At 71.5% G+C, this 55,519-nt stretch carries 59 protein-coding genes (2 of these 59 only partly in view); 33 read left to right on the plus strand and 26 right to left on the minus strand.

Annotated elements, in window-relative coordinates:
- The 4 genes from ABC138_RS01590 to ABC138_RS01605 all read left to right on the plus strand — a co-directional run.
- A protein-coding gene (locus ABC138_RS01590) for a DivIVA domain-containing protein (RefSeq protein ID WP_068422121.1) crosses the window boundary here: on the plus strand, positions 1-509 show its final stretch. It extends 580 nt beyond the left edge of the window; 509 of the gene's 1,089 nt are visible here — the last part of the coding sequence; its start codon lies beyond the left edge, outside the window; the stop codon is at positions 507-509.
- 217 nt (positions 510-726) lie between these two features.
- Positions 727-1,227, plus strand: a complete 501-nt coding sequence (locus ABC138_RS01595) for a TraR/DksA C4-type zinc finger protein (protein WP_068324944.1) — start codon at positions 727-729, stop codon at positions 1,225-1,227.
- Entirely contained in the window at positions 1,200-1,781 is a 582-nt protein-coding gene (gene lspA / locus ABC138_RS01600) for a signal peptidase II (RefSeq protein ID WP_169701898.1), read from the plus strand. Before ABC138_RS01595 ends, lspA begins: the two co-directional genes overlap by 28 nt.
- Complete coding sequence (locus ABC138_RS01605) at positions 1,774-2,709, plus strand: RluA family pseudouridine synthase (RefSeq protein WP_068324942.1); 936 nt, start codon at positions 1,774-1,776, stop codon at positions 2,707-2,709. Before lspA ends, ABC138_RS01605 begins: the two co-directional genes overlap by 8 nt.
- A gap of 10 nt (positions 2,710-2,719) precedes the next feature.
- On the opposite strand, the gene ABC138_RS01610 is transcribed toward ABC138_RS01605, so the two are convergent.
- Positions 2,720-4,246: an AMP-binding protein gene (locus ABC138_RS01610; RefSeq protein WP_255218282.1), complete on the minus strand. Its 1,527-nt coding sequence runs from the start codon at positions 4,244-4,246 to the stop codon at positions 2,720-2,722.
- A gap of 174 nt (positions 4,247-4,420) precedes the next feature.
- Between ABC138_RS01610 and dnaE the strand changes: the two genes are divergently transcribed.
- Positions 4,421-8,023: a DNA polymerase III subunit alpha gene (dnaE, locus tag ABC138_RS01615; RefSeq protein ID WP_345912530.1), complete on the plus strand. Its 3,603-nt coding sequence runs from the start codon at positions 4,421-4,423 to the stop codon at positions 8,021-8,023.
- Positions 8,020-10,176: a S9 family peptidase gene (locus tag ABC138_RS01620; protein WP_345912531.1), complete on the plus strand. Its 2,157-nt coding sequence runs from the start codon at positions 8,020-8,022 to the stop codon at positions 10,174-10,176. The genes dnaE and ABC138_RS01620 overlap by 4 nt, the downstream gene beginning before the upstream one ends.
- On the opposite strand, the gene ABC138_RS01625 is transcribed toward ABC138_RS01620, so the two are convergent.
- Positions 10,157-11,245, minus strand: a complete 1,089-nt coding sequence (locus ABC138_RS01625; RefSeq protein WP_068324938.1) for a DUF4185 domain-containing protein — start codon at positions 11,243-11,245, stop codon at positions 10,157-10,159. The two genes, ABC138_RS01620 and ABC138_RS01625, sit on opposite strands and share 20 nt — an antisense overlap.
- A 194-nt stretch (positions 11,246-11,439) precedes the next feature.
- Between ABC138_RS01625 and ABC138_RS01630 the strand changes: the two genes are divergently transcribed.
- The 9 genes from ABC138_RS01630 to ABC138_RS01670 all read left to right on the plus strand — a co-directional run bounded on the left by ABC138_RS01630 (position 11,440) and on the right by ABC138_RS01670 (position 18,569).
- A complete protein-coding gene (locus tag ABC138_RS01630) occupies positions 11,440-11,805 on the plus strand; it encodes a hypothetical protein (RefSeq protein ID WP_068324937.1) in 366 nt (121 codons plus the stop codon).
- A gap of 24 nt (positions 11,806-11,829) precedes the next feature.
- On the plus strand, positions 11,830-12,279 hold the full coding sequence (locus tag ABC138_RS01635; RefSeq protein ID WP_068324936.1) for a hypothetical protein: 450 nt from the start codon (positions 11,830-11,832) through the stop codon (positions 12,277-12,279).
- A 31-nt stretch (positions 12,280-12,310) separates the two neighbouring features.
- Positions 12,311-13,108, plus strand: a complete 798-nt coding sequence (locus ABC138_RS01640) for an MOSC N-terminal beta barrel domain-containing protein (protein ID WP_345912532.1) — start codon at positions 12,311-12,313, stop codon at positions 13,106-13,108.
- Positions 13,109-13,291: 183 nt separating this feature from the next.
- Positions 13,292-14,443 (plus strand): ABC transporter substrate-binding protein, encoded by a 1,152-nt coding sequence (locus tag ABC138_RS01645; RefSeq protein ID WP_345912533.1) that lies wholly within the window; start codon positions 13,292-13,294, stop codon positions 14,441-14,443.
- A gap of 34 nt (positions 14,444-14,477) precedes the next feature.
- Complete coding sequence (locus ABC138_RS01650) at positions 14,478-15,344, plus strand: branched-chain amino acid ABC transporter permease (RefSeq protein WP_068324934.1); 867 nt, start codon at positions 14,478-14,480, stop codon at positions 15,342-15,344.
- Positions 15,341-16,348 (plus strand): branched-chain amino acid ABC transporter permease, encoded by a 1,008-nt coding sequence (locus tag ABC138_RS01655; RefSeq protein ID WP_068324933.1) that lies wholly within the window; start codon positions 15,341-15,343, stop codon positions 16,346-16,348. Before ABC138_RS01650 ends, ABC138_RS01655 begins: the two co-directional genes overlap by 4 nt.
- A complete protein-coding gene (locus tag ABC138_RS01660) occupies positions 16,348-17,127 on the plus strand; it encodes an ABC transporter ATP-binding protein (protein WP_068324932.1) in 780 nt (259 codons plus the stop codon). The genes ABC138_RS01655 and ABC138_RS01660 overlap by 1 nt, the downstream gene beginning before the upstream one ends.
- Positions 17,124-17,831 (plus strand): ABC transporter ATP-binding protein, encoded by a 708-nt coding sequence (locus ABC138_RS01665; protein WP_068422100.1) that lies wholly within the window; start codon positions 17,124-17,126, stop codon positions 17,829-17,831. Before ABC138_RS01660 ends, ABC138_RS01665 begins: the two co-directional genes overlap by 4 nt.
- A 3-nt stretch (positions 17,832-17,834) precedes the next feature.
- Positions 17,835-18,569: an alpha/beta hydrolase gene (locus tag ABC138_RS01670; protein WP_345912534.1), complete on the plus strand. Its 735-nt coding sequence runs from the start codon at positions 17,835-17,837 to the stop codon at positions 18,567-18,569.
- On the opposite strand, the gene ABC138_RS01675 is transcribed toward ABC138_RS01670, so the two are convergent.
- The 9 genes from ABC138_RS01675 to ABC138_RS01715 form a co-directional block, all read right to left on the minus strand.
- Entirely contained in the window at positions 18,559-19,782 is a 1,224-nt protein-coding gene (locus tag ABC138_RS01675) for an aminotransferase class V-fold PLP-dependent enzyme (RefSeq protein WP_345912535.1), read from the minus strand. The two genes, ABC138_RS01670 and ABC138_RS01675, sit on opposite strands and share 11 nt — an antisense overlap.
- A complete protein-coding gene (gene kynA / locus ABC138_RS01680) occupies positions 19,779-20,621 on the minus strand; it encodes a tryptophan 2,3-dioxygenase (RefSeq protein ID WP_345912536.1) in 843 nt (280 codons plus the stop codon). The genes ABC138_RS01675 and kynA overlap by 4 nt, the downstream gene beginning before the upstream one ends.
- Before the next feature lie 10 nt (positions 20,622-20,631).
- Positions 20,632-22,056, minus strand: coding sequence for an MFS transporter (locus ABC138_RS01685; RefSeq protein ID WP_345912537.1), 1,425 nt, complete (start codon positions 22,054-22,056; stop codon positions 20,632-20,634).
- A 31-nt stretch (positions 22,057-22,087) separates the two neighbouring features.
- A complete protein-coding gene (locus ABC138_RS01690; protein ID WP_345912538.1) occupies positions 22,088-23,419 on the minus strand; it encodes an MFS transporter in 1,332 nt (443 codons plus the stop codon).
- 22 nt (positions 23,420-23,441) lie between these two features.
- Positions 23,442-23,927: a DUF411 domain-containing protein gene (locus tag ABC138_RS01695; protein ID WP_068324926.1), complete on the minus strand. Its 486-nt coding sequence runs from the start codon at positions 23,925-23,927 to the stop codon at positions 23,442-23,444.
- Positions 23,928-23,991: 64 nt separating this feature from the next.
- Positions 23,992-24,585, minus strand: coding sequence for a DUF305 domain-containing protein (locus ABC138_RS01700; RefSeq protein WP_345912539.1), 594 nt, complete (start codon positions 24,583-24,585; stop codon positions 23,992-23,994).
- Positions 24,586-24,635: 50 nt separating this feature from the next.
- Positions 24,636-25,010, minus strand: a complete 375-nt coding sequence (locus ABC138_RS01705; protein WP_345912540.1) for a DUF6153 family protein — start codon at positions 25,008-25,010, stop codon at positions 24,636-24,638.
- Between the two features lie 52 nt (positions 25,011-25,062).
- Positions 25,063-26,274, minus strand: a complete 1,212-nt coding sequence (locus tag ABC138_RS01710) for a homogentisate 1,2-dioxygenase domain-containing protein (protein ID WP_345912541.1) — start codon at positions 26,272-26,274, stop codon at positions 25,063-25,065.
- 88 nt (positions 26,275-26,362) lie between these two features.
- On the minus strand, positions 26,363-27,040 hold the full coding sequence (locus tag ABC138_RS01715; protein WP_068422079.1) for a helix-turn-helix domain-containing protein: 678 nt from the start codon (positions 27,038-27,040) through the stop codon (positions 26,363-26,365).
- A 221-nt stretch (positions 27,041-27,261) separates the two neighbouring features.
- On the opposite strand from ABC138_RS01715, the gene ABC138_RS01720 reads away from it, so the two are divergent.
- Positions 27,262-27,600: a hypothetical protein gene (locus tag ABC138_RS01720; protein ID WP_169701896.1), complete on the plus strand. Its 339-nt coding sequence runs from the start codon at positions 27,262-27,264 to the stop codon at positions 27,598-27,600.
- Here the strand turns inward: ABC138_RS01720 and ABC138_RS01725 are convergent.
- Positions 27,597-28,481, minus strand: coding sequence for a MerR family transcriptional regulator (locus ABC138_RS01725; protein ID WP_345912543.1), 885 nt, complete (start codon positions 28,479-28,481; stop codon positions 27,597-27,599). The genes ABC138_RS01720 and ABC138_RS01725 overlap by 4 nt on opposite strands.
- An 11-nt stretch (positions 28,482-28,492) precedes the next feature.
- Positions 28,493-28,933, minus strand: coding sequence for an SRPBCC family protein (locus tag ABC138_RS01730; RefSeq protein ID WP_345912544.1), 441 nt, complete (start codon positions 28,931-28,933; stop codon positions 28,493-28,495).
- A 141-nt stretch (positions 28,934-29,074) separates the two neighbouring features.
- Between ABC138_RS01730 and ABC138_RS01735 the strand changes: the two genes are divergently transcribed.
- Genes ABC138_RS01735 through ABC138_RS01760 form a run of 6 tightly spaced genes read left to right on the plus strand, consistent with a single transcriptional unit; the run spans position 29,075 to position 35,287 of the window.
- A complete protein-coding gene (locus ABC138_RS01735) occupies positions 29,075-30,364 on the plus strand; it encodes an FAD-dependent oxidoreductase (protein WP_338538313.1) in 1,290 nt (429 codons plus the stop codon).
- A complete protein-coding gene (locus ABC138_RS01740; RefSeq protein ID WP_307147480.1) occupies positions 30,361-31,119 on the plus strand; it encodes a DUF1365 domain-containing protein in 759 nt (252 codons plus the stop codon). Before ABC138_RS01735 ends, ABC138_RS01740 begins: the two co-directional genes overlap by 4 nt.
- Positions 31,116-32,393, plus strand: a complete 1,278-nt coding sequence (locus tag ABC138_RS01745) for a cyclopropane-fatty-acyl-phospholipid synthase family protein (protein ID WP_345912545.1) — start codon at positions 31,116-31,118, stop codon at positions 32,391-32,393. Before ABC138_RS01740 ends, ABC138_RS01745 begins: the two co-directional genes overlap by 4 nt.
- The gene (locus ABC138_RS01750; protein ID WP_068422061.1) at positions 32,390-33,142 is read left to right on the plus strand and encodes an SDR family NAD(P)-dependent oxidoreductase; all 753 of its coding nucleotides are present in this window, start codon (positions 32,390-32,392) and stop codon (positions 33,140-33,142) included. Before ABC138_RS01745 ends, ABC138_RS01750 begins: the two co-directional genes overlap by 4 nt.
- A complete protein-coding gene (locus ABC138_RS01755) occupies positions 33,139-33,861 on the plus strand; it encodes a CPBP family glutamic-type intramembrane protease (RefSeq protein ID WP_068324917.1) in 723 nt (240 codons plus the stop codon). The genes ABC138_RS01750 and ABC138_RS01755 overlap by 4 nt, the downstream gene beginning before the upstream one ends.
- Positions 33,862-33,868: 7 nt before the next feature.
- The gene (locus tag ABC138_RS01760) at positions 33,869-35,287 is read left to right on the plus strand and encodes a tryptophan-rich sensory protein (RefSeq protein ID WP_345912547.1); all 1,419 of its coding nucleotides are present in this window, start codon (positions 33,869-33,871) and stop codon (positions 35,285-35,287) included.
- Positions 35,288-35,413: 126 nt separating this feature from the next.
- On the opposite strand, the gene ABC138_RS01765 is transcribed toward ABC138_RS01760, so the two are convergent.
- On the minus strand, positions 35,414-36,394 hold the full coding sequence (locus ABC138_RS01765; protein WP_345912548.1) for a hypothetical protein: 981 nt from the start codon (positions 36,392-36,394) through the stop codon (positions 35,414-35,416).
- Positions 36,391-36,993: a DUF6318 family protein gene (locus ABC138_RS01770; RefSeq protein WP_345912549.1), complete on the minus strand. Its 603-nt coding sequence runs from the start codon at positions 36,991-36,993 to the stop codon at positions 36,391-36,393. Before ABC138_RS01770 ends, ABC138_RS01765 begins: the two co-directional genes overlap by 4 nt.
- A 275-nt stretch (positions 36,994-37,268) precedes the next feature.
- Here ABC138_RS01770 and ABC138_RS01775 point away from each other — a divergent pair, with 275 nt between their 5' ends.
- Positions 37,269-38,846, plus strand: coding sequence for a M20/M25/M40 family metallo-hydrolase (locus ABC138_RS01775; protein WP_345912550.1), 1,578 nt, complete (start codon positions 37,269-37,271; stop codon positions 38,844-38,846).
- Positions 38,847-38,954: 108 nt separating this feature from the next.
- A complete protein-coding gene (locus ABC138_RS01780) occupies positions 38,955-40,172 on the plus strand; it encodes an FAD-dependent monooxygenase (RefSeq protein WP_345912551.1) in 1,218 nt (405 codons plus the stop codon).
- Here the strand turns inward: ABC138_RS01780 and ABC138_RS01785 are convergent.
- Positions 40,162-41,322: a helix-turn-helix domain-containing protein gene (locus ABC138_RS01785; RefSeq protein WP_345912552.1), complete on the minus strand. Its 1,161-nt coding sequence runs from the start codon at positions 41,320-41,322 to the stop codon at positions 40,162-40,164. The genes ABC138_RS01780 and ABC138_RS01785 overlap by 11 nt on opposite strands.
- A 30-nt stretch (positions 41,323-41,352) precedes the next feature.
- Positions 41,353-41,481 (minus strand): hypothetical protein, encoded by a 129-nt coding sequence (locus ABC138_RS01790; RefSeq protein WP_255218278.1) that lies wholly within the window; start codon positions 41,479-41,481, stop codon positions 41,353-41,355.
- Positions 41,482-41,598: 117 nt separating this feature from the next.
- Between ABC138_RS01790 and ABC138_RS01795 the strand changes: the two genes are divergently transcribed.
- From ABC138_RS01795 to ABC138_RS01810, 4 genes are all read left to right on the plus strand, one after another.
- Positions 41,599-42,669: an NADH:flavin oxidoreductase gene (locus ABC138_RS01795; RefSeq protein WP_345912553.1), complete on the plus strand. Its 1,071-nt coding sequence runs from the start codon at positions 41,599-41,601 to the stop codon at positions 42,667-42,669.
- A gap of 67 nt (positions 42,670-42,736) precedes the next feature.
- A complete protein-coding gene (locus tag ABC138_RS01800; protein WP_068324909.1) occupies positions 42,737-43,783 on the plus strand; it encodes an acyl-CoA dehydrogenase family protein in 1,047 nt (348 codons plus the stop codon).
- A gap of 100 nt (positions 43,784-43,883) precedes the next feature.
- Entirely contained in the window at positions 43,884-45,119 is a 1,236-nt protein-coding gene (locus ABC138_RS01805) for a bifunctional PIG-L family deacetylase/class I SAM-dependent methyltransferase (protein ID WP_169701895.1), read from the plus strand.
- Positions 45,112-45,843 (plus strand): glycosyltransferase, encoded by a 732-nt coding sequence (locus ABC138_RS01810; protein ID WP_345912554.1) that lies wholly within the window; start codon positions 45,112-45,114, stop codon positions 45,841-45,843. Before ABC138_RS01805 ends, ABC138_RS01810 begins: the two co-directional genes overlap by 8 nt.
- Before the next feature lie 10 nt (positions 45,844-45,853).
- Here the strand turns inward: ABC138_RS01810 and ABC138_RS01815 are convergent, their stop codons facing one another.
- Positions 45,854-46,756 carry an NAD(P)H-binding protein gene (locus ABC138_RS01815; RefSeq protein WP_345912555.1) on the minus strand — a complete coding sequence of 301 codons (903 nt, stop codon included), beginning with the start codon at positions 46,754-46,756 and terminating at the stop codon, positions 45,854-45,856.
- Between the two features lie 129 nt (positions 46,757-46,885).
- On the opposite strand from ABC138_RS01815, the gene ABC138_RS01820 reads away from it, so the two are divergent.
- Positions 46,886-47,338, plus strand: a complete 453-nt coding sequence (locus ABC138_RS01820) for an SRPBCC family protein (protein ID WP_345912556.1) — start codon at positions 46,886-46,888, stop codon at positions 47,336-47,338.
- Positions 47,339-47,353: 15 nt separating this feature from the next.
- Here the strand turns inward: ABC138_RS01820 and ABC138_RS01825 are convergent, their stop codons facing one another.
- Genes ABC138_RS01825 through ABC138_RS01850 form a run of 6 tightly spaced genes read right to left on the minus strand, consistent with a single transcriptional unit; the run spans position 47,354 to position 51,470 of the window.
- Positions 47,354-47,998, minus strand: coding sequence for an NAD(P)H-binding protein (locus ABC138_RS01825; protein ID WP_345912557.1), 645 nt, complete (start codon positions 47,996-47,998; stop codon positions 47,354-47,356).
- 15 nt (positions 47,999-48,013) lie between these two features.
- Positions 48,014-49,075, minus strand: coding sequence for an LLM class flavin-dependent oxidoreductase (locus tag ABC138_RS01830; RefSeq protein ID WP_345912558.1), 1,062 nt, complete (start codon positions 49,073-49,075; stop codon positions 48,014-48,016).
- Positions 49,076-49,119: 44 nt separating this feature from the next.
- Complete coding sequence (locus ABC138_RS01835) at positions 49,120-49,410, minus strand: DUF86 domain-containing protein (RefSeq protein ID WP_345912559.1); 291 nt, start codon at positions 49,408-49,410, stop codon at positions 49,120-49,122.
- Between the two features lie 56 nt (positions 49,411-49,466).
- The gene (locus ABC138_RS01840; RefSeq protein WP_345912560.1) at positions 49,467-49,910 is read right to left on the minus strand and encodes a helix-turn-helix domain-containing protein; all 444 of its coding nucleotides are present in this window, start codon (positions 49,908-49,910) and stop codon (positions 49,467-49,469) included.
- A gap of 47 nt (positions 49,911-49,957) precedes the next feature.
- A complete protein-coding gene (locus ABC138_RS01845) occupies positions 49,958-50,797 on the minus strand; it encodes a DUF1989 domain-containing protein (RefSeq protein ID WP_345912561.1) in 840 nt (279 codons plus the stop codon).
- 10 nt (positions 50,798-50,807) lie between these two features.
- Positions 50,808-51,470 (minus strand): GntR family transcriptional regulator, encoded by a 663-nt coding sequence (locus tag ABC138_RS01850; RefSeq protein ID WP_345912562.1) that lies wholly within the window; start codon positions 51,468-51,470, stop codon positions 50,808-50,810.
- A 158-nt stretch (positions 51,471-51,628) separates the two neighbouring features.
- Between ABC138_RS01850 and ABC138_RS01855 the strand changes: the two genes are divergently transcribed.
- The gene (locus tag ABC138_RS01855) at positions 51,629-52,915 is read left to right on the plus strand and encodes an Nramp family divalent metal transporter (RefSeq protein ID WP_345912563.1); all 1,287 of its coding nucleotides are present in this window, start codon (positions 51,629-51,631) and stop codon (positions 52,913-52,915) included.
- A 9-nt stretch (positions 52,916-52,924) separates the two neighbouring features.
- Here the strand turns inward: ABC138_RS01855 and ABC138_RS01860 are convergent, their stop codons facing one another.
- A complete protein-coding gene (locus ABC138_RS01860; RefSeq protein ID WP_345912564.1) occupies positions 52,925-53,773 on the minus strand; it encodes a hypothetical protein in 849 nt (282 codons plus the stop codon).
- 96 nt (positions 53,774-53,869) lie between these two features.
- On the opposite strand from ABC138_RS01860, the gene ABC138_RS01865 reads away from it, so the two are divergent.
- From ABC138_RS01865 to ABC138_RS01875, 3 genes are all read left to right on the plus strand, one after another.
- Positions 53,870-54,166, plus strand: a complete 297-nt coding sequence (locus ABC138_RS01865; protein WP_345912565.1) for a hypothetical protein — start codon at positions 53,870-53,872, stop codon at positions 54,164-54,166.
- Positions 54,166-54,378 (plus strand): DUF2945 domain-containing protein, encoded by a 213-nt coding sequence (locus ABC138_RS01870; RefSeq protein ID WP_345912566.1) that lies wholly within the window; start codon positions 54,166-54,168, stop codon positions 54,376-54,378. The genes ABC138_RS01865 and ABC138_RS01870 overlap by 1 nt, the downstream gene beginning before the upstream one ends.
- Before the next feature lie 101 nt (positions 54,379-54,479).
- Entirely contained in the window at positions 54,480-55,055 is a 576-nt protein-coding gene (locus ABC138_RS01875) for an antibiotic biosynthesis monooxygenase (RefSeq protein WP_345912567.1), read from the plus strand.
- Between the two features lie 102 nt (positions 55,056-55,157).
- Here ABC138_RS01875 and ABC138_RS01880 read toward each other — a convergent pair whose 3' ends face one another.
- On the minus strand, positions 55,158-55,519 hold the 3' portion of the coding sequence (locus ABC138_RS01880) for a YeeE/YedE family protein (protein ID WP_345912568.1). It continues 907 nt past the right edge of the window; the window shows 362 of its 1,269 coding nt (coding positions 908-1,269); the start codon falls outside the window, past its right edge; the stop codon is at positions 55,158-55,160.

Genomic DNA, 55,519 nt, shown 5'->3' on the forward strand with positions numbered 1-55,519 from the left:
GCCAGATGGCCGCTGCCGCCGGTGGCGGCGCCGGTGCCTCCGGGCTCATCGCCCTCGCGCAGCGCCTGCACGACGAGCACGTCGCCGAGGGCCAGAGCCAGCGGGACAAGCTCATCGCCGAGGCGCAGCGCCGCCACGACGAGCTGATCAGCACCGGACAGGGCAAGCACGACGAGCTGCTCTCCACGGGGCAGGCGAAGTACGACGACTTCGTCAAGACCGGTCAGGGCAAGCGCGACCAGTTCATCGGCGAGGGCACGACGCAGCGCGACAAGCTCATCTCGGACGCGCAGACCAAGAGCACCACGATGGTCAGCGAGGCCGAGGCCCAGCGCAAGAAGATCCTCGACGACCTCAACGCGCAGAAGACGCGCATCGAGGGCCAGATCGCGGAGCTGACGACCTACGAGCGTGACTACCGTCGCAAGCTCAAGGACTTCATCAGCAGCCAGCTGAAGGGCCTCGACAGCAGCGCCACCGTGGCGCCGGAAGCCTCCGCCAAGCACTGACCTCAGCCACTCGGTCGCCCCGCGGGCGGCGTCCACCCGATGTCGGGAGGGCGCCGCCCGCGGCGTGTCCCGGACCGGTGCGGCGAGGTCGTCGTCCCGCGGGTCGAGACCGACACCAAGTTGTCACGTGGCGAGTGCGACCGGGCGACGAAAACGTCGTACCCTGCGTTGACTCTGATCCGTGCTCTCGGCCCGGATCCACGATCTGAGGACGGTCATGGCCGCGAAGAAGACCACGACGAAGACCGCCACCGCGGCCGCGACGAAGAAGAGCGCGACGGCCAAGGGGGCCACGAAGAAGACCGCTGCCAAGAACGGCACGGCCACCACGTTCGCCGTCCGCGAGGACGAGAGCCCCTGGACCGCCAAGGAGCTCAAGGAGGTCAGGGCCGAGCTCGACGCCGAGATCGCCCGCCTGACCGCGGAGATCGACACGGCCGAGGCGGGGCTGACCGAGTTCCTCAAGGAGCCGGTCGACGGCGCGGGCGACGACCAGGCCGACGCGGGCGCCAAGTCCTTCGAGCGCGAGCACGAGCTGAGCCTCGTCGCGGGCGCCCGTACGGGCCTGGAGCAGAACCAGCACGCCCTCGACCGGCTCGAGGACGGCACCTACGGGATCTGCGAGTCCTGCGGCAACCCGATCGGCAAGCTTCGACTCCAGGCCTATCCTCGTGCGACCCTGTGCATGACATGCAAGAGTCGACAGGAGCGGCGCTGAGCGCCCCACACACCCCAGACCACGACGACGACACCCCGGCGGCGGGTTCCCGCTCCGGGGTGCTGCGGTGGTACGCCGTCGCGGCCGTCGTCACCCTCGTCCTCGACCAGGCCACCAAGGTCTGGGCGCTCGACGCCCTGACCGACGGGAGGGTGGTCCCCGTGCTCGGTGACCTCCTCTCCCTTCGCGTCATCCGCAACTCGGGCGCCGCGTTCTCCATCGGCGACGACATGACGTGGGTCATGACGATCATCGCCGTCGCGGTGACCGCGGCGATCGTGTGGGTGACCCCGCGCATCCGCTCGACCCACTGGGCCGTCTCGCTCGGGTTGCTGCTCGGCGGGTCCCTCGGCAACCTCTACGACCGGTTCTTCCGTGAGCCGGGCCCGCTGCGCGGGCACGTCATCGACTTCATCGACTACGCCGGGTACTTCGTCGGCAACGTCGCGGACATCGCGATCGTCGGTGGGGCCGGGCTGCTCATCTGGCTCGTCCTCACCAACGTCGGGATCGACGGCTCGCGCCCGAAGCACACGGAGGAGTCCCATGGGTGACACCCGCAACGTCCTCGTCCCCGACGGCCTCGAGGGGGAGCGGGTCGATGCCGCCGTGGCGCGGCTCTTCGGCCTCTCCCGCACCCGGGTCGCCGAGCTCGCCGCCGACGGCCAGGTCCTCGTCGAGGGCGCGACCGTCGTCAAGTCCTCCCGGGTGAGCGCCGGCGACCGCATCGAGATCACCCTGCCCTCGGTCGACGAGAGCCCGGGCGTCGCGATCGTCGCCGAGCCCGTGCCGGGGATGCGGATCATCCACGACGACGACGACATCGTCGTCGTGGACAAGCCGGTCGGCGTCGCAGCCCACCCCAGCGTGGGCTGGAGCGGGCCGACCGTCCTCGGCGGTCTCGCAGCGGCGGGGTACCGGATCACGACGAGCGGGGCGAGCGAGCGCCAGGGCATCGTCTCCCGGCTCGACGTCGGCACGTCCGGCCTCATGGTCGTGTGCAAGAGCGAGTACGCGTACTCCGTGCTCAAGCGCGCCTTCAAGCAGCGCACGGTCGACAAGACCTACCACGCACTCGTCCAGGGCCTGCCGGACCCGCACGTCGGCACGATCGACGCCCCCATCGGCCGGCACCCGAGCGGCGACTACAAGTTCGCCGTCATGGACTCCGGCAAGCACGCGATCACTCACTACGAGCTCATCGAGGCTTTCCGCCACGCCTCGCTGCTCGAGATCAAGCTCGAGACCGGCCGCACGCACCAGATCAGGGTGCACATGGCCGCCCTTCGTCACCCGTGCGTCGGGGACCCGACGTACGGCGCCGACCCGACGCTGAGCGCGAAGCTCGGCCTCGAGCGCCAGTGGCTGCACGCGATGGGCCTGGGCTTCATCCACCCGGGCACCGGCGACTACGTGCACTTCGAGAGCACCTACCCCGACGACCTGCAGACCGCCCTGGACCGGCTCGCCGGCATGCACTGAGGCCGTACGGCTAGTTGACGAGGCGGTCGCGGCCCTCCCAGTACGGGGCGCGGAGCTTGAACTTCTGCAGCTTGCCGGTCGCCGTGCGGGCCAGCTCGTCGCGGAACTCGATGGAGGTCGGCGCCTTGTAGCCGGCCGCCTTGGACTTGCACCACGCGATGAGGTCGGCCTCGGTGGTCGTGGACCCCTCGGTGAGGACGACGAGGGCCTTGATCGTCTCGCCCCACTTGGCGTCCGGGACGCCGATCACGGCGACCTCGGTGACGTCCGGGTGGGAGAAGAGGACGTCCTCGACCTCGATCGAGGAGACGTTCTCCCCGCCGGTGATGATGACGTCCTTCTTGCGGTCGCTGATCGTCACGTAGCCGTCGTCGGTGATCGTGCCGCCGTCACCGGTGTGGAACCACCCGCCGGCGAAGGTGCGCTCCGTCTCCTCCGGGAGGTTCCAGTAGCCCTCCATGACGACATTGCTGCGGGCGAGCACCTCGCCGGTCTCCTCGTCGACCTTCATCCGGCAGCCCAGGGCGGGGGAGCCGGCGCGCACGAGCTTGCCGGCGCGCTCCTGCGCGGACAGGTCGTCCCACTCGGCGCGGGTGCGGTTGATCGTGAGGAGGGGGGAGGTCTCGGTGAGGCCGTAGATCTGGATGAACTCCCAACCCAGCTCCTCCTCGACCCGGGCGATCGTCTGCGTGGGCGGCGGCGCGCCCGCGACGATGATGCGGACCCGGTCACGGCCGGGGACCTCGCCCTGCCACTCCGCGGCCGCGGCCAGCACGGAGTTGACCACTGCCGGGGCCGCGCACATGACGGTGACGCCGTGGCGCTCGACGCGCCGCAGGATCTCCGCGCCGTCGATCTTGCGGATGACGACGTGCTGGGCCCCCACGCCCGTCATGGCGAAGGGCATGCCCCACCCGTTGGCGTGGAACATCGGCAGCGTGTGCAGGTAGACGTCGCGGTCGCTGATGCCCGCGTGCAGGCCGAAGGTCACGGCGTTGGTCCAGATGTTGCGGTGGGTGATCTCCACGCCCTTGGGGCGGGCGGTGGTGCCCGAGGTGTAGTTGATCGTCGCGACCGCCGACTCGTCCGCCTCCCAGGCACGAGGAGTGGCGTCCTCCGTGTCGCCGAAGAGGTGCTCGTCCTCGCCGAGGACGAAGGTGTGCTCCGCCGAGACCTCGTCGACGAGGGAGGTCAGCTCGGGGTCGATGTAGAGGACGCGGGCGCCGGAGTGCTCGACGATGAACCGCACCTCCTCGGGGGCCAGGCGGAAGTTGACGGGCACGAGGACCCGGCCGGAGCCGGAGACCCCGAAGAAGCTCGTCAGGAGGCGCGCCGAGTTGTGGCTCACCACGGCGACCCGGTCGCCGACCTCGATGCCGAGCGAGTCCAGGTGGGCCGCCTGGGCGAGGGCGAGCCGGCGCATCCGCGCGTAGGTCACGTCCTCCAGGGGCGCAGCCGGCTGGTCGGGCTCGTCGACGACGGCGATGCGCTCGCCGTAGACCGCGGCGGCGCGGTCGATGAAGTCGTTGACGGACATGGGGACGAACATCCCGGGGCCTCCTGTGAGGTGGTTGACGGCGGTGTCGGTCCCGACGGTAGACCCCCTTCGTCCGGCGCGGTAGCGGGCGTCCCACCGCGACGCGCCGAGTGGCGGTGACGGAGCGACCGACGGCGTGCTCGGCTGTCGGGGGCGCGATCTAGACTCGGGTCGATGTCCGAGCTGCCGCGTCCCGAGAACTTCGTCCACCTGCACAACCACACCGAGTACTCCATGCTCGACGGTGCCGCGCGGATCAAGGACATGTTCTCGACCGCCCAGGAGATGGGCATGCCGGCGATCGCGATGACCGACCACGGCTACCTCTTCGGGGCACACGAGTTCTGGAAGACCGCGCAGTCCTACGACGTCAAGCCGATCATCGGCCTCGAGGCCTATGTCGCCCCCGGGACGCACCGCAGCGACAAGACCAGGGTGAAGTGGGGCGACGAGCGCACCCGGCCCGGCGACGATGTCTCCGGTGGTGGCGCGTACACCCACATGACGCTGCTGGCCCGCAACAACAGCGGCATGCACAACCTGTTCAAGATGGGCTCGCGGGCCTCCCTCGACTCCGTCTTCGCCAAGTGGCCGCGACTCGACCGCGAGCTGCTCTCCCAGTACGGCGAGGGGCTCGTCGCGACGACAGGCTGCCCCTCCGGCGAGATCCAGACGCGGCTGCGGCTGGGCCAGTACGACCTCGCGGTCCAGGCCGCGTCGGAGTTCCGGGACATCTTCGGCCGCGAGCACTACTTCCTCGAGCTGATGGACCACGGCAACCAGATCGAGCGCCGGGTGCGCGAGGACCTGATGCGCCTGGCCAAGGACCTGCAGCTGCCGCTCCTGGCGACCAACGACCTGCACTACGTCAAGCAGGAGGACGCGATCGCCCAGGACGCGCTCCTGTGCATCAACTCCGGGTCCAAGCTGCACGACCCCGACCGCTTCAAGTTCGACGGGGAGGGCTACTACCTCAAGTCGCCCGAGGAGATGCGTCGGCTGTGGCGCGAGCTGCCCGAGGCGTGCGACAACACCCTGCTCGTCGCGGACATGTGCGAGGTCTCCTTCGTCGAGGGCGAAGGGCGGTACATGCCGAAGTTCGACTGCCCGCCTGGGGAGTCGGAGCAGTCGTGGTTCGTCAAGGAGATCCAGACCGGCCTCGGTCGCCGCTTCCCGGACGGCATCCCGGAGTACGCGCAGAAGCAGGCCGACTACGAGATCGACGTCATCGTCGGCAAGGGCTACCCCGGGTACTTCCTCGTCGTCGCCGACTTCATCAACTGGGCCAAGCGCAACGGCATCCGCGTCGGGCCGGGCCGTGGCTCCGGTGCCGGCTCCATGTGCGCCTACGCGATGGGCATCACCGACCTCGACCCCGTGCCGCACGGCCTGATCTTCGAGCGCTTCCTCAACCCCGAGCGCAAGTCGATGCCCGACTTCGACGTGGACTTCGACGAGCGCCGGCGGGCCGAGGTCATCAAGTACGTCTCCGACAAGTACGGCGACGAGCGCGTGGCGATGATCGCCACCTACGGCACGATCAAGGCGAAGCAAGCGGTCAAGGACGCCGCCCGCGTCATGGGCCACCCCTTCAACGTCGGCGAGCAGCTGACCAAGGCGATGCCCGCCGACGTCATGGGCAAGGGCGTGCCGCTGGCGAAGATGTGGGACAAGGAGCACGACCGCTTCGGGGAGGGGCAGGAGTTCCGCCAGCTCGTCGAGTCCGAGAAGCACCTCGGTGAGGTCGTCGACCTGGCCAAGGGCCTCGAGGGTCTGAAGCGCCAGTGGGGCGTGCACGCCGCCGGCGTCATCATGTCGAGCGAGCCGCTCATCGACGTCATCCCGATCATGCGCCGCCTGCAGGACGGTCAGGTCCTCACGCAGTTCGACTACCCGACGTGCGAGACGCTCGGCCTGGTCAAGATGGACTTCCTCGGCCTGCGCAACCTGACGATCCTCGACGACGCCCTGGTCAACATCAAGGACAACCGCGACGAGGAGATCGACCTCGACGCGCTGAGCAAGGACATGACCGACAAGGCGACCTACCGCCTGCTGAGCCGTGGTGACACGCTCGGGGTCTTCCAGCTCGACGGCGGCGGCATGCGCACCCTGCTGCGCCTGATGCAGCCGGACAACTTCGAGGACATCTCCGCCGCCCTCGCGCTCTACCGCCCCGGCCCGATGGGCGTCAACGCGCACACCAACTTCGCCCTGCGCAAGAACGGCCGCCAGGAGGTCGTGCCGCTCGACCCGCAGCTGAAGGGGAAGCTCCAGCCGCAGATGGAGGAGGCGCTCGGCCCGATCCTCGGCACGACGTACGGCCTGTGCATCTACCAGGAACAAGTCATGGAGATCGCGCAGAAGCTGGCGGGCTACACGCTCGGCAACGCCGACCTCCTGCGCCGCGCCATGGGCAAGAAGAAGAAGGAGGTCCTCGACAAGGAGTACGTGCCCTTCTCCGAGGGCATGAAGGCCAACGGCTACAACGAGGCGTCGATCGCCGCGCTGTGGGGCGTGCTCGTCCCCTTCTCCGACTACGCGTTCAACAAGGCGCACACCGCCGCGTACGGCCTGGTCTCCTACTGGACCGCCTACCTCAAGGCCAACTACCCGGCCGAGTACATGGCCGCCCTGCTCACCTCGGTCGGCGACGACAAGGACAAGTCGGCGCTGTACCTCAACGAGTGCCGCCGCATGGGCATCAAGGTGCTGCCGCCCTCGGTCAACGAGTCCCAGGCCCGCTTCTCGGCCGTCGGCACCGACATCCGCTTCGGCCTCAACGCCATCCGCAACGTCGGCCGCAACGTCGTCGACGGGATCATCGCGGCCCGCGAGGAGAAGGGGGCCTTCACCTCCTTCGACGACTTCCTCGCCAAGTGCCCGGCCGTCGTGTGCAACAAGCGGACCATCGAGTCGCTCATCATGGGCGGCGCCTTCGACGACCTCGGCCACCCGCGGCAGGGGCTGGTCATGGTCCACGAGGAGTACGTCGACGCCTTCGTCGGCGTCAAGCGGCAGGAGGCCGTCGGCCAGGACTCGCTCTGGGACATGTTCGGCGGCGGCGACGAGGAGGCCGACGTGGCCGGCGCCGGCATCGAGGGCATGGGCCTGCGGCCGATCCCGCAGGTGGAGTGGGACAAGCGGGCCAAGCTCGCCAACGAGCGCGAGATGCTCGGCCTCTACGTCTCCGACCACCCCCTCTTCGGCGTCGAGCACGTGCTGCAGCGCGCCGCCGACACCTCGATCGCGACCCTCACGCAGCCCGACTCCGGGGTGAAGGAGAACAGCAATGTCACCGTTGCGGGGTTGGTCACCGGGCTGAGCGTCAAGCGCACCAAGAAGGGCGATCTCTGGGCGATCGCGACCGTGGAGGACCTCGAGGGGGCCATCGAGTGCCTCTTCTTCCCCAAGACCTACCTCACGGTCCAGACGATGCTCACCCAGGACATCGTCGCGGTCGTCCGCGGGCGGGTGAACGCCCGCGACGACACGGTCTCGATCTACGCCGAGGACCTGACGATCCCGGAGCTCACCGACGGTCCCCGCGGACCGGTCGTCCTCACGCTCGACTACGCGCGGGCGACCACCGGCCGCATCGAGGAGGTCAAGCAGGTGCTCTCCCAGCACCCGGGCAGCACCGACGTGCAGATCAAGCTCGTCCAGCCCGGACGATCCGTGACGATGTCGGTCGACCCGTCCTACCGGGTCGAGCCGACCGAGGCGCTCATCGGTGACCTCAAGGTGATCCTCGGCGCCCGGGCGGTGTCGGCATGAGCGAGCACGCGAAGGGGGAGGCCCCCACCCCTCCCGTGGCGGCGCAGAAGCCGTGGACCCGCACCCACCACGGCGAGGACGTCGCCGACCCCTACGAGTGGCTCCGTGACGGCGAGGACCCCGAGGTCCTCGCCCACCTCGAGGCGGAGAACGCTTACGCCGAGGCCACGACGGCGCACCTGGCCCCCCTTCGCCAGCGCCTGTTCGACGAGATCAGGAGCCGCACGCTCGAGACCGACCTGAGCGTCCCCGTCGCCTCCGGCGACTGGTGGTACTACGCGCGGACCGTCGAGGGCAGCCAGTACGCGATCCAGTGCCGCGCGCCGCTCACCGACCGCACGACCGTGCCCGAGCTCGACCCGTCGCAGCCGCTGCCGGGCGAGGTCGTGCTGCTCGACGGCAACGCGCTCGCGCAGGGCCACGAGTTCTTCTCGCTGGGTGCCTTCGAGGTGAGCACCGACCACAGCCGCATGGCGTACGCCGTCGACGTGACCGGTGACGAGCGCTTCGACGTCACGGTGCTCGACATCGCCACCGGGGAGGTCCTCGACGAGGCGGTCACCGGGGCGGGGTACGGGCTGGCCTTCTCCCGGGACGCCCGGCACCTCTTCCACGTCGCCGTCGACGACGCGTGGCGGCCGCACGAGGTGTGGCGGCACGAGATCGGCACCGCCCGGGACGCCGACGCGCTGGTGCACCGCGAGGACGACGAGCGCTTCTGGATGGGCATCGGCACCAGTCGCGACGAGCGCTGGGTGGTCATCGGCCTCGGCAGCAAGACGACCTCCGAGGTCCACCTCGTCGACGCCGACGACCCGACCGCTGCGCCGCGGTGCGTCGCGCCCCGACGGGAGGGCGTGGAGTACGACGTCGAGCCCGCCGCCGACCACCTGCTCATCGTGCACAACGAGCGCCAGCCCGAGGGCGACCTCGCGTGGGCACCGCTGGAGGCCACGAGCGCCGAGCAGTGGCAGCCGCTCCTGGAGCGCGCCGAGGGCGAACGCTTCGTCGGGGTCGACGCCTTCGACGACTTCGCGGTCCTGTCGCTGCGTGCCGACGGGCTGCCGGCGCTGCGGCTCCTGCCGCGACGGGCGAGGTCCACCCCCTTCGTCGGCTCGGACTACGGACCACCGACGGAGGTGGCCTTCGACGACGCGCTGCACTCGGTCCACCTCGGCCCGGTCGCCGACACCGACACCGACCGCATCCGGGTCGTCCACGAGTCCTGGGTCTCGCCGCGGTCGGTGCTCGACCTCGTCGTCGCGACGGGGGAGCGGACGGTCCTCAAGCGCCAGCCGGTGCTCGGGGTCGACCTCGCGGACTACGAGCAGCAGCGCACCTGGGCGACCGCGCCCGACGGCACCCGCGTGCCGGTCTCGCTCGTCATGCGCCGCGGGACGGTTGCCGACGGCACCAACCCGGGCCTGCTGTACGGCTACGGCAGCTACGAGATCAGCATGGACCCGTACTTCTCCATCGCCCGGCTGTCGCTGCTCGACCGCGGGGTGGTCTGGGCCGTCGCCCACGTGCGCGGCGGCGGCGAGCTCGGGCGGCACTGGTACGACGACGGCAAGATGCTCGCCAAGCGGCAGACCTTCACCGACTTCGTCGCGGTCGCCGAGCATCTCCACGAGACCGGCTGGGTCGCCCGGGACCGCCTGGCGATCGAAGGGGGGTCCGCCGGCGGTCTCCTCGTCGGCGCCGCGGTCAACCTGGCGCCCGACCGCTTCGCCGCGGTCCTGGCGGCCGTCCCCTTCGTCGACGCGCTGACGACGATCCTGCGGCCGGACCTGCCGCTCACCGTCGGCGAGTGGGAGGAGTGGGGCAACCCGCTCGAGGACCCCGAGGTCTACCGCTACATGCGCGGCTACAGCCCCTACGAGAACCTCGCGGACGTGGAGTACCCCGCCGTCCTCGCGACGACCTCGCTTCACGACACGCGCGTCTACTTCACCGAGCCGGCGAAGTGGGTGGCGCGGCTCCGCGAGGTGACCCGGCACTCGCCCGAGCGCCCGGTGCTGCTGCGCACCGAGATGAGCGCCGGGCACGGCGGACGCTCCGGTCGCTACGACGCGTGGGAGCAGACCGCGTGGGAGTGGGCGTGGGTCCTCGACCGGATCGGCGCCACCGAGCTCACCCCAGGTCGAGGGTGATGAACTTCGGCCGGTAGAGCGTCGGGTCGCGGGTCAGCTCACCGAAGTCGAAGGTGTTGACGTTGTACGAGATGAGCAGCTGCTCGTCGTCGGACAGCGTCGGGTGGCCGTGCGCGTTGTACGTGAAGTGCTGCCCGCGTCCCGACTCGGGGGTCTCGTAGATCCGCTGCGGGTCCGCCCACGGGCCCTGCGGCGAGCACGCCGTCCACGCGTTGATCCCGGGGCTGAAGGGCTGCGAGGTGTCCGAGGAGATCATCAGGTAGCCGTCGCGGTAGGGCGTGACGCTCAGCTCGTTGGCCACGCCGTCGGTGAGCCGCGCGCTCCGCGTCGGGTCGCTCGTCCACCCGTCGGCGCCCCGGTACTCCCAGCGGGTGCGGTCGGTGAGGTTGCCGGCGGGCACGCGCGCCAGGTGCAGGTGCTTGGTCTGCTCGAGGTCCTCGATGCCGTAGACGTAGGTGTACGTCGGTGTTGGCATCACCCCGGCGCCCCAGGCGACGTGGTCGGTGCCGGAGCTGCCGGGGTCGATGATCTCCTCCACCTCGAGGCCCGGCAGCGAGACCCGCGCCATGGCGTTGCGGTCCCACGCGAAGCCCTGCTCGCCGACCCGGCGGGTCAGGGAGAGGAAGACGACGAGCTCCTCGCCCTGCACGAGCGCGTCCTGCACCCAGTAGTAGGTGTCCTCGCTCGGGTCGGGGAAGAAGGACTCGGGCCCCTCGGACGTGTGCGTGCTCAGGCGCCCGGAGTCGTCCTCGGCCACGAGCGCGTTGTGGACCATCGCCATGCCCGGTCGCGGTGTGCCCCCGGCGGTGACCTCACCGATGAAGGAGTCGGAGAACAGCCACAGCGTGCGACCGTCGGGCAGCCCCACGGAGTACGTCGAGTCGCCACCGACCCACCCGGGTCCGGTGAGCTCGAAGCGCCGGTCGTCCTCGCGTGACGGCGTCGCCCAGTCGAACTCCGCCGTCACCGCGTCGCAGCCCGCCCCGGGTGCCTCGTCCGTGCAGGCCGCGAGCATCCCCCCGCCGAGCGCGAGCGCGACGAGGCCCGCGGTGACACCGGTGCGGCGCATGCGGGCTCCTCGGACGAAGGGGGTCGCCCCCATTGTGACCGACGGGTCACCTCGGGTAGGTGGCTGCGGCGCGTCCCCGATGTCACGACTGCGCAATGACAGGTGTCATGGGGAGACATCTCGCAGCCCGGGGAGCATCATGGGGGTGAGGGCCCGGCCGCCCGACCGTGCCCACCGAGACCAGGAGGTGCCCGATGGGCGCAGCAGTCGAGATCAGCACCGGTGACATCGCGCCGGAGCACCTGGCAGGCAAGCACGTGATGCTCGGGTCCACCGAGCTCGGGGTCCTCGGGGGGTCCGAGTCGTCGGTCCGCTACGACATCCCGTCGGGCAAGCACGTGCTCTACCTCAAGGACGGGCTGACGACCTCGGGTGCGGTGGCCTTCCGAGTCCAGGCGGGGCACTGCGCGCAGATCGTCGTCAAGGACACCGAGGCGGGGATCTTCAGCGCCTTCTTCGGCGGCTGGTTCGCCCTGCAGCGCGCGGGCGATCATCGCCTCGAGCCCGGGGTGCCCGGCGCCGAGGAGATCTCCGAGGACGAGGTGCCCGTCGGGGCATGAGACCCGTGGGGGAGCATGTCCCCCATGAGCACCGACGACGCCGCCCGGCTGGCCCGCGGCGAAGAGCTGGAGTACCGGGCCGCGCGCGTGGGCATGGTCTTCGTCCTGATGTTCTGCCTCGGCTTCACCGTCATCGGCCTGTGCCTTCTCGGCGGCGAGGGACTGCTGCGGATGCTCGGGGTGGCGCTCATCGTCTTCTTCGGTGCCGTCGGCATCCCCGTCGCGGTGTGGAGGCTCGCGCGTCCCGGCGTCCACGTGCGCGTCTCGGCCGCCGAGGGCGTGTGGATCCGCGAGCTCGGCGCGTGGATCCCGTGGTCGCACATCGTCTCGGTCGGTCGCGGACGGGTGGCGGCACGTCCCGTCGTCGAGCTGCACCTGCGGGACGGTCGGACGGTGGAGATCCCGCAGACGATCAGCGCCTCCCCGCTCGACGTCCACCCGGTCCTCGCCGCCGAGCACGCCCGCCAGTCCTGACGGCGCCGGCCTGCTCATTACGATCGGGAGCATGCGCGTCACCCAGCTGCGGATCTACCCGGTCAAGTCCCTCGGGGGCACCGACGTCGACTCGGCAGAGGTCGAGCCGTGGGGCCTGGCCGGGGACCGACGATGGGCGCTCGTCGACCCGGCGGGGGAAAAGGTCACCGCCCGCGAGGAGCACGCCCTGCTGCGCCTGTGGGCCGAGCAGGTCGACGAGGAGACCATCCGCATCCACGACGAAGGGGAGAGCATCCTCGTCGACGTCCCGCTCGGTCTCCCACCGGTCCCGGTGAGCCACTCCCGTCAGGGATTCGCCCCGCCCGCGGACCAGGACGTCAGCGAGTGGATCAGCGACCGGGTGGGTCGCCCGCTGCGCCTCGTGTGGCAGGAGGACCCGCGGGTCCGGCGGATGTCCGGCGCGCACGGGGGCCTCGAGGGCGACACCCTCTCGCTCGCGGACGCCGGGCCGCTGCTGCTCACCTCCGAGGTCTCGCTCGCCCGGCTGCAGGAGTGGGTGGGCGCGGACGAGGAGCCGCTCAGCATGCTGCGCTTCCGCCCCAACGTCGTCATCGACGGCGAGGAGGCCTTCGTCGAGGACGCGTGGCCGACGGTGCGCATCGGTGACGTCCGGTACCGGACGGCCGAGGTGTGCGACCGCTGCGTCATGACGACGATCGACCCGGTCACGCTGGCCACGGGCCCGGAGCCGATCCGCACGCTCTCGCAGTACCGCAGGTGGGAGGGCAAGACGTGGTTCGGCACGCGTCTGGTCCCGCTCGGCGCGGGCGGGCTGCGGCTGGGCGACGAGGTCGTCCCCGGACCCTGAGGGGCCCTGCGACACGCGGGTCGCACGCCAGCCGTTGACAACTGTGAGGAGCACCACTACGTTCGCAAACTGAATCTGAACACAGATTCATTTCAGAGGTTCTCAACGAGGAGATTCCCGATGGCGCTTGTTCCTTCGTCCCGAGTCCGCCGTTCGTTCGCCCTGGCCGCGAGCGGAAGCCTGGTGCTCGCTCTCGCTGCCTGTGGCGGGGAGGGGAGCGACGGAGGGGCCGGTTCGGGTGGCGACACCCTCGTCATCGGCTACTCCGCCGGGATCAGCGGTGGCGCCGCCGAGTACGGCCGCAACGTGCAGAACGGCCTCCAGATGGCGATCGACGACCTCAACGAGGAGGGCGTCGAGATCGACGGCAAGCAGTACACGCTGAAGCTCGAGAGCCTCGACGACCAGTACCAGCCGAGCACCACCGGGACCAACGCCCAGCGCCTCGTGCAGAAGGAGGGCGCCAAGATCGTCTTCGTCCCGCACGCTGGTGGCATCAAGGCGGCCCAGGAGCTCAACACCTCGCGCGACAAGTTCCTCATCGGCGCCTACAGCTCCGACCCGGACATCCTCTCCAGCGGCAACGAGCTCACCGTGATGATCCCGCCGTCCTTCACCAGCTACATCGACCCCTTCATCGACAAGGTCGACACCAAGGGCAAGGGCAAGCTCGGCCTCCTCACGACCTCGAGCGAGTTCGGCCAGGAGTGGACCAAGGCGGCGACCAAGAGCTGGCAGGACGCCGGCGGCCAGGTGCTCTCCAACAACAACATCGACTACGGCACCGTCTCCGACTTCGCAGGACCCGTGTCCAAGACGCTCGCCGGCAAGCCCGACGTCATCCTCGTCGGCGGCCCCTCGCAGCCGACCGCGCTGATCATCGAGGAGGCCCGCAAGCAGGGCTACGACGGTGCCTTCATGATCATCGACCAGGCGAAGTTCGAGGAGATGGAGGAGTTCACCGAGCCGGAGAACCTCGACAACTCCGTGGGCATCGCCCCCGTCAAGGAGTTCGAGGGGACCGAGGACTTCATCTCCCGGTACCAGGAGAAGTTCTCCTCCGACAAGCCGGTCAACGCCGACATCGCGCTCAACTACCAGTCGCTCCCCGTCTTCGTCGAGGCGATGAAGAAGGCCGGCAGCACCGACGACCCGGAGGCCATCCGCGAGGCCATGCCCGAGGCCGTCGGCGAGGTCGACGACAAGTTCAAGGTCGCCTTCGCGCCCGACAGCATCACCGACAAGGGCCACTTCGTCTCCGACGGGCTCAAGGCGGCCTACCGCAACGACAAGGGCGAGTACGAGACCTTCGAGATCGAGCAGCCGAAGGAATGAGCCCGGTGACCAGCGACCCCCACGGAGGTGACGGATGACCCTGTTCATCCAGCAGCTCATCAACGGTCTGGCGCTCGGCGGCATCTACTGCCTGGCCGCCATCGGCCTGACCCTCGTCTTCGGCGTGCTCGGGTTCCCCAACCTCGCCCACGGCGCGCTCTTCATGGTCGGCGGGTACCTGACCTACACCCTGCTCGTCGACGTGGGGCTGCCCTACGTCGTTGCCATCGTGCTGGCGGCGGTGCTGCTGGCGGCCATCGGTGTCGTCTTCGAGCGGCTGATCTTCCACCCGCTGCGCAACGCGCCGCACACCCACCACATGATCGCGACGGTGGGCGTGATGTTCTTCCTGACGTCCGTCGTCCAAGAGGTCTGGGGGACCGGGTTCCTGCGGATGGAGTCCCCCTTCGACGGGCGGCTGACCGTGGCCGGCGCGCAGATCTCCTGGCAGCGGATCATCATCATCGTCACCGCGATGGTCGTCCTGATCGCCCTGACCTTCTTCCTCAAGAGGTCCGTGCACGGTCAGGCGATCGAGGCGATCGAGCAGGACCGGACCGGTGCCGCTCTGGTGGGCATCAACCCCAACGTCGTCTCGATGCTGACCTTCGCCGTCTCGTTCGCCCTCGTGGCGATCTCGGCGGGGCTCGTCGCCCCGATCCAGCTGCTGTCGCCCGGGATGGGGGAGTCCCTGAGCCTCATCGTCTTCGCGATCATCATCCTCGGCGGGCTCGGCTCCCTCCCCGGAGCCATCATCGGTGGGTTCGTCATCGCGATGGCAGAGGTCATGGCCTCGACCTACATCTCCGTCGGCGCCGGGCAGGCGGCGGTCTTCGTCGTCCTGATGGCCGTGCTCGCGATCAAGCCGACCGGGCTCTTCGGGATGGTGGAGCAGCGATGACCACGATGCTCAAGCCACGGCTCCTCGGCGTCGCCGTCGTCCTCATCGCCTTCCTCGTGGCGCCGTTCCTCGTCGAGGGCCAGCCCTACCTGCTGCGCATCGTCACCACGGCGGCGGTCTACGCGATCGCGGCCTACGGGATGAACATCATCCTCGGCCTGACCGGGCAGCTGTCCCTGGCCCACGGTGCCTTCTTCGGTGTCGGTGCCTACGTCGTGGGACTGGCCACGACCGACCACGACTGGTCCTTCTGGACCGCGTTCCTGGTCGCCGTCCTCGTCACCACGGTGCTCGGCTACGCCTCGGGGCTGATCGCCCTGCGGACCCAGGGGGCCTACTTCGCCATCTTCACGATGGCGCTCGGGTTCCTGATCTACATCATCATCATCCGGTGGGAGTCGGTGACGCACGCGCACTCGGGTGTCAGCGGGATCAAGCTGCCCGAGGGCATCGGTCCGATCGACTTCGAGGACCCGGTGGCCCTCTACTACCTCGTGCTGCTCTTCCTCGCCGGAGCGGCGTACACGACGCACGCGATCCTCGGCTCCAACGCGGGACGCTCGCTCGTGGCCATCCGCACCTCTGAGGACCTGGCGAAGTCCATCGGGGTCAACGTCGGCGTGAGCAAGCAGCTGGCCTACACCGCCTCGGCGGGCACGGCCGGTCTGGCGGGCGGGCTCTTCGCCACGCTCAACGGCTTCATCGGCGCCGACTCCGCGTCGATCGACCTGACCTTCCAGTTCCTCCTCTTCCTGCTCATCGGCGGGATGGGGACGGTCATGGGACCGATCGTCGGCAGCGTCCTCGTGGCCTTCCTCTTCGAGATGCTGCAGGATCTCGAGGCCTACCGCTTCATCGTGCTCGGCCCGATCATCGTCCTGCTCGTCATCTTCGCCCCGCGTGGGATCGTCGGGTACCTCAACGAGTTCATCGCGGGACGACGGCGCAGGTCCTCCCCACCCGAGGCCGCCGTCGCCTCGACCACGACGGAGAGGGGACTGTGATGTTGCTCGAGGTACGTGGGCTCGGCAAGGCCTTTGGTGGCCTGGACGCGGTCAAGGACGTCGACTTCGACGTCCCGGAGGGCTGCGTCACGGCGATCATCGGACCCAACGGCGCCGGCAAGTCGACCTTGTTCAACCTGCTCGCGGGGTTCTACCGGCCGACCTCCGGCACCGTGACCTTCCGGGGCAAGGACATCACCGGCATGCACCCGCACCAGACGGTGCGGGAGGGCATCGCCCGGACCTTCCAGACGACGCACCTCTTCGAGGGTGCCACCGTCCTGGACAACGTGCGGGCCGCCAGCGTCGTGCGCTCGACGTCCAACGCGCTCGACGCGGTGCTGCACACGCCGCGGCACCGGCGGGACGAGCGGCGCAGCCTCGCGAGGTCGATGAGCGAGCTCGAGTTCGTCGGCGCGGCGCACCTGAGGGATGAGATCGCCTCCACGCTCCCGCAGGAGGCGCAGAAGCGGATCTCGATCGCCCAGGCGCTCGCCACCGAGCCGGTCCTGCTGCTCCTCGACGAGCCCGCCGCCGGGACCACCGACGAGGAGACGGAGTCCTTCGGGATGCTCATCCGGCAGATCGTCGCCCGCGGGATCACCGTCTGCCTCGTCGAGCACAAGATGTCGATGGTGATGAACTTGGCCGACCAGATCGTCGTCCTGGACCACGGTCAACGCATCGCCATGGGCACCCCGGAGGAGATCAGGAACGATCCGCTCGTCATCGAGGCCTACCTCGGTGCCGACGCGGGCGCGGCAGGAGCAGCATCATGATGAGCATCACCGGCCTGAGCGCCGGGTACGGCGCGGGCAACGTCCTGCACTCGGTCGACATCACGGCACCGGCGGGTGAGCTGACGGTCATCCTGGGCGCCAACGGGTCAGGGAAGTCGACGCTCTTCCGCACGGTGAGCGGCATCCTGCGGCCGACCAGCGGACGCGTGGAGTTCGACGGCGAGGAGACCACCCGGGCCCGACCGGCGACGATCGTGCGCAGGGGGCTCGCGCACTGCCCCGAGGGGCGGCACCTCTTCCCACGGATGTCGGTGGAGAAGAACCTGACGCTCGGTGCCTACGTCGGTCGTCGGGACAGGAAGCGCGTGCGTGAGCTCCTCGAGCGCACCTACGAGCTCTTCCCCGTCCTGCGCGACAAGAGCCACCAGAACGCGGGCTCCCTCTCGGGCGGGCAGCAGCAGATGGTGGCCATCGGTCGTGCGCTGATGTCGGACCCGAAGATGCTCATCCTCGACGAGCCGTCGATGGGGCTGGCACCGCTCATCACGCAGCAGGTCTTCGACGCCATCGTCGGGATCAACCGGGAGGGCATCGGTGTCCTGCTCGCAGAGCAGAACGCGCGATCCGCGCTGAGGATCGCGACCACCGGGTACGTCCTCGCGGAGGGCAGGGTGGTCCTCTCCGGTCCCGCCGCCGACCTGGCTGACGACCCTGCGGTGCAGCAGGCCTACCTCGGGGTCTGACCGGTGAGCACCGAGGACGAGACCCTGCGCCGCCTCCAGAGTGACGGAGGCGGCGCAGGCCGCGCCGCCACGGCGTACGGGCCAGGGCCCGACCAGCTCGTCGAGGTCCTCGCACCGGCTACCGCCGACCCGGCCCCGCGCACCCTCGTCGTCGTCCACGGGGGCTACTTCCGCCCCGGAGTGGACCGGGCGCACGCCCGACCCATGGCCGCGGCACTGGCGAGCGCCGGGTGGCGCGTCGCCCTGGCCGAGTACCGTCGGGTGCCCGGCGACCCCGAGGCCACGACGACCGACCTCGCTGCCCTCGACGCCCACCTGCGCGGCGCGGGTCACGACGTCGCCGCGTGGGTCGGCCACAGTGCCGGCGGGGCGCTCGTCATGTGGCGGGTGCTGCAGCCGCACCTGCCCCCGACGCGCGCTGTCGCCCTGGCTCCCGTCGCCGACCTCGACGCCGCCGTCTCGGAGCACCTGGGCAGCGACGCCGTCCTCGACTGGGTCGGCGCGTCGCCCGACGAGGCCCCGGCACTGTACGCGCGTCTCGACCCCACGCGGCTGCGCATCGCCGATCCCGTCGCGGCGCAGCGGATCCGCGTCCTCCACGGCGATGCGGACGGGACCGTCCCCCTTCGTCAGTCGCAGGGGTGGGAGCGCACGGTGCTGCCAGGGGCCGACCACTTCGACCCGGTCGACCCGACCTCGCCGCACTGGCCGGCGGTGCTCGACGCCGTCAGCGGCTGAGCGCCTCGCCGATCCGCAGCAGCGCCTCGGCGACCTCGCCGTACGACGTGCTGAGCGGTGAGAGCCCGAGCCGGATCCCGTCGGGCTCGCGGAAGTCCGGCACGACGTCGGCCGCCCACAGCTCGCGGTAGACCTCGCGGAACCGCGGGTGGCCGATCGTCACGTGCCCGCCGCGGTCGGCGTCCTCCCGCGGCGAGACGACCCGCACCCCGTGCTCGGCGAGGGTGTCGTCGAGGGCGTCGATGACGAAGCGTCCGAGACGGGTCGCCTTGTCCCGCACCGCATCCAGCCCCACCGACGCGATGAGGTCGACCGTGTCCTCGATCCCGACCATCCCGAGCACCGGCGGGGTGCCGGAGATGAACCCGCGCATCCCCGCCCCGGCCTCGTAGCCCGGCCCCATGACGAAGGGCTCGGCGTGCCCCATCCACCCCTGGATCGGCTGCCGCAGCGTGCGCTGGTGCCGGGCCGCGACGTAGCCGAAGGCCGGGGCGCCGGGCCCGCCGCCGAGGAACTTGTAGGTGCACCCCACGGCGAGGTCGACGCCCTGCGCGTCGAGGTCGCACGGCAGCACGCCGACGGAGTGGCAGAGGTCCCACAGGACCAGGGCGCCCGCGTCGTGCGCGAGGGCGGTGATCGCCGGCAGGTCGGCGACCCAGGCCGACTTGTACGCGACGTGCGAGAGCAGGACGACGTCGGTGCGCTCGGTGAGCGCGCCGGCCACGAGGTCGGGGGTGACCCCCTTCGCCGGGTCCGGCTCGAGCCACACGAGACGTGCCCCGGTCTCGGCCGCGATGCCTTGCGCCACATAGCGATCGGTGGGGAAGTTCTCCGAGTCGAGCACGATCTCCGGTCGGTCGGGGCCGGCAGCGGCGACGGCCGCGCGCAGGAGCTTGTAGAGCATGACGGTCGTGGAGTCACCGACGACGGTCTGGCCGGGTGCGGCGCCGAGGCAGACCTCGCCGATGCGGTCGCCGAGCCGCAGCGGCAGCTCCATCCACCGCTCGTCCCAGGAGCGGATGAGTCGGTCGGCCCACTCGTGCTCGACGAGGTGCGTGATCCGCTCCGCGGTGGCCCTCAGCGGCCGACCGAGCGAGTTGCCGTCGAGGTAGGCGACGAGGCCCGCGGACGGCAGGTACAGGTCACGGCAGTGCCGAAGGGGGTCGGCCGCGTCGAGCGCGGCGGCCCGGTCGCGCAGCGCGCTCGCGCTCACGAACCGATCTCCGTGCGCACCGCGAAGAGCTCGGGGAAGAAGGTCAGCTCGAGCGCCCGCTGCAGGAAGCCCACGCCGGAGGAGCCTCCGGTGCCGGTCTTCATGCCGATGGTGCGCTGCACGGTCTTGAGGTGCCGGAAGCGCCACAGCTGGAAGTTGTCCTCGAGGTCGACGAGCTCCTCGCAGGCCTCGTAGACGTCCCAGTGGGCCTCGGCGTGCGAGTAGATCTCGGTGAAGACGGCGCTGAGCTCGGGGTCGATCTCGTGGGCGCGCGTGACGTCGCGCGTCAGCACGCGCTCGGGGATCGGGTAGCCGCGGCGGGCGAGGTACCTGAGGAACTCGTCGTAGAGGCTCGGGGCCTCGAGGAGCTCGGTCAGCGCGGCGTGCGCCGCGGGGTCGGCCTCGTGGACCTGGAGCATGCCGGGGTGCTTGTTGCCGAGCGCGAACTCGACGCCCCGGTACTGCCACGACTGGAAGCCCGACGCGTGGCCGAGGTAGGGCCGGAACTCCTGGTACTCCGTCGGCGTGAGCGTCGCGAGCACGGACCACTGGTCGGTGAGCGTGCGCTGGATGTGCTTGACCCGGGCGATGCGCTTGAGGGCGATGCGCATCTCGTCGGCGGCGAGCAGCGCCATCGCCGAGCGGGTCTCGTGCAGCACGAGCTTGAGCCACAGCTCCGAGGTCTGGTGCTGGATGATGAAGAGCATCTCGTCGTGGTGCTCGCTCAGCGGCCGCTGGGCGTCCAGCAACGTCTCGAGCGCCAGGTAGGACCCGTAGGACATCTCCTCCCGGAAGTCGCGGTGGACGCCGTCCTCGATGTCTCGTGTGTTGCCGCTCACCCGACCCACACTAGGGTCTGTCGGCCTCCGTCCCCGTCCCGGTGCCGGACCCCAGGAGCGCGCCGGCGAGCACACCCCCTGCGGCGATGATGGCCGCCGAGACGAGCATCGCGGTGCGGTAGCCGTCGGTGAAGGCCGCCGGGTCCTCGACGACGCGGCCGGTGAGCCCGGCGAGCGGCGGGATGGCCGCCACCCCGAGGAGCCCACCCGTGCGCGCCACCGCGTTGTTGACCCCGGAGGCGAGCCCGGCGGCCTCGTCCGGGGCGGTCGAGAGCGCGTTCGCGGTGAGCGGCGCGACCATCGCCGAGAGCCCGAGGCCGAAGAGCACCACGCCCGGCAGCACGTCGCGCACGTAGTCGGCGTCGGCTCCCACGCGCAGCAGGAGCAGCACACCGCCGGCCATGACGAGCGGGCCGAGCGCGAGCTGCACGCGCGGCCCGGTGCGCGCCGCGAGCGCCCCCGACCGGGCGGACAGGAGCATCATGAGCACCGTCGTCGGCAGGCTCGCGACGCCGGCCGCGACCGGGCCCCAGCCCGCGACGACCTGCAGCTGCAGCACGAGCAGGAGGAAGACGACGCCCATCGCCCCGTAGACGACGAAGGTCACCGCGTTGACCGTCGAGAAGCTGCTCGAGCGGAAGATCCCGAGGGGGAGCATGGGGGCGGGGGTCCTCCCTTCGTGCACGAGGAAGGCGATACCGGCGACGACCCCGACGACGGCCGCGGTCGTCGTGCTGCGGTCGAGGCCTCCGTCACCGCTGCTCGTGAGGGCCCATGTGACCGCGGCCAGGGCGGTCACGCCGAGTGCTGCGCCGACGACGTCGAGACGTCCGGGACGTGCCGTCCCGTGGTCGGCGGGGGCGTGTCGCGCCGCGATGAGCAGGACGAGCACGGCGAGCGGCAGGTTGATGAGGAAGACCCAGCGCCACGACGCGACGTCGATGAGCCAGCCACCGACGAAGGGGCCGATGACGGTCGCCACGCCGCCGTACCCTGCCCAGGCGCCGATGGCGCGCGGCCGGTCCAGCGGGACGAAGGCGGTCTGCAGCATGGCGAGGCTGCCCGGGGTGAGCAGCGCGGCACCGATGCCCTGCAGCGCCCGCGCGCCCACGAGCCACCCCGCGTCCGGCGCGAGCCCGCAGGCGGCCGAGGCGAGCGCGAACCACACGGTCCCGATGACGAAGACCAGCCGACGGCCGTACCGGTCGCCGAGCACGCCACCGAGGAGGATGAAGGCTGCGAGGGTGAGCGCGTAGCCCGTCACGACCCACTGCAGGGTGGCGAAGGGGGCGTCGAAGGTGCGGCCGATGTCCGGCAGGGCGACGTTGACGATCGTCGCGTCGATCATCGCCATGCCCGACCCGAGGATCGTCATGACCAGGATCCAGCGGCCCCGGGCGGAGTCGAGTCGCAGACGTCCGGCAGGCGCGTTCACCGCCCCAGCCTAGGCCGCCGCGCGCGCCGGGTCAGGCGCCGCGCGAGACCTCCGGCAGTCGCGTGGACGAGACGACCCCGAGCACGCCGAGCCCCGCGAGGAACAGGAGCGCCCACTCGACGCCCAGGCCGGCGATCGCCGAGCTGATCCCGCCGACGACGAGGAGCACCAGGCCCATCGCCGAGTTGGAGACGGCCACGTAGGTCGTGCGCCGGTCGCCCTCGGCCATGTCGACGACGTAGGTCTTGCGCCCGACGCGCACGCCCGTGTGCAGCATCGTCACGAGGAAGTAGCTGCCGACGAAGATCGCGTAGGTGAGCCGGCCGTCGCCTTCGAGGTCGAGCAGCGTGACGAGCAGGACGAGTGCCACCAGGACGAGGGAGGCCAGGGCCGCGCCGGCCGTCATCAGCCGACGGCTCGACCGGTCGGCCATCCGTCCGAAGACGCGTCCGCCGAGGAGCGCGGCGAGGCCCGAGGCGATGATGAACCCGCCCAGGCCGGTGAGCGCCGGGGCGCCGGCCTGCACCGCGAGCGCGACGATGAAGGGCGGGCTGAGCGAGGACACGAGCAGGAAGCTGCGGACCGTGACGAAGGAACGGAAGGTGCGGTCCTCGCGCAGCAGGGCGATGGTCTCGACGAACCACCCCTCGCCGGTCGTTCCCTGAGGAGGCCGCTCGCGGCCGTCTCGAAGGGGTCCCGGCTCCCGCACGCTCGCCCAAACGGCGGCGACGAGGACCCAGAGCACGGCACCGGCACCGAGGATCGCCGCGAGGGTCCGGGCATCGAGGCCCTCGCCGAGGGCCCGGACCCCGAGACCGAGGGTGATCGCGACGAACCCGGAGGCGGTCGTGGCGAGCCCGTTGATCTGGCCGCGCTCTCCCTTCGGCACGGTCCTGGCCTGGACGTCCTTGGAGGCGATGGAGGTCAGGCAGCGACCGAGGGAGAAGACGGCCAGCGCCGCGACGATGACGAGGCCGGCGACCAGGCCGTGGCCGAGCGCCGCCGTGCCGGCCATGACCGCGACGGCCGCGGCCTGGACCACTGCGCCGGCCGCGACGACGAGCTTGCGCTGCCGGACCCGGACGACGAGCGGTGTGAGGAAGGCCTGGGGGAGCATCGACCCGGACTCGCGGATGGGGACCAGCACGCCGGTGAGAGCGGCGGGCACGCCGAGCGCGTGGAAGAGCCACGGCAGGACCGTGGACGCGTTGACGGCCTGGTCGCCCGAGCTCTGGAGCGCGTTGGCCCCGACGAGGCGAAGGGTGTTGCCCGCCACGTGGCGACGCGCCGCCCCGGGCATCTCGGCCTCGGCCTCGAGGTCCCGCTTGATGAGGCGCGCGTGGAGGCGCTCGGTCGTGGTCACGGGGTCAATGTACGTAGGCCGGTCAGACCTCCTGGTCCGCAGGGCTGGACACCTTCGCGAAGACCCGCGGCTCCCCCTTCGTGATGAGCATGACGGAGTAGGGGTCGAACCGGTCGCCCTGCTCCATCCCGGGCGTCCCGACGGGCATGGCGGGCACGCTCAGGCCGCGAGCCCCCTTCGGCGGGTCGGCGAGGTACTCGAGCACGTGCCGGACCGGGACGTGCCCGACGAAGAGGTGGCCATCGCGGTGGCGGGCGAGGTGGCAGGACTGGAGGTCGAGCGGGATGTCGTGCTCCGTCCACACCGTCGCGAGGTTGTCGGGGAGCTCGGTGGTGATGGCGAAGCCGTGCTCCTCGGCGTGGGTGACCCAACCGCCGCAGCAGCCGCAGGAGGCGTCCTTGTAGACGGTCATCGCGAGGCGGTCGACGGGGGTGGTCGGGCCCGAGCAGGCGGCGAGGAGGCCGCCGAGGGGGAGGGCGAGGAGGGACCGGCGGGTGATGGTGGACATGTCGGACCTTTCGGATGACGAAGGGGGTGGGCCCGGCCGGCCGGGCCGCGGTGGGGAGAGCGGGTCAGAGGGCGGTGCGCATCTTGCGCATCTTCGTGATCTCGGCCTTCTGGTCGGTGATGACGTCCTGCGACAGCTCGAGAGCAGCGGGGTTCTTCCCGTCCTTGCGGTGCTGCTCCGCCATGTCGACGGCGCCCTCGTGGTGCTCGATCATCTGGTCGAGGAAGAGCCGCGAGGCGCTCGCCCCGTCGGAGTCCTCGAGCCTGGTGATGTCCTGCTCGCTCACCATGCCGTCCATGTGCCCGCCCTCCATGGGCATGCCGGACCCGTGATCCATGGGGTGGCCCCAGTCCCTCAGCCAGCCCTCCATCGTGGTGATCTCGGGGCCCTGGGCCTTCTTGATCTCCCGGGCCAGCTGCTCGACGTCCGGGTCGACGCCCTCCTTGTCGAGGACGATGTCGGACATCTCCACGGCCTGCTGGTGGTGCATGGTCATGCCCTGGGCGTAGGTGACGTCAGCCTGGTTGAACTGTGCGGTCGTGCTGCTGCTCGAGGCGGTCCCGGTGTCGGGACCCTCGTCGGACGAGGCGCAGCCGGTGAGGACGAGAGCGGCCGTGGCCGCGCTCGCCAGGGACGTGATGACAGTGTGCTTGCGCATGGGTGATCGCTTCCTGACGTGGGGTGTGTGGTCGGTGACGGACGCGTCGATCACGTCCGGCTGATGCACAACCTCGTCAGGGAGACGCCGAAGATGTCTCCTGGGGCGGCGACGGGGGAGAGGGACGGCGGGGACCGCAGCCACGGCGGCTGCCAGGGCCACGCAGCGCGACCACGTCCGGGCACGAGGAGGACCAGGGACAGGAGGACGACGAGGCACATGGCCGTGGCGGCCGTGCACGTGTCGCTCCCGTCCGGCGCGTGGCAGCCGGGCTGGTCCACACCGACGTGGGCGTGGACGTGGGTGGCGCTCGTCCCGGCCGGCGCGGTCGGGGAGTGGTGGCCGACCGAGAAGCCGTGCATCGCGAGGATGCCGGCGATGACGGCCACGGCGAGCCCGAGCAGGAGGCGCCGGTCCGTGTTCACGCCTCCCAACTTACCCCCCGAGGGTATCGGCGGTGCGAGGGCCCCCGTCAGGTCACCGACCACCCAGCCAGCGCCCACCGGTCCACGATCGGGCGTAGACGCCGTCGTCGACGGCGATGCCGGCCTCGCCGAGCTCGAGCGGGCGGAAGGTGTCGACCATGACCGCCGTCTCGTCGAAGTAGTCCGCCCCGAGCGATGCCTCGACGGCACCCGGCTGGGGGCCGTGCGCGTGGCCACCGGGGTGCACGGAGATCGAGCCCTTGCCGATGCCTGATCCCTTGCGGGCCTCGTAGTCCCCGTCGACGTAGAACATGATCTCGTCGCTGTCGACGTTGGAGTGGTAGTACGGCACCGGCACCGCGAGCTCGTGGTAGTCGACCTTGCGCGGGACGAAGTTGCAGATGACGAAGCCCTGCCCCTCGAAGACCTGGTGCGCCGGCGGCGGCTGGTGCACCTTGCCCGTGATCGGCATGTAGTCGCGGATGTTGAAGGTGTACGGGTAGAGGCACCCGTCCCAGCCGACGACGTCGAAGGGGTGCTCCGGCACCGTGTGGATCGTGCCCGACATGCCACTCGGCCCGCGCCCACGGTGCTTGATGTGGACGTCGACGTCCTGCTCCTCGACGAGCAGCGGCTCCGTCGGGCCGTGCAGGTCGCGCTCGCAGTAGGGAGCGTGCTCGAGGAGCTGGCCGTAGCGGGAGAGGTAGCGCCTGGGCGGGGCGATGTGGCTGCTCGCCTCGATCGCGTAGAGCCGAGCGGTCTCGCCGGTGCGCAGGACCCAGCGGTGGATCGTCGCGCGCGGGATGACGACGTAGTCACCCTCGGTGGCCTCCAGCGCCCCGAGCTGGGTCTCGAGCAGCGCCGACCCTCGCTCGACGTAGACGCACTCGTCGCCGATGGCGTTCTTGTACAGGGGAGAGGTCGCGCCGACGTGGGCGTAGGAGAGGCGCACGTCGGCGTTGCCGAGGACGAGGCGACGGCCGGTCACCGCGTCGGTCGTCGCGACCGCCTCGTCGGCGAAGAGGTCGTGGAGCCTCAGGTGCCGGGGGAGGAGGGGCTCGTTGGGCACGAGGGTCTGGTCGGGCAGCTCCCACGGGCGGGCGTCGACGATGCCCGAGGGGATGTGGCGGTGGTAGAGCAGCGAGCTGTCGGAGGAGAAGCCCTCCTCGCCCATGAGCTCCTCGGACAGGATCCTGCCGTCCGTGTCCTTGAAGAGGGTGTGCCGCTTGCCCGGCACGGGTCCGACCTGGCGGTAGTGGGCCATGGTCACTCCTAGTGCGTATATCGCACACAGTTGTGCGCTCAGCGCACACGCTATCCCGTGGAGGATGCCCGGTCAAGGCTCGAGCCGGTCAGAAGAGGCGCGTGATCGCGGCCCGGGACTCCTGCAGCAGGGGCACGAGCATCGCGACGTCGAGGTCGTCGGGGTGGCCGAGGGCGATGAGGCCGATGGCGCTCTCCACCTCGGTGGCCGAACCGTGGCCGGTGCCGAGCGCGAGGCCGGCGGTGCCGGGCTGCACCTCGCCGCGGGAGATGGAGTACCCGTCCTCGCGGGCCGTGCGCACGGCCGCGGGGTCGTCGTCCCTCGGCGGCCGCTGGGCGAGGATGGCCAACCCGTCGGCGCCGAGGTCGAGGGGGTGGCGCGTGCCCACCCGGTAGCTGATGCCGATGGATCCTCGGGCAGACGGCTCCGCCACCGCGATCGCGACCGACTCGTCCCCGTCGGCGATGGAGACGAAGGCGGTGAGGCCGCTGCGGTCGGCGAGCTCCTGGACGACGGGTTGCGCCGCCGAGCGGTACTGCGCCATGAACCTGCCGGCCACCACGAGGGCGCCGCTGCCGAGGCGGTAGAGGCCGTCGCCCCCCTTCGTCACGAGGTGGCGGTGCTCGAGCGTGGCGAGGATGCGGTAGGCGCCGGCGCGGTGCACCCCGAGCTCGTCGGCGAGGGCGGCCGGCGAGACGCCACCCGTGCGGCGCGAGACGATGTCGATCGCCTCGAGGCCGCGGTCGAGCGTCTGGAGGGTGCTCATGGCACCGGGAGTCTACGCAGGCGAAGGGGGTGGGCCCTGCGTCGCCGGGCGTTGTCGGTGGTCGCTGTCAGTGTGTGAGGAGTCCACACAGGACACCGCAGGGGAGCGAGGGACGCTCGTACCGGCAGACGGGGAGGTCTGCCGGTCGAGTCCTCGCCAGCCCCACCAACACATCCGGGGGGATGACTTTGTTCTTCACATCCTTCATCAGGTCTGCCGTCGTGGCATTCGTGGCCGCTCTCGTCGGCGGGGTCGCCGTCCTGTCGACCCAGGTGGTGCAGGAGACGCCCGCGGTGGAGTTCACCACGGCCGGACCGAGCACGGTGGCGCCTGCCGTGCCGGCGGGCGCACTCGAGGCGGCCCACGCCCACGCTGAGGCACACGGCCTCACCGACTGTGTCGACCCGGCGCACGCCCGCCTGGACGACGTGATCCTCACGGTCCCGGCTGACCCGGGCGCCGAGGTGGTCATCACGCCGGTGGGCTTCGACGAGGCGCTGGACTCCGGTGCTCAGGGCCGGTGGAACCTGTTGGCCTGCAGCGCCGGCGAGGGTCGCTAGTCGGTGAGCGAGGCCGCCACGCGGGTGGCGGCGGTCGTGATGTCGTGCCCGAGCTGGACCGCCTGCGGGTCGTCGAGCTCGCCCTGGGCACCGCCCCCGACGAAGACGACGAGGCCGGCATCGACTCCGCGCAGCGCCTTGATCACCTCGCGCGCGGCGGGCGCGTCCTGGGCCCTCGGCACGGCGAGGACCGCGCAGTCGGCCCCGTGGGCGTCGAGGGCCGCCCGCCAGGCCGGGGCCGGCAGGTTGGGCCCGAGGTAGGCGACGTCGACGCCGAGACGTCGCAGGGTGACGGCGAAGGCGAAGATGCCCAGCTCGTGGTGCACGCCCGCCGGCAGCCCGACGAGGACGCGCGGACCACCCGGGCGGCTGGCGGCGGCGTCGAAGGCGGCGGCCAGCCGACGCAGCACGGCGTGGGCGACGAGGTGCTCGCCGGCGACGGAGATCCGCCGGTCCGCCCAGGCGCCGCCGACCGCCTCGAGCGTCGGCATGAGCCAGTCGTCGACCACGGACTCGAAGGACGCCACGGCGAAGCGCTCGTCGAGGACCCGGGCGACCCCGGCCGGGTCCATCGCGGCCGCAGCGTCGAGGAGGTCGCACGTGGCATCGGCCGGCGTCCGCGAGGGGTCGGGGAGGGGCGGCGACGACGGCGCGGTCTCACCGGCGTGGCGCCGGCCGACCTCTGCCGCAGCGGTGCTCGCGGTCCAGCCGTCGGCGACGAGGGCTGCCATCTCACGGATGCGGTCGACGGTCTGCTCGTCGTAGAGGCGGTAGCCGGACTCGGTGCGCTGGGGGTCGACGAGGTCGTAGCGACGCTCCCAGGCGCGCAGGGTCGCCGCCGGGATGCCGGTCAGCTCGGCGGCGCGCTTGATCGTGTACATCGGCGAAGGCCCTACTGCAGCCGGGGCAGGACGCGGGCGAGCGCCTCCTCGGCGTCGTCCCCGAGGCCCTCGAGCGAGCCGCGCAGGAAGGGGGTGGCCAGCCGGGCCAGTCCCTTGAAGGTGAAGTCCGCCTCGTAGACGAGCACGCTCCCCGAGCCGTCGGCCGTGGGGCTGATGGACATCGTGTCGCGCGCGACGACGGTCGAGTTCTCCCCCCGCATGACGACGAGGCGGTCCGGCTGCAGGTCGACCGTGACGTAGGTCAGCTCGGTCTCCCGGCCGCGGAAGACCGAGCGGTTGTGGTAGCGGCTGCCGACCCCGCCGTCGCCCTCGACGAGGGTCGTCGTCACCGTGCCGGGGTCCCACTCCTCGCTCGTCGTGAAGTCGGAGAGATAGGCGTAGACGGCCGACGGGGCGGTGTCGGGGACCTCGATGGTGCGGGTGATCTTCATGGTGACCTCATCCTTGGACAAACATTTGACAGGTGCTCGACGTCGATCCTAACCTTTGGACAAAGGTTGAACAATCCTTTGGCAGGGTCGGCATCGAACACCTCGTGCCCCTTCGTCCTCGTCCACTCCCGGGAGAGCCCCATGACCGACCTGCGCGACCGACCCACCCGGCCCACCGTCGCCGTCATCGGCGCCGGTGTCTCCGGGCTCACCGCGGCGCACGTGCTGTCGCAGACCCACGAGGTCACCCTCTTCGAGGCCGACTCCCGGCTCGGCGGGCACGCCCACACCCACACGGTCCCGACGAGCGACGGGGGCCGGGCCCGCGTCGACAGCGGCTTCATCGTCCACAACGAGCGCACCTACCCGCACCTGCTGCGGCTCTTCCGCGAGCTCGACGTGCCGACCCGTCCGACCGAGATGAGCATGTCGATCACCTGCGACGGCTGCGGCCTGTCCTGGGCCGGCGGCCGCGGGGCGGGTGCGGTGCTCGCGCAGCCTCGGCGGCTCGCCGACCCGCGCTTCCTGCGGATGCTCGTCGAGATCCCGCGGTTCCACCGGGCCGCCCGGGCGCTCCTCGCGCAGGACGAAGGGGGGAGTGCCGGCGACCCGACGTGGGGCCAGTTCCTCGAGCAGCACCGCTTCTCGCCGTACTTCGTCGCCCACTTCGCCCTGCCGCTCGTCTCGTGCGTGTGGTCCTCCGGTGACGAGGACTCGCTCGACTACCCGGCCCGCCACCTCTTCGCCTTCCTCGAGCACCACGGGATGCTCAGCGTCACGGGGTCGCCCACCTGGCGCACGGTCGTCGGCGGCTCGGCGACGTACGTGGACGCACTGACCGCGCGGCTCGGTGACGTGCGCACGAGCGCACCCGTCACCTCCCTCACCCGGCATGCTGACGGGGTGGACGTCCGTACGGCCGCCGGGGCGGCCCCCTTCGACAAGGTCGTCGTCGCGACGCACGCCGACCAGGCGCTCGCGCTGCTCGCCGACGCGACGCCGCAGGAGAAGGAGGACCTCGCCGCCATCCGCTACACGCGCAACGAGACCGTCCTGCACCGCGACACCCGGCACCTGCCGAGCGCACCGCGGGCCCGTGCGTCGTGGAACTACCGCAGCGCCACGTGCGGCGGCGCCGTCCAGCCGAGGGTCAGCTACTGGATGAACCGGCTGCACGGGTACGACGAGGGCGGCGACCAGTTCCTCGTCACGCTCAACTCGCCCACCCCCTTCGCCGAGACGGACGTCATCGCGCGGATGGACTACGCGCACCCGGTCTTCACGCGCGAGGCCGTCGCCGCGGCCGCGCGGCTGCGGACCGCCGGCGGTGACCGGCTCGCCTTCGCCGGGGCCCACCTCGGTTGGGGGTTCCACGAGGACGGGTGCCGGTCCGGCGTCGAGGCGGCGCAACGCCTGGGGGTGAGGTGGTGAGCACCGCGACCGCGGAGCTGCCGACCCTGCCGAGCCTCGTCGTCGGGACGGTCGCCCACACGCGCCGCACGCCCCTCGAGCACGCCTTCACCCACCGGCAGTACCAGTGGCTCGTCGACGTCGACGACCTGCCGCGCTACCGCGGACCGCTGCGCGCGCTGACCCGGATCGAGGCGCGCGACCACCTCGACGGCGGGCGGCTCGGCGGGGGGATCCGCGGGGACCTGGAGCGTTTCCTCGTCCACCGCGGCAGGACCCTGGAGGCGAGCGACCGGGTGGTCATGCTCGCCAACGCGCGGGTGCTCGGGCACGTCTTCGACCCGCTCACCGTCTTCTGGTGCCTGACCGCCGACGGCGACCTGCGCGCCTGCGTCTTCGAGGTGCACAACACCTACGGCGAACGCCACGCCTACCTGCTCGACGTCGACGAGCGCGGGCACGCGCACACGGACAAGGCCTTCTACGTCTCGCCCTTCAACGACACGAGCGGCGAGTACGCGGTGAGCCTGCGGCTCGACCCCGAGCGGGTCACCGTCACGGTCGGCCTCGACCGGGAGAGCCGGCGCGTGCTCACCGCGACGACCACCGGGGTGCCCCGACCGGCGACGCCGACCGCGGTGTGGCGCACCGCCGCCCGCCACCTCCTCATGACCTGGCGCGTCAGCGCCCTCATCCGCGTCCACGGCATCCGGCTGTGGCTGCGCCGCCTCCCCATCCAGCCCCGTCGTCCCCACTCCCAGGAGAACGTCCGATGACCGCCGCAGCCCCCACCCTCGACCAACCGATCTGCCTGAGCCGCCCCGCACTTCGTCCGTGGTGCGTGCGGGCCCACCTCGCCCGCCCGATCGTCACCAAGGTCCTCGAGCGGGCGCCCGTGCGGGTGACGATGCCCGACGGCACGACCCTCGGCGGGGGACGCGACATCGACGCCCCGACGCTGCGGATCGTGCGCCCGACCGCGCTCTTCGAGCGGATGGCGCACCACCCCAAGATCGGCTTCGGCGAGGGCTACATGGCCGGCGACTGGGAGGCCGCGCCCGGCACCGACCTCGCGGACGCGCTCGTGCCCTTCGCCGAGCGGATCACGACGCTCGTGCCGCCCGGGCTGGCCCGGCTGCGCCGCGTCGTCGACCGACGCATCCCGAGCGCCACCCGCAACACGCTGCTCGGCTCGCGCAAGAACATCGAGGCCCACTACGACCTGAGCAACGACCTCTTCGAGGCCTTCCTCGACGAGACCCTGAGCTACAGCTCGGCGCTCTTCGACCGCTCGCGGACGCTCACCGAGCAGAGCCTCGAGGAGGCGCAGCACGCGAAGATCGAGGCGATCCTCGACACCGCCGACGTGCGTGCCGGCTCGCGGGTGCTCGAGATCGGCACCGGGTGGGGCTCGCTCGCGATCGCCGCAGCGCGCCGCGGGGCGCTCGTCACGACGATCACGCTCTCCCAGGAGCAGGCCGCCCTGGCCCGGGAGCGCATCGCCGCGGCCGATGTCGACGAACCGGGGCTCGCCGGGCGGGTCGAGGTGCGGCTGCAGGACTACCGCGAGGTGACGGGGCAGTTCGACGCCATCGTCAGCGTCGAGATGATCGAAGCGGTCGGCGAGGAGTACTGGCCGACGTACTTCGGTGCGATCGACGACCTGCTCGCGCCTGGCGGCGTCGTCGCGATCCAGGCGATCCTCATGTCGCACGAGCGCTACCTCGCGACCCGCCGCTCGTACGGCTGGATCCAGAAGCACATCTTCCCCGGCGGGCTCATCCCCTCCGAGGAGGCCATCGAGGAGACGACCGCACGGCACACGTCGCTGCGGGTGACCTCGACCCACCGCTTCGGCCGGGACTACGCCGAGACATTGCGGCGCTGGCGGCGTACGTTCGACCAGGAGTGGTCGACGATCGCCGCGGCGGGCTTCGACGAGACCTTCCGCCGCAAGTGGGAGTTCTACCTCGCGTACTGCGAGGCGGGGTTCGCCGCCGACTACCTCGACGTCGCCCAGATCCGGTTCGAGAGGCAGGAGCAGGCATGAGCAGCATCGTCGGACAGCGCATCTGGTTGGTGGGCGCCTCGAGCGGCATCGGTGCCGCCCTCGCCGAGGAGCTGCACCGGCGGGGGGCGATCCTGGCGATCAGCGCCCGCCGGGAGGAGCGCCTCGAGGAGGTCGCGCAGGGCCGCTTCGCCACGGTCGCGCTCGACGCGACCGACGCCGCGGCGACCCGCGAGGCGGCCGCGCGGGTGCGCCGCGAGATCGGCCCCATCGACATGGTCATCTGGTCGGTGGGCTACTGGCACACCTTCACCGCCGACGAGTGGCTGGCCGACGAGTACGAGACGCACATCCGGGTCAACCTCCTCGGGCTGGGCAACGTCATCGCCGCGACCGTGCCCGAGATGGTCGCCGCCCGCCACGGGCACCTCGTCGGCATCGCGTCCGTCGCCGGATACCGCGGGCTGTCCGGGTCGGAGGCCTACGGCGCGACCAAGGCCGCGCAGATCAACCTGCTGCAGTCGATGCGCGCCTCCTTGTCGACGAAGGACGTCCGCGTCACGACCGTCTGCCCGGGGTTCGTGCGCACGGACATGACGGAGACCAACTCCTTCCCCATGCCCTTCATCATCGAGCCCGAGGAGGCGGCCACGGAGATCGCCGACGGGCTCGAAGGGGGCAAGGTCGAGATCGTCTTCCCCCGCCGGATGGCCGCGACGATGAAGGTCGCCCGCGTGCTGCCCGAGCGGGTGTGGGCGATGATCACGGCCCGTCTGGCCCGCGCTTCGTGATCGACCCCGTCGGCGAGCTGCGCGCCTTCGTCGCCGCGGCGCTGGTCGCCCCGGTGCCGCGCGACCACACCGAGCCGGACGCCCTCGTGCGCCGGCGCCGGGTGGTCACGGTCGCGACGCTCCTCGTCGGCACGGTCGTCCTCGCGGTCACCCTGCGCATCCCGCCGGGTGACGATGCGTTCTACCTCGGCGGGCTCGCGCTGGCCCTGGTGTGGATCATCGGGGGGACCGCCGCAGGGCGCTTGCACGTGGGGTGGGCGCACACGCGCGAGTCGGACCTCGCCCGGCCGGTCGTGCAGCCGATCGCCCTGGCCCTGCTCGCCGTCGCGATCTTCCTCGCCGGCGCGCTCGTCGTCGGCCGGGTGCCGTGGCTGGCCGAGCTCGTCGACGACGTCCTCGACCACGCCCGCTACGGGTCGCTGCCGCTCGTCTGGGCGATCACCGTCATCACCGGCATCGGCGAGGAGCTCTTCTTCCGCGGTGCGCTCTTCGCCTCCGTCGGGCGCAGGCACCCGATCGCCATCACCACTGCCGTCTACGTCCTCGTCACCGCCGCGACCGGCAACCTGCTGCTCACCTTCGCCGCGCTCCTCCTCGGTCTGCTGACCGGCGCACAGCGGCGGGTCACCGGCGGGATCCTCGCCCCGATCCTCACGCACGTCATCTGGTCCAGCTCGATGCTCTTCCTCCTCCCGCCCGTCCTCGACCTCCTGAGGTGACCGACCCATGAACTCGACCTCCGCTCCCTTCGCCCCCGGCACGGTGCTCGTCACCGGCGCGACCGGCTACATCGGGGGCCTGCTCGTGCCCCGCCTGCTCGACGACGGCTGGAGCGTGCGGGTGCTCACCCGATCCGCGGGCAAGCTGCGCAGCCACGACTGGGCCGACCGGGTCGAGGTCGTCGAGGGCGACGCGACGTCCGGCGAGGACCTGCGGCGGGCGCTCGCGGGTGTCGATGTCGCCTACTACCTCGTGCACTCGATGGACGGCGGCGGTGACCTCGCCCGGCGGGACCGTGAGCTCGCCGAGGGCTTCGCGTCCGCCGCCGCGGACGAAGGGGTCGGGCGGATCGTCTACCTCGGCGGTCTGCACCCCGAGGGTGCGGACCTGTCGGTGCACCTGGCCTCCCGGGTCGAGGTCGGGGAGGTCTTCCTCGACAGCCCCGTGCCGGCGGCCGTGCTCCAGGCCGCGGTCGTGCTGGGGGACGGGTCGGTCTCCTTCGACATGCTGCGCTACCTCACCGAGCGGCTGCCGGCGATGGTCGCGCCGCAGTGGCTGCGCAACCGGATCCAGCCGATCGCCGTCGACGACGCCCTGCACTACCTCGCCGGGGCTGCGCGGCTGCCCGCGGACGTCAACCGCACCTTCGACATCGGCGGGCCGGAGGTGCTCACGTACGAGGAGATGATCCAGCGCTTCGCGCGGGTCAACGGGCTGCGGCGGCGGGTGATCGTGGGCGTCCCGGTGCTCACGCCGTGGCTGGCCAGCCACTGGGTCGGGCTCATCACGCCGGTCGAGGCGGATGTCGCCAAGCCGCTCGTCGGCAGCCTCGTGCACGAGGTCGTGCGCCGCGAGCAGGACCTCGACGACCTCGTCGGCCTCCCCGAGGGCGGACTCACCGGGTTCGACGACGCGGTGCGCCGGGCGATGCGCGGCACCCGGCCCGACCACGCACTGCGGGATGCGCTGACGGTGACGGCGGCGACGGTCGCCAGCGCGGCCGTCGGTGCGGCGGCGACCCAGCCGGACAGCCGCTGGTACCGCTCGCTCGACCTGCCCTCGTGGCAGCCGCCGAAGCTCGCCTTCCCCCTCGTGTGGACCCCGCTCTACACCGACATCGCCGTCACCTCGGTCGCGACGCTCGTCCGGCTCGAGGAGGAGGGGCGCTTCGACGAGGCGGCTCGCTACCGGCGGGCGCTGTGGACCAACCTCGTGCTCAACACCGGGTGGAGCGTCGTCTTCTGGCGGGTGCGCCGCCCGGCGCTCGCGGCCGTCGAGGCCGGGGTGCTCGCGGCGAGCTCGGCCGACCTGGCGCGGCGTGCCTCCGCCGCCGGTGGGCGCACCCGCTGGACGCTCGTGCCGTACGCGGCCTGGACGGGGTTCGCCGCGGTGCTGTCGACGGCGATCGCGCGGCGCAACCGGTAGCGGGTCAGTTGGTGTCGGGACCGGCCTCCCACTGCACGGCGCGTCGCGCGGCAGTTCGAGCGACGAAGGGGGTCTGCGCCCCGGGATCTCGTTGGTCCGGACGCGAACTGCCGTACGACGCGCGGGTCAGTGGGTGTCGTCGGCGACGAGCTGGGTCTTGGTGCCGAAGACCTGGAGGGTGTCGAGTGGTTCGTCCTGGAGGTCGGCGACGGTGGCGATGTCCTGCCACTGACCGCCGTTGACGCGGTACTGGCCCGTGAGGCGGGCGTCGACCTTGACCTGCTTGTCGCCGGTGCCGGCGTACTGGTGCGTGATGTCGCCGTCGGGGTAGGTGCCGCCGCTGCTGCTGGTCCAGACGGAGGTCTGTCCGTCGCCGAAGTGGTAGCGGTAGTCGCGGGCGGCGACCTTGAACTCGATGTTCCAGGAGAGCAGCTTGATCGTCCTGCTCGTCTCGCCGGGTTGCAGCCCGGTGTCGTCAGGCCATGAGGCGGCGTAGAAGTTCGTGAAGTTCTTCAGGGTGCGCAGGCCCTTGGGCTGGATGGTGACGCTGGGCTTGCTGAAGGGCAGCTCACGGAAGGCGGTCTGGATCTGGGCCAGGGTCGGGACGGGCGGCGCTGCCGGGGCCGGGATGGTGACTGGTGGCTGCCCGGGACCGCCGGGGATGGTGACGGCGTCGGGTGGCCCGCACGTGACCCGACCCGTGGACTGCCACGGCCCGTCGTTGACCCTGACATGGGTGGTGACAGGAAGGTCGAAGTTGTTGGGGTTGCCCGACTCGGTGATGCACCCGGCGCGGGTGCCGTCGCACTGGGACGTCGAGTTGTCACAGGGGAGGTACTTGACCTCGACCCTGTCCTTGACCGCGGGGCCCTTGACGTTCGTCCCTGTGATGTGGGCCGAACGCGGTCTGCTGGGGTCGATGGCTGGTGCTGTGCCGCCGTCAGCACCCTTCTGTGTTCCTGGGTCGATGCCGTGTTCCTCGGCCGACGCTTCGATCAGACCATCCGTGACCTTCGCGTGCGGACCGCCATGGTCGGCATAAGCCCACGTGGGGCCAAACACGGCAGTCAGCAGAGCGAGGGCCAGCACCACCAGTGGGCGAATCATGTGACGACCCAGTCCTTGATCTGCCACACGCCTTCCTGCCAGACGACGTGTTCGGTCACCGTGTAGGAGACAGCGTCGATGTCGCCGTTGACCTTGCCGGTTTTGTCGACACGGTGGTGATCGGCGACCTCGACATCCATGGTGACCTTGTAGCCCTCGTCCGGTCGCTTGGTGGCCACCACGTTGCTCACTGTGTAGGGGTTCTTGTCCTTCATCCACCCCTTTGCCTTGTCGGCCTTGATGTTCTTGATGGCGGTGCCGCAGACCGCGCAGTCGCTGGCGTCCAACTTCTCCAGCTTCGTGGTGTTTGCAGTGTGTGCAGCGTCGCCGTAGGTGAGGAGGTAGTACTTCCCAAAAGCCGCAGCGCCCTCCTTGGTCTCCTCTCGAGCAGCCGCCGGCAGGTCCTTCGGCATCTCGGCGCCGGCTCCGGTCGAGGTCGGCGACACACTCGGGCCGGACGAGCTGCTCGAGCTGGGGTCGACCTCGATGGGCGAGGCCGTCGTGGTGGGCTCGGTCGGCTCGTCCTCACCGCAGGCGGCCAGGCCGCCGGTCAGGACGGCCGTGGCGGCCAGGGCTGCCGCTCCACGCGAGAACTGCACGGGATCTCCCCTTCGTCGACGATCGGGGCAGCGCCGAGGGCCCCCGAAGAACTGACTCCAACGGTAGTGAAATCCGCGCAGGCCGCATCTCGAGTTTCCACAGGAGGCCACGGTCACAGGGTCGTCAGGTGCCCGTCAGAGGCCGGTCACGATCCACGGAGGGCGGCGCCGCCGAGCGTGCGGAGGGGACCGTTCGCCTCACTACCGAGCGGTCACCCTTGGCCCTCGGGGACGTCGCCGCTTGCCTGTGCGGACCACCGACAAAGGAGTCGTCCATGGCACACGAACCACACGAGACCACCGGCACCCAGGTGCCCCGCCGCGTCTTCCTCGGCGGCGTCGGCGCCGCCGTCATCGGGGCGGCCGCAGCCGGAGGGGCGGGCGCCTTCGCGCGCGGCGCCGGCGGACAGGCCGTCACGGCCGCGGCCATCCCCGTGGCCGACCTGGACCCCGTCGACCTGCTCAAGCGGATGCTGTCCTACGACACGCAGAACTTCGGGACCGGGGCCAAGACCCGTGCGCACGCCGAGTGGCTCAAGGGCGTGTGGGAACGAGCCGGCGTCGCCGCCGAGATCATCGACACCCCGCAGCGCGACAACGTCCACCTCATCGCCCGCATCAAGGGCACCGGCACCGAGGAGCCCCTGCTCTTCCTCGGCCACTCCGACGTCGTGCCGGTCGAGGAGGAGAACTGGGACGTCGACCCCTTCGCGGGTGAGGTCATCGACGGTGAGATCTACGGGCGCGGAGCTCTCGACATGAAGGGGGCCAACGCGGCCGGCATCGCCGCGCTGCTGCGCCACCTCGACGAGGGAGCCACGTTCGACCGTGACCTGATCATCCTCACCGACTGCGACGAGGAGGCCGGGGACTACGGCTCCCGCTGGCTGGCGGCGAACCACTGGGACAAGATCGACGCCGGGTCCGTGCTGACCGAGGGCGGCTGGTTCCTCGCACAGAGCGACAGGACCACCCCGATGCTCATCACGGCCACCCGCCAGGACAAGGTCTACTTCAACCTCGACCTCACGGCGACGGGCACTGCGACCCACTCCAGCAAGCCCATGCCCGACGACTCCGCGATCGTCGCCCTCTCGCGGGCGATCAGCGAGCTCGGGGACTGGGAGGCGCCGGTGCACCTCACCGACGTGACACGCGAGTACTTCGAGGCTGTCGCCGAGGCGACGAGCGACCGGCGCTTCGCCAAGGCGATCCGCCTGATGCTGCGGGCCAAGAGCGACCGGTCGCGCGAGCGCGCGGCCCGGCTCGTCGTCAAGCTGTCGGACTACCCGTACCTGCACCGCGCGCTGCTGCGCACGACCCATGCCTTCGTCATCCAGGAGTCGGGCTACAAGGAGAACGTCATCCCGAGCGAGGGCACGACCCGGGTCAACTGCCGCGCCGTCCCCGGCGGGCAGAAGCCCCGCGAGTTCCTCGCGCAGGTGCGCGAGCTGCTCAAGGACCGTGATGTCGAGGTCAAGCTCATCGGCAACCCGGGGGAGAGCGAGGAGCAGGCGCTCGCCCGGCTCGACGGCACGTGGGCGACGAAGCCGGCCGACCTCGACACCGACCTCTGGCGTGCCCTCGAGGACGCGTCGAGGACGACGTACGAGGACACCCCCTTCGCCCCGGCGTTGTTCGAGGCCGGCACCAGCCTCGGCCCGTGGCGCACGCAGGGCGTGCCCGGCTACGGCGTCTACCCGTACGTCCTGAGCAACGAGCAGCTCATCGGGATGCACGGCAACAACGAGCGCATCTTCGTCGAGGCCCTCGAGCAGGGGACGGACTTCATGTACGAGGTCTGGGGCGCCCTCCGCACCAACGCGACCGCCACCGGGACGAAGGGGGGCTGACGCACCCCGGCGGCCACCTCGCGTCCGACAGGGTGTCGGAACGCACAGGCACCAGTTGCGCCTCTCCGCCCGATCACGGCGACCGGGCGCCTCCGTAGCGTCTCGTGCATGAGCTCGACACCCCACGACGACGTGGTCATCATCGGCGCCGGCATCGGCGGACTCACCCTGGCCCTCGCCCTGCGCGAGCGCGGCATCGACGCGACGCTCGTCGAGCGGACCGCGGAGCTGCGGGAGGTCGGCGCGGCCGTCGCGCTGTCGGCGAACGCGACCAACCTCTTGCGGCGCTACGGCGTCTACGAGGCGCTCGAGGAGGTCTCGTGGCCGCAGACGGACCTGATCTTCCGTGACGGCCGGAGCGGGGCGACGCTCGGCCGGACGCCCGTGGGGGAGTCCTACCGGGCTCGCTTCGGCGCCGACTACTGGGGCGTGCACCGCGCGGACCTCCAGCGGGTCCTGTCCGAGGCCGTGGGTGCCGACCGGATCCTCCTGTCCAGCGAGGTGACCGGCCTGCGCGAGGACGGTGACCGCGTCGTCGTCGAGATCGCGGACGGAGACCACCTGGACGCGGCGGTCGTCGTGGGCGCCGACGGCGCCCGGTCCACCGTGCGCCGGTGGGTCGTCGGGCACGACGACGCGATCTACTCGGGGCGCAGCGGGTTCCGCGGGATCATCCCCACCGAGCAGCTCACCGAGCTGCCGGACCCGCACGCCATCCAGTTCTGGATCGGGCCGACCGGGCACCTCCTGCACTACGCGATGGGCGGCGACGGCAGCCACGTCAACTTCCTCGCGGTGAGCCGCGAGCCCCGGGAGTGGACCGCGGACGGCTGGGTCGTGCCGGCCCGCGACGAGGAAAAGCTCGCCCCCTTCGCCGGCTGGCACCCCGCGGTGACGCAGATGCTCGAGTCCGTCGAGGTCTCGCAGCGCTGGGCGCTCATGCGGCGTCCGCCGGTCCGGACCTGGCACCGCGGTCGCGTCGTGCTGCTCGGCGACGCGGCGCACGCGCTCGTGCCGCACCACGGGCAGGGTGCCAACCAGTCGATCGAGGACACGTGGGCGCTCGCCGAGGAGCTCGCCACGGTGGGCAGCGGCGACCCGACGGCGGCCTTCGAGGCGTACGAAGGGAGGCGCCAGCCGCGCACCCGCGCCGTCCAGTTCGCCTCCGCCCAGGTCGCCGAGGTCCTCCACCTGCCCGACGGGCCGGAGGCCGACGCGCGCAACGCGCAGATGGCGACGGCGGACTGGTTCGAGGACAAGCTCGCCTGGGTGCACGGCTACGACCCGACGGTCGACCGGGGGATCCGTCCCGGCGTCAGGGTCTGAGCAGCCCGGCGAGCCGGGCGACGCGCAGCCCGGTGTGCAGGTCGCGCCGGACGAGGCCGTCGCCGAGGTCGACCTCGGTGGTCGTGCGGATGCGACCCAGCCGGTAGTAGAGGGTCGAGCGGTGGATGCCGAGGGCGGTCGCGGTCGCCCGCCCGTCGCCTCCCGTGGCGAGGTAGGTCTCGAGGGTCGGCACGTCGACCGCGCGGTGGTCGCTGGCCAGCAGCCGCGCCACGGGGGCGGGCAGGTCGTCGGCCCGGAGCCGCTCCAGGGGCAGGTCGAGGAGCAGCCGGTCCAGCCCGAGGTCGTCCCAGGTCGTCACGCGCCCGTAGGTCGTGGGGTCGAGGCAGGTGGCCCGCCAGGCCCGACGCGCGCGTGCGTGGGATGTGCCGGCCGAGGTCAGGTCCGCGACGACGTCACCGATGCCGGCGCGCAGCCCCGCGAGGCCGGGCGCGGCGAGCACCCGCTCGAGCCGGTCGCGGACGACGGGCCGCGGGAAGACGAGGACGCCCAGCCCCTCCACGAGCCCGCCGACGACCGTGGCCGTCGACGTCCGGGCGACGAAGTCGAGCGTCGCCTGCACGCCGGCGAGGGCGGTGCGGGTGGCCTCGGGGGTGTCGTCCGGCTCGGCGATGACGACGACGCAGTACCGGTCCGCGGCCCCGACGAGACCCTCGTCCACGAGTGCCGTTGCGGCAGATTCGCGCTCGCCGGGTGACGTGCTCGCGCCGAGGAGGAGGCCGAGCAGGTCCGTGGCCCGGGCAGCATTGCGCTGCTCGCCGAGCGCCCGCAGCGACAGGAGCGCGCCGAGGTGGGCCGCGCCGTCGGCGAGGACGTCGGGCGAAGGGGAGGGGACCCCCTTCGTGCGGACGTACAGGAGGTGGCCGACGCGGTGGCGGTCGTCGCGGAGGGGGTGCAGCACCCACGCGGTCCCGTCACGGGCGGTGCGGGTCGTGGGGCGCGTCTGGCCGGCGGGCGGCGGCTCCCAGGTGTCGCTGTGGGCGAGCACGTGAGAGAGGCGCGCGCGGTCCTCGTCGCTCTCGTGGATCGAGTAGGCCAGGACGCGCATGCCCTCGTCGAGCACGACGAGGCGACGCTGCAGGGACTCGGAGAGGTCCTGCAGGGCGTCGTCGAGGCCGGCGCTGCGGTGCACCACGTCACCGTAGCGGCGGCCACGCCCGGATCAGCGCGGCGGTTGCTCGACGTGCGTCGGTCCGGTCATGAGCGCCTGCTCCACCCACGCCATGGCGAAGGGGAGGGACGCGACCGAGACCATCCCGGCCACCGTGAGGATGGCACCAGTGAGGTTCATGCCCCAACGGTGGCACCCAACCCGCCGACACGCCGGACAAATCGCCGCGGACGTGCCGTCGTCACCGGATCTTGACCTGGTGCTCGTGGGCGGTGGGTCCCTTGCGAGGATGGCGGGATGACCTCCCTCCACGACCGTCTCGAGCTCGCCCACGGACCGGCCTGGGCCAACCGCTTCGCCCTCGCCCCGCTCACCAACACGCAGAGCCACGCGGACGGGACGCTCTCCGAGGACGAGTACCGGTGGCTCGTGGCGCGAGCCGCCGGGGGCTTCGGCCTGACGATGACCTGCGCGACCTACGTGGCGCGCGCCGGCCAGGCGTGGGCCGGGCAGCTCGGCATCAGCGACGACCGGCACCTCGCCGGCCTCACCCGCCTCGCCGACGGCATCCGCGCCGCCGGCAGCGTCTCCTCGGTGCAGCTGCACCACGCCGGTCGGCGCTCCGACCCGGCCGTCACCGGCGTGCCGAACGTCGCGCCGTGGGACGACCCGGACAAGGACACCCGGGCCCTGTCGACCGGTGAGGTGCAGCAGGCGGTCGAGGACTTCGTCGTCGCGGCGGAGCGGGCCGAGCGCGCCGGCTTCGACGGCGTCGAGGTCCACGGAGCCCACGGCTACCTGATCTGCCAGTTCCTCGACGGACGCCACAACCAGCGCACCGACGGCTACGGCGGGTCGCTCGAGGACCGGTCCCGGATGCTCTTCGAGGTCCTCCGCGGGATCCGCGAGCGGACCCGGGCCGACTTCCAGGTCGGGCTGCGGCTCACCCCGCAGGGCAACGGCATCGTCCTCGACGAAGGTGTCGCCGTCGCCCAGCGGGTCCTCGACTCCGGCCTCGTCGACTACCTCGACATGTCGCTGTGGGACGCCTTCATGACCGTCGACGAGGAGGGCAGCCTGCTCATCGACGCCTTCGTCGGCCTCGAGCGCGGCGCGACGCGGCTCGGCGTCGCGGGCAGGATCCGCAGCGCACAGCAGGCCCGCTGGTGCATGTCGAAGGGGGCGGACTTCGTCGACCTCGGCCGCGCGGCGATCGTGCACCACGACTTCCCGACGCGGGCAGGAGCCGACTCCACCTTCGCCATGGCCCCGCTGCCGGTGACCCGCGAGCACCTGCACGCCGAGCGGGTCAGCGAGACCGTCGTGGAGTACCTCGACGCGGGGTGGCCGGACTTCGTCGCCGGCTGAGGGACGACCGTGCCGAGGGGCCGGGTCATACTTGCGGCAGATCGGCGACGAGCGCGGGGAGTCTCACATGGTCCAGGACGGGTTCTGGCACGACGACGTCGTCCGGCTGGCCGAGGAGGGGGAGCCCTCGGACCTGCTGGGGTCGATCGGGGCGTCGGTGCCGACGACCCGGCACCCGCAGGCGCTGCTGACCTGGGCGCAGGACCTGGGGCAGAGCATCCCGGACCCGGGCGCAGGCGGCACGCGGGTCCGCTGGGAGGTGCTGGCCACCGTCGCCGCGCGCGACCTCGTGGCGGCGCGCGTCCTCGAGCCGCACCTCGACGCCCTGGCCATCCTCCGTGAGGCCGGCGACGTCGTGGACCCGGCCGGCGCCACCTGGGGCGTGTGGGCCGCGGAAGGTCCCGGAGTGCGGCTGGAGGCCTCGCAGGACGACGACGGCTGGGTCCTGGACGGGGTCAAGCCGTGGTGCTCCCTGGCCGGTGACGTCAGCGCAGGACTGGTCACCGCCTGGGTCGACGAGCGGCGACGAGGGCTGTTCGCGGTGGGGACGCGCGATCCCGGCTTCAGCGCCGACGCCAGTGCATGGCGTCCGTCCGGGCTCGCGGAGGTCGCCACCGCGACCGTCACCATGCGTGGCGTCGCGGCGCGTCCCGTCGGCGGCCCCGGGTGGTACCTCGCCCGGCCGGGTTTCGCGTGGGGTGGGATCGGGGTGGCCGCCGTCTGGTTCGGCGCCTCCGTCGCCCTCGCCCGCCGACTGCTGCTCGAGACCACCCGCCGAGCACCTGACGACATCGCCCTGCTCCACCTGGGCGAGCTCGACGCGCGTCTCACCGCAGCACGGGTGCTGCTGGCGCACGCCGCCCAGCTGGTGGACGCCGGGCGGGCCGAGGGCGCTGCAGGGGCGCACCTAGCCGCCCGGGTACGGCACGTGGTGGCCGATGCGGCCGAGGAGGTCCTGACGCGCACGGCGCACGGGCTGGGCCCGGGTCCCCTGAGCCAGGAACCCGAGCACGCCTGGCGGGTGGCGGACCTCTCGCTCTACCTGCGGCAGCACCACGCCGAGCGCGACGCGGTGGCGCTCGGCCGCATGGTCGTGCCGGCTCGCTCCCGGTGACGTCGTGGTGACCTTCAGCCACAGGGACGCGGGCACGAGTGCGCACGCCTGGAGATCCGATCCGCGCTGGCCGCAGCCCACCGATGTCGAACAGCTCCTCGTGGGCCGCTCGCGCGTCGTCGTGGTCGCGGCACACCCCGACGACGAGACGCTCGGCGCTGGGGCCCTCGTGGCCGCAGCCGCCGCCCGCGGGGCGCGGGTCGAGCTCGTCGTGCTCACCGACGGGGAGGGCTCCCACCCGGAGTCGACGACGTGCCCGCCGGTCGAGCTGGCGGCCCGTCGTCGTGACGAGGCGCGGGCCGCGGCAGCCGCGCTCGGGCCGGATGTCGAGCTGACCCTGCTGGGGCTGCCCGACGGCGGGCTCGCCGGTGACCACGAGGAGCAGGTGACGCGCCAGCTCGTCGAGCGGCTCGGCGACGCCCGTGAGGTCTTGCTCCTTTCGCCCTGGCGGCGCGACGGGCACCCGGACCACGAGGCTGCCGGGCGTGCGAGCGCCGCAGCCGCGGTGCGCACCGGTGCCCGTCTGCTGGAGTACCCCGTGTGGTTCTGGCACTGGGCGGCCACCGAGGACGCGCCGTGGGACCGGCTGCTGGTCCTCGGGCACGGCGAGGCCGCCGCGGAGCGCAAGGCGGCGGCGGTGGCGGCCCACCGTACCCAGGTCGAGCCCCTGTCCGACGCGCCCGGTGACGAGGCGCTCCTGTCGGCGCAGCTGCTCGAGCACTTCACCGGTCGGGTCGAGGCCTTCGTCGACGAACCGCCCGCCGATCCCGCCCTCGAGGCCCTGCACACCGCGGAGAGCGACCCGTGGGGCACGACGCACCGCTGGTACGAGCGCCGCAAGCGCGACCTCGTCCTGGCGTGCCTGCCCCGTCCGCGGTTCGTCCGGGCGCTCGAGCTCGGGTGCTCCCGCGGTGAGCTGGCCGCGGACCTCGCGCGCCGGTGCCAGGACGTGCTCGCCGTCGACCGCAGCCCAGCGGCCGTCGCACGGGCCCGCACGGTCGTACCGACCAACGTCGAGACCGCGGTGCTGGATGCGCCCACCGAGTGGCCCGACGGCGCCTTCGACCTCGTGGTGCTCTCCGAGGTCGGGTACTTCCTCAGCCCCGTCGACCTCGAGCGCCTGATCGCGCGGGTCCGGTCGAGCCTGGCCGACCACGGGGTCGTGGTGCTGTGCCACTGGCGCCACCCGGTCGAGGGGTGGGTGCTCGACGGTGCGGACGTCCACCAAGCGGCACTCGCCGCGGACCTGCCGCCACTCATGTCGACCTACCGCGACGACGACGTCGAGATCATCGTGCTGGCCGAGTCGGCGGACCGACCGGACCCCCGTGGATGAGCAGCCGGATCTCGTCACGGGCATCTCGGCGGTGGCCGTCGTCGTGCCGGCGAACGACGAAGAAGTGCTCCTACCGCGGTGCCTGACGGCGCTCGCGCACGCCGTCGCGACACTGCGCACGGCGCGACCCGACGTGCGGGTCGAGGTCGTGGTCGCCCTGGACGCCTGCACGGACGGCACCGCCGCCGTCGCGGCCCGTCACGGCGTGCGCACGACGACGGTGGCTGCACGATGCGTGGGTGCCGCGCGGGCGGCTGGTGCCGCGGCCGCGCACGAGCTCCTCGAGCTCGGTGCCACGCACCGGGCAGCCGGTGCGTGGATGGCCTGCACCGATGCCGACTCCGTCGTCCCGCCGGACTGGCTGACCGGGCAGGTGGCTGCAGCCGACGGGGGTGCAGACCTCGTCCTCGGCCGTGTGCGGCCGGATCCCCTCGACCTCGACGGCGACACGTACCGGGAGTGGTCGAGGCGGCACACGTCCGCCCACCCGACGCGACACGTGCACGGGGCCAACCTGGGGGTGCGCTGGTCGGCCTTCGCAGCCGTCGGCGGGTTCGCGCAGGTGCCCGAGCACGAGGACGTGCTCCTCGTCGAGGCTCTGCTGGCCGCTGGAGCGAGCGTGGCAGCCGGTCCGCCGATCCTCACCTCGGGGCGGCGCGCCGGCCGGGTGCCCGACGGGTTCTCCGGCTACCTGCGCGACCTGGACGCCACGCTCGGCCGATGAGCTGCCGGCGTCAACGAGGGGCGTGGTCCAGGGCTCGCTCCAGTGCCTCGCCGATCGGCACGTAGTCGAAGCCGGGCTCCAGCAGCTCGTCCCGCACCGAGTAGTCCTCGCACACCATGTCGTGGCGCAGGCTCTCGACGAGCGCGTTGACCTCGGTCGACTGCATCCCGGAGATCAGGGCGCTGACGCGACCGACGACCCCGCTCGGCAGGCCGGGGACGTCGACCTGCACGCGGGCCAGGCCGGCGACCTGCGCGTAGAGCCGCAACAGCTCCACGTACTCCAGGACGTCCTCGCCGCCGACGTCGTAGTGGGCATTGGGGGCCGGTTCCACGGTCAGGGCGCGTCGGACCAGGTGCAGGACGTCGGCCAGATCGATGGGCTGGATCCGGGTGTGCATCCAGGTGGGGACCGGGGTGAAGAGGGGGACCCGCTCGCTCAACCGGTGCAGCAGCTCGTACGAGGTCGAGCCCGCACCGATGATCATCGCGGCGCGCAGCACCGTCGTGGGGACCGAGGAGTCGAGGAAGACCTGCTCGACCTCGTAGCGGGAGCGCAGGTGCGGGGACAGCTCCCCGTCGGGGACCAGCCCGGAGAGGTAGACGAGCCGCTCCACCCCGGCGCGCTCGCAGGCGCGGGCCATCCGCCGCGCGGCCTCGCGGTCCTTGCGCTCGAAGTCCTCGGACTCCAGCGAGTGCACCAGGTAGACGACGGCATCGACGCCGTCGACGGCCCTCGCGACGAGCTCGTCGTCCTCGATGTCGAGCTCACGGCTCTCGACGTCGTCGTGCCACGGGAACCTGTCCGTCCCCGAACGGCTGGCCGCCACGACCGTGTGACCGGCCTCGAGGAGCTCGGGCACGAGGTGGGAGCCGACGTAGCCGGTCGCCCCGGTGACAAGTACTCGCTGCATGTCCGTCACAGTAGCTGCGGCATGGTCGGTACCACCGTGCGCGACAGGGCCGATCTCGACAGGTTGCACCACCCCAGACCCGTGGTGAGACTGGGCGGGTCGAGACCCGCCAACCCGCAGGAGCAAGGCATGAGTGAGAACACCACGGTCATCAACGCCTCGACCGACGACGTCTGGTCGGTGCTGAGCGACGGCTGGCTCTACCCGCTCTGGGTCGTCGGCGCCTCGCGCATGCGCGACGTCGACGAGGACTGGCCCGCCGTCGGCAGCCGCATCCACCACTCGGTGGGCGTCTGGCCCGGGCTGATCAACGACCACACTCGGGTGCTCGCCCAGGAGCCGCAGCAGTCGATCACCCTGTGCGCTCGCGCGTGGCCGATGGGTGAGGCCGAGGTCCGGATCACGCTGACCCCGGCCGGCGACCGGACCGAGGTGACCATCGTGGAGGACGCGGTCTCCGGGCCGGCGCTCCTCGTGCCCGGGATCGCACGGCAGCCCGGCCTGAAGTGGCGCAACTCCGAGACCCTGCGCCGTCTGCGCCTGCTCGTGGAGGGTCGCTCCGGCAGGACGCAGACGGGCTGACGCGGGACTCCGGCGTCAGTGGGCGACGGTGAACCGCTGGCGCGGGTGCCGCCGCTGCTCGATCTCGTCGACGTAGGCCAGGGCGAAGTCGGTGCCGGAGATCTCCGACATCCCGTCCTCGGTCGTCACGAGCTCGTCGCCGCCGAGGCGGTAGCTGCCCGTGGTCTCGCCGGGCGCGAAGGACCCGAAGAGCGCGGCCGGGGAGACGTAGAACCAGTCCAGCTCCTGCGGGCCCGCGCGGAGGGCGTCGAGGACCTGGGCGTGGGAGAGGGCCTCGGGCTTCCAGTCGTCGAGGAAGTCCGGGGTGTCGACGAGGCGGGGACCCCCCTTCGCCACGTGGAGCGAACCGGCGCCACCGACGAAGGACAGGCGCGCGCCGTGCTCGATCGCGGCGGAGGTGAGGCGCTCGACGTGGTCCACGAGGGGCGAGCCGCCGACGTCCGCGCCGTGGGTCGCGATGACCAGGTCGTCCGCCTCGGTCGCCGCCTGCGCGAGGACGGCGTCATCAGTGAGCGAGCCGGTGCGGTACTCGACGCCCGCGGTGGTCTGCGCGGGGGCGGTGCGGCTGTAGGAGATGACCTGGTGGCCGCGGGAGACGGCCTCGGCGGCGATGCTGCCGCCGGCGTACCCGGTGCCGCCGAAGATGACGATCGTGGACATGCGTGGATCTCGCTCTCAGTTGGTGGTTGACACGTCGAAGGGGGCGACGCGCCCCTCGCTGTTGCGGCGCCACCCGAGCTCTGGGGCGACGTGCTGGGCGAAGCTGTCGAGGATGTGCAGGTTGTAGTCGACGCCGAGCTGGCTGGGGATGGTGAGCATGACGGTGTCGGCGGCCGCGATGGCAGGGTCGGCTTTCAGCTGGTCGACGAGGACGTCGGGCTCGGCGGCGTAGGTCTTGCCGAAGGTCGAGCGGAGGCCGTCGATGACGCCGACCTGGTCGCTGCTGCCCTGGCCCTGCAGGCCGAAGAAGTGCCGGTCGAGGTCGCTGACGATCGGGAAGATGCTGCGGGAGACCGAGACCCGCGGGCTCCAGTCGTGCCCGGCCTCGCGCCAGGCCGCCCGGTAGAGCTCGATCTGCTCGGCCTGCAGCTCGCCGAAGGAGGCTCCGGTGGCCTCGGTGAGCAGGGTCGAGCTCATGAGGTTGACGCCCTGGCGGGCGGTCCACTCGGCCGTCTCCCGGCTGCCGGCGCCCCACCAGATGCGGCGGTCGAGCCCGGGGGAGTGCGGCTCGAGGCGCAGCCGCCCGGCCGGGCCCGTGCTCGGGTCGGCGTCGACGAGCTGGTCGCCGCGGATCGCGGACATGAAGGTCGCGAAGTGCTCGTGTGCGATGTCGCTGCCGCGCGGGTCGGTGGAGCCGGTGTGGCCGAAGGCCTCCCAGCCGCGCAGGGCCGGCTCCGGTGACCCGCGGCTCACGCCGAGCGCCACGCGACCGTCGGAGATCAGGTCGAGCGCCGCGGCCTCCTCGGCGAGCTGGAGCGGGGTCTCGTAGCGCATGTCGATGACCCCGGTGCCGACCTCGATGTGCCGCGTGCGCGCGGCGATGGCCGACAGGACCGGCATGGGCGCGGCGCCCTGGCGGGCGAAGTGGTGGACGCGGAAGTACGCCCCGTTGACCCCGATCTGGTCGGCGCCGACGCCGATCTCGACGGCGTCGCGCAGGGCCTGCCCGGCGTCGGGGTCACCCGGCCCGCTGCCGTGCCCGTAGTGCCCGAAGCTGAGGAATCCGAAGGCGTGCATGTCGGCGACAACATCTTGACGCGACAATCAATTCCGCACGGACCTCACTTCAGACCCGGGACCACGACCTCCACGAGGTAGGAGCGAAGGGAGGGCACGTCCCGGGTCAGCGTGGTCCAGACCCGCCCCGGGTCGAGGTCGTCGTACTGGTGAGCGGCGAAGTTGCGCATGGCGACGATCTGTCGCCACGGTTGCGCGGGGAAGCGCTCGAGGACCTCGACGGGGACGCGGTTGACGCCCTCGCCGATGCGGATGAGTCCCATCTCGACGGCCCACTGGGTACGTCGGTCGGCGGCGAAGGCGTCGTAGCCACCCTCGGACATGGTCCGGAGCACGTCACAGACGGTGATCACCCCGCGGACCGCATCCAGGGCCTTGGCCGCGGCGGCGCTCACAGGGGCGTCGCCTCACGGAGAATGCGCTCGCGGACCTCGCCGCGCAACGTGTCGGCCCCGACGACGTCCACCTCGGCGTCGAGGAGGTCACGCAGGGCCAGGCGCAGTCCGACCTCGTCGAGGAGCGACGCCGTGTCCGTGAACTCGACGAGGAGGTCGAGGTCGGAGCCGGGCGCGGCGTCGCCGCGGGCCACCGAGCCGAAGATCCGCGGCGAGCGGGCGTGGTGCTGGGCCACGAGACCGAGGATCGCGCCCCGGTGACGCTCCACGCGATGTGCCAACGGGGTCTCGAGCGCGGCCTCCAGCCTGGTGAGCACGGCTTGGCTGGGGGACCGGCGGCCGTTCTCGTAGGCCGACAGGTTGGGCTGGGGGACCTGTGCGGCGTGCGCGAGCTGGGCCTGGCTCATGCCAGCCGCCCGTCGCCGTGCCCGGAGGTCCATCTCCCCACCGTACCCCCGTGGGTTATCGACCGCGATATGTCGGGGGATCAGGCCCAGGGGCGCGCCGCGAGGCCGTGGTCCTGGGCGTAGCCGGCCCGCTGGGGTGGGGTCCACCCTTCGAGCGCGGTGTCGGGGACCTTGTAGACCTCGATGCCGAGCGGACGGCACACCGCCTCCGTGTCGCCGGCCTCCGGGCCGAACATCGGGACCGACAGGTCACCGCCGGGGCAGGTCGACAGGGCCGCGAGGATGTCGATCTCGGCGAAGAACTCGAAGTAGTCGCCCTGCGTCGCCGGGCACGTCTTCATGAAGTACTCGTCGCGCTCGTTCAGGCCGGTGCACTGGAAGACATTGAGCACGTCGTGCACGTCGAACTCGGTGAGGTGCCACGGCCGCACGGCCCGGGTGAGGTTGGAGTGGCAGTGGTAGTCGAAGGGGGCGTCGTTCAGCATCTGGTTGACGTACGGGTCGCAGCGGGTGCCGAGCAGGTCGTGGACGCGCCCCCCTTCGTCGTCAACGCCGTAGTCGGCCAGCGAGTCGCCGGTGATCGTCACGAGCGGACGGAGGAAGGGGAGGGTCGACCACAGCCGGTCGTTGACGGAGACGTGCGCGGCCTGCAGCTGGCGGGTGCGCGCGGCCCACAGGCGTTCGCGGGGGTCGTGGAGGTTCCACAGGTTGAGGTCGGCGACCTGCGGGCCCTCGATGGTGACGATCCGGCAGACGTGCCCGGCGGGCACCTCCCAGGCCCGGCCGCTGCGGATCGGGATGGTGAAGGAGTCGACGAGCTCACGCCCTTCGGTCATCGAGCCGATCCGGCCGTAGAGCTCGCGGTCGACGTCGAGGGGGCCGCCGGGGTCGGCCTGGTAGGCAGCAGCGGTGAGGTCCATGGTGGGTCTCCTATCGGTGGGTGGTCTGGCGGCGGACCATGTCGAGGACGGCCAGCTCGGAGTCGTGGAGGTAGCCGCGCAGGAGCTGCTCGGCGCCGGCGCGGTCCCCGTCGGCGAGGCGCTCCCAGATCGCGCGGTCACGGGGGCCCCACGGGCGGTGGAAGGAGCCGGTGTCGCCGGCGGCGTGGAAGGCCAGGCGCAGGCGGCCGAGGATCGTGTCGAAGAACTGGTCGAGCAGGGGGCTGCCGAGCAGCCGCACCAGGACGGAGTGGAAGTGCAGGCTCGAGCTGGCGTAGTCCTCCCACCGCTCGGCACGCTCCGCGGTCTCGGTCGTCTCCAGCGCGCGGTGCACCTCCTCGAGCGCCTCGTCCGGGGCGAAGGCCGCGTCCTGCACGGCTCGTACCTCGAGGGCCACGCGGGCCGCGTAGATGTCGCGCACGTCGGCGGTCGTCAGGGTCCGCACGACGAAGCCCTGGTGGTTGCGGTGGTCGAGCAGGCCCTCGTGGCGCAGCAGGCTGAGCGCCTCGCGGGCGGTGTTGCGGGAGACGCCGAGCTCGGCGGCGACGGCGGAGTCGCGCACGGGCGCGCCGGGGACGAGCGCTCCGGTGATGATGCGCGAGCGCAGGGTGGCGGCGATCTGGGAGGTCGCGCCGCCCGGCTGGTCCTGGGTCATGGGGAGACAGTAACGACCTGCAGGTGATTGCTCAACAAAGTGCGGTCGACAATGGCGTGTTGGTCCGCACTTCGGGACCAACCGTTGACCGATTGCTCAACAATCCCTAGCGTGTGCACCCTGAACCACCCCTGACATCGAACGAGACGGAGCACGTGGTGGCACGCAACAGACTCAACGAGGAGTCCGCCCTGACAGCGCAGGTCGGCGACGCGTCGGCGCGCAAGGGGTTCTGGGAGCGCATGGGCCCGGGGCTGATCATCAGCGCGTCGTTCATCGGTCCCGGCACGATCACGACGGCGACGGTGACCGGCTCGTCCTACGGGTACGCGCTGGCGTGGGCCATCGCCTTCTCCATCATCGCGACGATCATCCTGCAGGAGATGTCCGCCCGCCTCGGCATCGCGACCGGGCAGGGCCTGGGCGAGGCGCTGCGGACGACCTTCCAGCACCCGGTGCCGCGCATCGGGATGATCGTGCTCATCGTCGCGGCCATCGGCATCGGTGGCGCGAGCTACGCCGGCGGCGACACGACCGGCACCGCGCTCGGGCTCTCCGGTCTGACCGGCCTGCCGCCCAAGCTGCTCGTCGTGGTCGTCGGCCTGATCATCTTCGGCCTGCTCATCACCGGCAGCTACAAGCTCCTCGAGCGGGCCCTCGTCGTCATGGTCGCCGTGCTCGCCGCGGTCTTCTTCCTCACGATGATCGTCGTCAAGCCCGACGTCGCCGCCATCCTGCGGGGCACCTTCACCCCGTCGATCCCGGACGGCGCGCTGCTCACGACGATCGCCCTCATCGGGACGACGGTCGTGCCGTACAACCTCTTCCTCCACGCCAACCTCGCGCAGGAGAAGTGGGGCGGCCTGCCCAAGGACCGGGCGATCCGCGACGCCAGGGCGGACACGATCGTCTCCATCGCCATCGGTGGCGTCATCACCCTGGCGATCATGATCACCGCGGCCGCCGCGATGTGGACGAAGGGAGTGACCGCCGAGTCGGGCGCGGACATGGCCACGCAGCTCGAGCCGCTGCTGGGGGACGCCGCGCCGTACGTCTTCGCCCTGGGCCTCTTCGCCGCCGGCATGACGAGCGCGGTCGCCGGTCCGCTGGGTGCCGCGTACGCGATCTGCGGCGTCATGGGCTGGGGGAGTGACCTGAAGTCGCCCCGCTTCCGCGCGGTGTGGATCGCGGTCATGGGCATCGGCATGGTCATCGCGCTGACCGGCGTCAACCCGATCCAGATCATCATCCTCGCCCAGGCGGCCAACGGCCTGCTCCTGCCGATCGTCGCCGGCTTCCTGCTCGTCGTGATGAGCCGCTCGTCGGTGCTCGGGAAGTACAAGAACGGCCCGATCGCCACGACCCTCGGTGTGCTGATCTTCCTCGTGGTCACCGGGCTGGCGGTCTACCAGTTCGCCGACATCCTCGGGATGCTGCCGGAGTGATCGTCACCCTCAGTGGTCGCACTGGCCAGAGGCGGGCAGGGCGATGAAGCAGCTCGGGCACATCCGCAGCTCGGGCGGGGGAGTGGGCTTGAGCCGGACCCGCTCGCGCCGCCCGGCGAGCTGCCGGGACAGCGCGGGGACCCCGCCGTCGGCGGGCAGGTCGGAGGCCTTGACGTGGCGGTGGCAGGACAGGCGCTCGGCGGCGGCGTGGGTGTCGTTGTCGGCCGGCTCCTCACCCGTGGTCGTGCGGACCGCAACCGCATAACCGGCGCCCACGCTGCCCTTGCTGTCGATGACCAGCGAGCTGAGGTTGGGCTCGTCGTTGGACTGGCACGCCATGGCGACGCGCTCGAGGACGGGTCCGATCCAGTGGTGCATGCGCTGCTGGGTGCGGATGCCGCTCAGCCGCTGCACCTCTGCCGCCAGCTCGCTGTAGGTGATCGTGGCGTGGTAGCGGCGCGCGATGTCCAGCAGGACCGGGCGGGCAGCGCTCGCCCAGGCGTCGCGGGCGGCCTGCGAGCCGACCTCGGAGACCTCACGCCACGAGCCGGTCGCCGGGATCACCTCGGGCGAGGAGTCGACGGGGGAGGTGACCTCGAAGCTCATCTCGCCGAGGACCTTGGCAGCGCCGTACCTGCCGCCGCTGAACTCGCCGCTGGACGCCTGGGTGCCCGTCGCGTAGTGGTGGGCCACGCCGAGGATCGCCTTCGAGTCGTAGGTCCTGCCGTCGATGACGAGCTCGTAGCCGCGGCTGCGGCGGAAACCGTGCGTCACCAGGAACTGCTCCTGACCGAGCTCGTCGTACTCGGCGACGGCGTCGTGCACGTCCTGGGCTGAGACCTGCGCGAAATCGACCATCTCTTGACCATATGCCCGTCTGGTGGTGCCGGATGACCACGTCCTTGACGTCCGCGCAGTTGGGGTGTGGTGTGGAGGGGACGAAGGGAGAAGCCGGTGCAGGACTTCGAGGTCACCTCGCAGGGTGATGGTGAGTACATGGTCCGGGTGCGGACCGACGATGGTGCGGTGACGCTGGACGTGCTGCTCGGTGGGGCCGAGTCGGTGAGCGGGGGAGCGCTCGACTCAGGTGAGGGCACGGCCCGGGCGACGATCCGGTACCTGCTGGAGCACCAGGGTGCCGAGGACCTGCCCCAGCTGGTCGACATCGAAGAGGTCCTCGCGGCCTACCCGGACGCAGCCGAGCGGATCGCGGCCCTGCGGACCGAGACGGACGAGACGAGGAACAGCTGATGAGCGCGAGGTATAAGGTCGGGGACCACGTCGGGTGGAACTCCGAGGCCGGCCAGGTGAGCGGCACGATCACCAAGGTTCACACAGAGGATTTCGACTACAAGGGCCACACGCGCCGAGCGAGCAAGGACGAGCCCCAGTACGAGATCAAGAGCGACAAGACGGACCACGTCGCGGCGCACAAGGGGTCGACCCTGCACAAGGTGGACTGAACAGCGCCCTGCTCCTGCGTTCCGCGAAGGCGAACGCAGCGTCACCGGACGGGGGCGGGTGCTTGGATGCCCTGATCGCGTGGACGCGCAGGAGAGAGGGCATGAGTCGCATGGCGGAGAGCGCTGGGGAAGCAACTGTCACCCGGATCGCGCGCCGGCGCGCCCGCCCCGGGCACGCGGGGGAGTACGAGGAGCTCGTGCGGGAGATGTTCGTGCTGATGCGTCAGCACCGGGGCTTCCTCGGGGCGGAGCTCATCCCGCCGGAGCGTGAGGGCGGGCTGTACCAGGTGGTCGTCAACTTCGCCTCCGAGGACGACCTCGCACGGTGGGACGGATCGGCCGAGCGGCGGGAGATCTTCACGCGGATGCGCCCGCACGCGGAGGGCGAGCCGGAGCACCGGCGCCTCAGCGCGATCGACGAGTGGGTCCTCGGGCCGGACGTGCCCGCCCGCACCGTCGTCCCGAGGTGGAAGACGGCCGTCGTCACGTGGATGGGCATCTGGCCGCTCGCCTCGCTCGTCCTGTGGTTCATCGCGCCGATCTGGAAGGACCTGGGTCTGCCCTTCCTGCTCTCCACGGCGATCAACGTCGTGATCATCGTGGTGGGCATGGTCTTCTTGGTCTCGCCGGTGCTGACCAAGGCGATGCGGTGGTTCCTGGTGCCGCAGCGGCGCTGACGAAGCACCCGATCCACGCCCCCTGACGTGCGAGGCCGCCCGCCCAACGCTCCCTGAGGAGGCCGCCCGCGGCCGTCTCGAAGGGGCAGGCGTGAGGTGCGCTCAGCAGACCCCGTCGCCCGGGGCGGGGGTCGCCAGCCCCATCCGACGGCGGACCTTCAGGCCGAGCCACGTGCCGACGAGGGCGACGACCGCCCATACCCAGCCCGAGAGGCTGAAGCTTGCGATGCCGGCGAGGTAGGCGCCGATGTTGCAGCCGAAGGACAGACGGGCGCCGTAGCCCATGAGGAATCCACCGAGGATCCCGGCGGCGACGACGCGGCCGGGGATACGGCGCTGGATGACGAACTGGCCACCGATGGCGGCGGCGAGGGCGGCGCCGACGATGATGCCGAGGTTGTTCAGCGTCGTCGCCTGGTCGAGCAGGGGGCCGTTGAGGTCGGCGGCGGGGCCGGGCTGCTGCC

The sequence above is a fragment of the Janibacter sp. LM genome, from assembly GCF_039631275.1.
Classification (GTDB): domain Bacteria; phylum Actinomycetota; class Actinomycetes; order Actinomycetales; family Dermatophilaceae; genus Janibacter; species Janibacter terrae.

Coding starts and splice junctions, on each gene's coding strand:
- ABC138_RS01595 (WP_068324944.1), top strand. CDS start 727: ATGGCCGCGAAGAAGACCACGACGAAGACCGCCACCGCGGCCGCGACG.
- lspA (WP_169701898.1), top strand. CDS start 1,200: ATGCAAGAGTCGACAGGAGCGGCGCTGAGCGCCCCACACACCCCAGAC.
- ABC138_RS01605 (WP_068324942.1), top strand. CDS start 1,774: ATGGGTGACACCCGCAACGTCCTCGTCCCCGACGGCCTCGAGGGGGAG.
- ABC138_RS01610 (WP_255218282.1), bottom strand. CDS start 4,246: ATGTCCGTCAACGACTTCATCGACCGCGCCGCCGCGGTCTACGGCGAG.
- dnaE (WP_345912530.1), top strand. CDS start 4,421: ATGTCCGAGCTGCCGCGTCCCGAGAACTTCGTCCACCTGCACAACCAC.
- ABC138_RS01620 (WP_345912531.1), top strand. CDS start 8,020: ATGAGCGAGCACGCGAAGGGGGAGGCCCCCACCCCTCCCGTGGCGGCG.
- ABC138_RS01625 (WP_068324938.1), bottom strand. CDS start 11,245: ATGCGCCGCACCGGTGTCACCGCGGGCCTCGTCGCGCTCGCGCTCGGC.
- ABC138_RS01630 (WP_068324937.1), top strand. CDS start 11,440: ATGGGCGCAGCAGTCGAGATCAGCACCGGTGACATCGCGCCGGAGCAC.
- ABC138_RS01635 (WP_068324936.1), top strand. CDS start 11,830: ATGAGCACCGACGACGCCGCCCGGCTGGCCCGCGGCGAAGAGCTGGAG.
- ABC138_RS01640 (WP_345912532.1), top strand. CDS start 12,311: ATGCGCGTCACCCAGCTGCGGATCTACCCGGTCAAGTCCCTCGGGGGC.
- ABC138_RS01650 (WP_068324934.1), top strand. CDS start 14,478: ATGACCCTGTTCATCCAGCAGCTCATCAACGGTCTGGCGCTCGGCGGC.
- ABC138_RS01655 (WP_068324933.1), top strand. CDS start 15,341: ATGACCACGATGCTCAAGCCACGGCTCCTCGGCGTCGCCGTCGTCCTC.
- ABC138_RS01660 (WP_068324932.1), top strand. CDS start 16,348: ATGTTGCTCGAGGTACGTGGGCTCGGCAAGGCCTTTGGTGGCCTGGAC.
- ABC138_RS01665 (WP_068422100.1), top strand. CDS start 17,124: ATGATGAGCATCACCGGCCTGAGCGCCGGGTACGGCGCGGGCAACGTC.
- ABC138_RS01695 (WP_068324926.1), bottom strand. CDS start 23,927: ATGTCCACCATCACCCGCCGGTCCCTCCTCGCCCTCCCCCTCGGCGGC.
- ABC138_RS01700 (WP_345912539.1), bottom strand. CDS start 24,585: ATGCGCAAGCACACTGTCATCACGTCCCTGGCGAGCGCGGCCACGGCC.
- ABC138_RS01710 (WP_345912541.1), bottom strand. CDS start 26,274: ATGGCCCACTACCGCCAGGTCGGACCCGTGCCGGGCAAGCGGCACACC.
- ABC138_RS01715 (WP_068422079.1), bottom strand. CDS start 27,040: ATGAGCACCCTCCAGACGCTCGACCGCGGCCTCGAGGCGATCGACATC.
- ABC138_RS01725 (WP_345912543.1), bottom strand. CDS start 28,481: ATGTACACGATCAAGCGCGCCGCCGAGCTGACCGGCATCCCGGCGGCG.
- ABC138_RS01730 (WP_345912544.1), bottom strand. CDS start 28,933: ATGAAGATCACCCGCACCATCGAGGTCCCCGACACCGCCCCGTCGGCC.
- ABC138_RS01735 (WP_338538313.1), top strand. CDS start 29,075: ATGACCGACCTGCGCGACCGACCCACCCGGCCCACCGTCGCCGTCATC.
- ABC138_RS01745 (WP_345912545.1), top strand. CDS start 31,116: ATGACCGCCGCAGCCCCCACCCTCGACCAACCGATCTGCCTGAGCCGC.
- ABC138_RS01750 (WP_068422061.1), top strand. CDS start 32,390: ATGAGCAGCATCGTCGGACAGCGCATCTGGTTGGTGGGCGCCTCGAGC.
- ABC138_RS01760 (WP_345912547.1), top strand. CDS start 33,869: ATGAACTCGACCTCCGCTCCCTTCGCCCCCGGCACGGTGCTCGTCACC.
- ABC138_RS01765 (WP_345912548.1), bottom strand. CDS start 36,394: ATGATTCGCCCACTGGTGGTGCTGGCCCTCGCTCTGCTGACTGCCGTG.
- ABC138_RS01775 (WP_345912550.1), top strand. CDS start 37,269: ATGGCACACGAACCACACGAGACCACCGGCACCCAGGTGCCCCGCCGC.
- ABC138_RS01780 (WP_345912551.1), top strand. CDS start 38,955: ATGAGCTCGACACCCCACGACGACGTGGTCATCATCGGCGCCGGCATC.
- ABC138_RS01790 (WP_255218278.1), bottom strand. CDS start 41,481: ATGAACCTCACTGGTGCCATCCTCACGGTGGCCGGGATGGTCTCGGTC.
- ABC138_RS01795 (WP_345912553.1), top strand. CDS start 41,599: ATGACCTCCCTCCACGACCGTCTCGAGCTCGCCCACGGACCGGCCTGG.
- ABC138_RS01800 (WP_068324909.1), top strand. CDS start 42,737: ATGGTCCAGGACGGGTTCTGGCACGACGACGTCGTCCGGCTGGCCGAG.
- ABC138_RS01815 (WP_345912555.1), bottom strand. CDS start 46,756: ATGCAGCGAGTACTTGTCACCGGGGCGACCGGCTACGTCGGCTCCCAC.
- ABC138_RS01820 (WP_345912556.1), top strand. CDS start 46,886: ATGAGTGAGAACACCACGGTCATCAACGCCTCGACCGACGACGTCTGG.
- ABC138_RS01825 (WP_345912557.1), bottom strand. CDS start 47,998: ATGTCCACGATCGTCATCTTCGGCGGCACCGGGTACGCCGGCGGCAGC.
- ABC138_RS01830 (WP_345912558.1), bottom strand. CDS start 49,075: ATGCACGCCTTCGGATTCCTCAGCTTCGGGCACTACGGGCACGGCAGC.
- ABC138_RS01840 (WP_345912560.1), bottom strand. CDS start 49,910: ATGGACCTCCGGGCACGGCGACGGGCGGCTGGCATGAGCCAGGCCCAG.
- ABC138_RS01845 (WP_345912561.1), bottom strand. CDS start 50,797: ATGGACCTCACCGCTGCTGCCTACCAGGCCGACCCCGGCGGCCCCCTC.
- ABC138_RS01850 (WP_345912562.1), bottom strand. CDS start 51,470: ATGACCCAGGACCAGCCGGGCGGCGCGACCTCCCAGATCGCCGCCACC.
- ABC138_RS01860 (WP_345912564.1), bottom strand. CDS start 53,773: ATGGTCGATTTCGCGCAGGTCTCAGCCCAGGACGTGCACGACGCCGTC.
- ABC138_RS01870 (WP_345912566.1), top strand. CDS start 54,166: ATGAGCGCGAGGTATAAGGTCGGGGACCACGTCGGGTGGAACTCCGAG.
- ABC138_RS01875 (WP_345912567.1), top strand. CDS start 54,480: ATGAGTCGCATGGCGGAGAGCGCTGGGGAAGCAACTGTCACCCGGATC.